This window comes from Methylobacterium radiodurans (assembly GCF_003173735.1).
Classification (GTDB): Bacteria; Pseudomonadota; Alphaproteobacteria; order Rhizobiales; family Beijerinckiaceae; genus Methylobacterium; species Methylobacterium radiodurans.
This window is the reverse complement of sequence record NZ_CP029551.1, coordinates 5,281,177-5,336,738: the sequence shown is the minus strand read 5'-3', so window position 1 is coordinate 5,336,738 and position 55,562 is coordinate 5,281,177. Positions and strand designations below refer to the sequence as shown.

General features: G+C 67.7%; 52 protein-coding genes, 1 tRNA gene, 1 other RNA gene and 5 pseudogenes (2 of these 59 only partly in view). 28 read left to right on the top strand and 31 right to left on the bottom strand.

Annotation, left to right across the window (positions count from 1 at the left end; genetic code table 11):
- The 5 genes from DK427_RS25035 to DK427_RS25015 all read left to right on the top strand — a co-directional run.
- A protein-coding gene (locus DK427_RS25035; RefSeq protein ID WP_109953748.1) for a cytoplasmic protein crosses the window boundary here: on the top strand, positions 1-122 show its 3' portion. Its footprint begins 118 nt before the window's first position; 122 of the gene's 240 nt are visible here — the last part of the coding sequence; the start codon falls outside the window, past its left edge; it ends in the stop codon at positions 120-122.
- Between the two features lie 15 nt (positions 123-137).
- Positions 138-890, top strand: a complete 753-nt coding sequence (gene sufC, locus DK427_RS25030; protein ID WP_109953747.1) for a Fe-S cluster assembly ATPase SufC — start codon at positions 138-140, stop codon at positions 888-890.
- A 3-nt stretch (positions 891-893) separates the two neighbouring features.
- Positions 894-2,216, top strand: a complete 1,323-nt coding sequence (locus DK427_RS25025; protein WP_109953746.1) for a SufB/SufD family protein — start codon at positions 894-896, stop codon at positions 2,214-2,216.
- 258 nt (positions 2,217-2,474) lie between these two features.
- The gene (locus DK427_RS25020; RefSeq protein WP_109953745.1) at positions 2,475-3,719 is read left to right on the top strand and encodes a cysteine desulfurase; all 1,245 of its coding nucleotides are present in this window, start codon (positions 2,475-2,477) and stop codon (positions 3,717-3,719) included.
- Positions 3,720-3,767: 48 nt separating this feature from the next.
- Positions 3,768-4,151: an SUF system Fe-S cluster assembly protein gene (locus DK427_RS25015; RefSeq protein WP_109953744.1), complete on the top strand. Its 384-nt coding sequence runs from the start codon at positions 3,768-3,770 to the stop codon at positions 4,149-4,151.
- A 9-nt stretch (positions 4,152-4,160) separates the two neighbouring features.
- On the opposite strand, the gene DK427_RS25010 is transcribed toward DK427_RS25015, so the two are convergent.
- Positions 4,161-4,667: a Uma2 family endonuclease gene (locus DK427_RS25010; RefSeq protein ID WP_245930712.1), complete on the bottom strand. Its 507-nt coding sequence runs from the start codon at positions 4,665-4,667 to the stop codon at positions 4,161-4,163.
- 231 nt (positions 4,668-4,898) lie between these two features.
- On the opposite strand from DK427_RS25010, the gene sufA reads away from it, so the two are divergent.
- Positions 4,899-5,273 carry a Fe-S cluster assembly scaffold SufA gene (sufA, locus tag DK427_RS25005; protein WP_109953743.1) on the top strand — a complete coding sequence of 125 codons (375 nt, stop codon included), beginning with the start codon at positions 4,899-4,901 and terminating at the stop codon, positions 5,271-5,273.
- A gap of 5 nt (positions 5,274-5,278) precedes the next feature.
- Here the strand turns inward: sufA and DK427_RS25000 are convergent, their stop codons facing one another.
- Positions 5,279-6,343, bottom strand: coding sequence for a GGDEF domain-containing protein (locus DK427_RS25000; RefSeq protein WP_109953742.1), 1,065 nt, complete (start codon positions 6,341-6,343; stop codon positions 5,279-5,281).
- 234 nt (positions 6,344-6,577) lie between these two features.
- On the bottom strand, positions 6,578-8,029 hold the full coding sequence (locus DK427_RS24995; RefSeq protein ID WP_109953741.1) for a DEAD/DEAH box helicase: 1,452 nt from the start codon (positions 8,027-8,029) through the stop codon (positions 6,578-6,580).
- A 629-nt stretch (positions 8,030-8,658) separates the two neighbouring features.
- Here DK427_RS24995 and DK427_RS24990 point away from each other — a divergent pair.
- Positions 8,659-9,543, top strand: coding sequence for an outer membrane protein (locus DK427_RS24990; protein WP_109953740.1), 885 nt, complete (start codon positions 8,659-8,661; stop codon positions 9,541-9,543).
- 221 nt (positions 9,544-9,764) lie between these two features.
- Here the strand turns inward: DK427_RS24990 and parE are convergent, their stop codons facing one another.
- Together parE and DK427_RS24980 are read right to left on the bottom strand one after the other, a co-directional pair.
- The gene (gene parE / locus DK427_RS24985) at positions 9,765-11,822 is read right to left on the bottom strand and encodes a DNA topoisomerase IV subunit B (RefSeq protein ID WP_109953739.1); all 2,058 of its coding nucleotides are present in this window, start codon (positions 11,820-11,822) and stop codon (positions 9,765-9,767) included.
- Positions 11,823-12,047: 225 nt separating this feature from the next.
- Complete coding sequence (locus tag DK427_RS24980; RefSeq protein ID WP_109953738.1) at positions 12,048-14,024, bottom strand: PhoX family protein; 1,977 nt, start codon at positions 14,022-14,024, stop codon at positions 12,048-12,050.
- A 167-nt stretch (positions 14,025-14,191) separates the two neighbouring features.
- On the opposite strand from DK427_RS24980, the gene DK427_RS24975 reads away from it, so the two are divergent.
- The 3 genes from DK427_RS24975 (at position 14,192) to DK427_RS24965 (ending at position 16,891) form a co-directional block, all read left to right on the top strand.
- Positions 14,192-14,380, top strand: a complete 189-nt coding sequence (locus DK427_RS24975; RefSeq protein ID WP_109953737.1) for a hypothetical protein — start codon at positions 14,192-14,194, stop codon at positions 14,378-14,380.
- 54 nt (positions 14,381-14,434) lie between these two features.
- The gene (locus DK427_RS24970; protein ID WP_109953736.1) at positions 14,435-15,223 is read left to right on the top strand and encodes an ATP12 family chaperone protein; all 789 of its coding nucleotides are present in this window, start codon (positions 14,435-14,437) and stop codon (positions 15,221-15,223) included.
- A gap of 135 nt (positions 15,224-15,358) precedes the next feature.
- Complete coding sequence (locus DK427_RS24965) at positions 15,359-16,891, top strand: acyl-CoA carboxylase subunit beta (protein WP_109953735.1); 1,533 nt, start codon at positions 15,359-15,361, stop codon at positions 16,889-16,891.
- Between the two features lie 21 nt (positions 16,892-16,912).
- Here DK427_RS24965 and DK427_RS27290 read toward each other — a convergent pair whose 3' ends face one another.
- The 5 genes from DK427_RS27290 to DK427_RS24940 all read right to left on the bottom strand — a co-directional run bounded on the left by DK427_RS27290 (position 16,913) and on the right by DK427_RS24940 (position 20,720).
- Positions 16,913-17,347, bottom strand: a complete 435-nt coding sequence (locus tag DK427_RS27290) for a hypothetical protein (RefSeq protein ID WP_109953734.1) — start codon at positions 17,345-17,347, stop codon at positions 16,913-16,915.
- Complete coding sequence (locus tag DK427_RS24955) at positions 17,314-17,760, bottom strand: ABC transporter ATPase (RefSeq protein ID WP_109953733.1); 447 nt, start codon at positions 17,758-17,760, stop codon at positions 17,314-17,316. Before DK427_RS24955 ends, DK427_RS27290 begins: the two co-directional genes overlap by 34 nt.
- Before the next feature lie 43 nt (positions 17,761-17,803).
- Entirely contained in the window at positions 17,804-18,748 is a 945-nt protein-coding gene (locus tag DK427_RS24950) for a metallophosphoesterase (protein WP_109953732.1), read from the bottom strand.
- 144 nt (positions 18,749-18,892) lie between these two features.
- The gene (locus DK427_RS24945; protein WP_109953731.1) at positions 18,893-19,108 is read right to left on the bottom strand and encodes a hypothetical protein; all 216 of its coding nucleotides are present in this window, start codon (positions 19,106-19,108) and stop codon (positions 18,893-18,895) included.
- A gap of 226 nt (positions 19,109-19,334) precedes the next feature.
- Positions 19,335-20,720: an aminotransferase gene (locus DK427_RS24940; protein ID WP_109953730.1), complete on the bottom strand. Its 1,386-nt coding sequence runs from the start codon at positions 20,718-20,720 to the stop codon at positions 19,335-19,337.
- A gap of 120 nt (positions 20,721-20,840) precedes the next feature.
- Between DK427_RS24940 and DK427_RS24935 the strand changes: the two genes are divergently transcribed.
- Positions 20,841-21,377 carry a hypothetical protein gene (locus DK427_RS24935; RefSeq protein ID WP_109953729.1) on the top strand — a complete coding sequence of 179 codons (537 nt, stop codon included), beginning with the start codon at positions 20,841-20,843 and terminating at the stop codon, positions 21,375-21,377.
- Between the two features lie 48 nt (positions 21,378-21,425).
- Here the strand turns inward: DK427_RS24935 and DK427_RS24930 are convergent, their stop codons facing one another.
- Positions 21,426-22,622 (bottom strand): efflux RND transporter periplasmic adaptor subunit, encoded by a 1,197-nt coding sequence (locus tag DK427_RS24930; protein WP_109953728.1) that lies wholly within the window; start codon positions 22,620-22,622, stop codon positions 21,426-21,428.
- Positions 22,623-22,792: 170 nt separating this feature from the next.
- Here DK427_RS24930 and DK427_RS24925 point away from each other — a divergent pair, with 170 nt between their 5' ends.
- Positions 22,793-25,945 carry an efflux RND transporter permease subunit gene (locus tag DK427_RS24925; RefSeq protein ID WP_109953727.1) on the top strand — a complete coding sequence of 1,051 codons (3,153 nt, stop codon included), beginning with the start codon at positions 22,793-22,795 and terminating at the stop codon, positions 25,943-25,945.
- 42 nt (positions 25,946-25,987) lie between these two features.
- Here the strand turns inward: DK427_RS24925 and DK427_RS26835 are convergent, their stop codons facing one another.
- From DK427_RS26835 to DK427_RS24905, 6 genes and pseudogenes are all read right to left on the bottom strand, one after another.
- Entirely contained in the window at positions 25,988-26,275 is a 288-nt protein-coding gene (locus DK427_RS26835; RefSeq protein WP_245931111.1) for a helix-turn-helix domain-containing protein, read from the bottom strand.
- Between the two features lie 372 nt (positions 26,276-26,647).
- Positions 26,648-27,145 carry a cupin domain-containing protein gene (locus DK427_RS27285; RefSeq protein ID WP_245930710.1) on the bottom strand — a complete coding sequence of 166 codons (498 nt, stop codon included), beginning with the start codon at positions 27,143-27,145 and terminating at the stop codon, positions 26,648-26,650.
- Positions 27,146-27,169: 24 nt separating this feature from the next.
- Positions 27,170-27,352 carry a hypothetical protein gene (locus DK427_RS27280; protein ID WP_245930709.1) on the bottom strand — a complete coding sequence of 61 codons (183 nt, stop codon included), beginning with the start codon at positions 27,350-27,352 and terminating at the stop codon, positions 27,170-27,172.
- 51 nt (positions 27,353-27,403) lie between these two features.
- Entirely contained in the window at positions 27,404-27,925 is a 522-nt protein-coding gene (locus tag DK427_RS26560) for a DUF1275 domain-containing protein (protein WP_162559891.1), read from the bottom strand.
- Positions 27,926-28,069 (bottom strand): hypothetical protein, encoded by a 144-nt coding sequence (locus DK427_RS27630; protein ID WP_425452508.1) that lies wholly within the window; start codon positions 28,067-28,069, stop codon positions 27,926-27,928.
- 1,282 nt (positions 28,070-29,351) lie between these two features.
- Positions 29,352-29,685 (bottom strand): annotated as a pseudogene (locus tag DK427_RS24905) (transposase); the annotation flags it as partial.
- Between the two features lie 493 nt (positions 29,686-30,178).
- Between DK427_RS24905 and DK427_RS24900 the strand changes: the two are divergent.
- A complete protein-coding gene (locus DK427_RS24900; RefSeq protein WP_109953725.1) occupies positions 30,179-30,847 on the top strand; it encodes a hypothetical protein in 669 nt (222 codons plus the stop codon).
- A gap of 83 nt (positions 30,848-30,930) precedes the next feature.
- On the opposite strand, the pseudogene DK427_RS24895 reads toward DK427_RS24900, so the two are convergent.
- A pseudogene (locus tag DK427_RS24895) lies at positions 30,931-31,030 on the bottom strand (IS5/IS1182 family transposase); the annotation flags it as partial.
- Between the two features lie 486 nt (positions 31,031-31,516).
- Here DK427_RS24895 and oxlT point away from each other — a divergent pair.
- Positions 31,517-32,833: an oxalate/formate MFS antiporter gene (oxlT, locus tag DK427_RS24890; protein ID WP_484195085.1), complete on the top strand. Its 1,317-nt coding sequence runs from the start codon at positions 31,517-31,519 to the stop codon at positions 32,831-32,833.
- A 765-nt stretch (positions 32,834-33,598) separates the two neighbouring features.
- Here the strand turns inward: oxlT and DK427_RS24885 are convergent.
- Positions 33,599-33,866 (bottom strand): annotated as a pseudogene (locus tag DK427_RS24885) (transposase); the annotation flags it as partial.
- A 411-nt stretch (positions 33,867-34,277) separates the two neighbouring features.
- Here DK427_RS24885 and DK427_RS24875 point away from each other — a divergent pair.
- From DK427_RS24875 to DK427_RS24865, 4 genes and pseudogenes are all read left to right on the top strand, one after another.
- A complete protein-coding gene (locus DK427_RS24875) occupies positions 34,278-34,664 on the top strand; it encodes a hypothetical protein (RefSeq protein ID WP_245930708.1) in 387 nt (128 codons plus the stop codon).
- Between the two features lie 387 nt (positions 34,665-35,051).
- Positions 35,052-36,743 carry a methyl-accepting chemotaxis protein gene (locus DK427_RS24870; protein ID WP_109954376.1) on the top strand — a complete coding sequence of 564 codons (1,692 nt, stop codon included), beginning with the start codon at positions 35,052-35,054 and terminating at the stop codon, positions 36,741-36,743.
- Between the two features lie 316 nt (positions 36,744-37,059).
- Positions 37,060-37,488, top strand: a pseudogene (locus DK427_RS27460) (cyclic nucleotide-binding domain-containing protein); the annotation flags it as partial.
- 114 nt (positions 37,489-37,602) lie between these two features.
- A protein-coding gene (locus DK427_RS24865) for an IS3 family transposase (protein ID WP_109954375.1) occupies positions 37,603-38,774 on the top strand; the annotation gives its coding sequence in 2 pieces (ribosomal slippage) (positions 37,603-37,870 and positions 37,870-38,774; 1,173 coding nt in all).
- Between the two features lie 49 nt (positions 38,775-38,823).
- Here DK427_RS24865 and DK427_RS24860 read toward each other — a convergent pair.
- The 3 genes and pseudogenes from DK427_RS24860 to DK427_RS24850 form a co-directional block, all read right to left on the bottom strand.
- A pseudogene (locus DK427_RS24860) lies at positions 38,824-39,426 on the bottom strand (Y-family DNA polymerase); the annotation flags it as partial.
- Entirely contained in the window at positions 39,423-39,878 is a 456-nt protein-coding gene (locus DK427_RS24855; protein ID WP_109953723.1) for a LexA family protein, read from the bottom strand. The pseudogene DK427_RS24860 and the gene DK427_RS24855, both read right to left, overlap by 4 nt.
- Complete coding sequence (locus DK427_RS24850) at positions 39,875-40,093, bottom strand: hypothetical protein (protein ID WP_109953722.1); 219 nt, start codon at positions 40,091-40,093, stop codon at positions 39,875-39,877. The genes DK427_RS24855 and DK427_RS24850 overlap by 4 nt, the downstream gene beginning before the upstream one ends.
- A gap of 123 nt (positions 40,094-40,216) precedes the next feature.
- On the opposite strand from DK427_RS24850, the gene DK427_RS24845 reads away from it, so the two are divergent.
- The 3 genes from DK427_RS24845 to DK427_RS24835 are packed head-to-tail and all read left to right on the top strand — an operon-like array spanning position 40,217 to position 40,996.
- Positions 40,217-40,468, top strand: coding sequence for a DUF6894 family protein (locus DK427_RS24845; protein ID WP_109953721.1), 252 nt, complete (start codon positions 40,217-40,219; stop codon positions 40,466-40,468).
- A gap of 14 nt (positions 40,469-40,482) precedes the next feature.
- On the top strand, positions 40,483-40,734 hold the full coding sequence (locus DK427_RS24840) for a hypothetical protein (RefSeq protein WP_109953720.1): 252 nt from the start codon (positions 40,483-40,485) through the stop codon (positions 40,732-40,734).
- A gap of 7 nt (positions 40,735-40,741) precedes the next feature.
- Positions 40,742-40,996 (top strand): hypothetical protein, encoded by a 255-nt coding sequence (locus DK427_RS24835; RefSeq protein WP_162559889.1) that lies wholly within the window; start codon positions 40,742-40,744, stop codon positions 40,994-40,996.
- 20 nt (positions 40,997-41,016) lie between these two features.
- Here DK427_RS24835 and DK427_RS24830 read toward each other — a convergent pair whose 3' ends face one another.
- From DK427_RS24830 to DK427_RS27450, 5 genes are all read right to left on the bottom strand, one after another.
- Entirely contained in the window at positions 41,017-44,580 is a 3,564-nt protein-coding gene (locus DK427_RS24830; RefSeq protein ID WP_109953718.1) for a beta strand repeat-containing protein, read from the bottom strand.
- A gap of 265 nt (positions 44,581-44,845) precedes the next feature.
- On the bottom strand, positions 44,846-45,910 hold the full coding sequence (locus DK427_RS24825) for a helix-turn-helix domain-containing protein (RefSeq protein ID WP_109953717.1): 1,065 nt from the start codon (positions 45,908-45,910) through the stop codon (positions 44,846-44,848).
- Positions 45,911-46,293: 383 nt separating this feature from the next.
- On the bottom strand, positions 46,294-46,728 hold the full coding sequence (locus tag DK427_RS24820) for a DUF2059 domain-containing protein (protein WP_245930707.1): 435 nt from the start codon (positions 46,726-46,728) through the stop codon (positions 46,294-46,296).
- A 252-nt stretch (positions 46,729-46,980) separates the two neighbouring features.
- Positions 46,981-47,184, bottom strand: a complete 204-nt coding sequence (locus DK427_RS27455; RefSeq protein ID WP_342772536.1) for a DUF1236 domain-containing protein — start codon at positions 47,182-47,184, stop codon at positions 46,981-46,983.
- Positions 47,175-47,663: a hypothetical protein gene (locus DK427_RS27450; protein ID WP_342772535.1), complete on the bottom strand. Its 489-nt coding sequence runs from the start codon at positions 47,661-47,663 to the stop codon at positions 47,175-47,177. Before DK427_RS27450 ends, DK427_RS27455 begins: the two co-directional genes overlap by 10 nt.
- Positions 47,664-48,353: 690 nt before the next feature.
- Between DK427_RS27450 and DK427_RS27275 the strand changes: the two genes are divergently transcribed.
- Together DK427_RS27275 and DK427_RS27270 are read left to right on the top strand one after the other, a co-directional pair.
- Complete coding sequence (locus tag DK427_RS27275) at positions 48,354-48,785, top strand: hypothetical protein (RefSeq protein WP_245930706.1); 432 nt, start codon at positions 48,354-48,356, stop codon at positions 48,783-48,785.
- Between the two features lie 66 nt (positions 48,786-48,851).
- A complete protein-coding gene (locus DK427_RS27270) occupies positions 48,852-49,475 on the top strand; it encodes a site-specific integrase (protein WP_109953713.1) in 624 nt (207 codons plus the stop codon).
- Positions 49,476-49,550: 75 nt separating this feature from the next.
- Here DK427_RS27270 and DK427_RS24800 read toward each other — a convergent pair.
- The 3 genes from DK427_RS24800 to DK427_RS24790 all read right to left on the bottom strand — a co-directional run bounded on the left by DK427_RS24800 (position 49,551) and on the right by DK427_RS24790 (position 50,618).
- Positions 49,551-49,626: transfer RNA gene (locus DK427_RS24800), tRNA-Phe, on the bottom strand.
- A 99-nt stretch (positions 49,627-49,725) separates the two neighbouring features.
- Positions 49,726-49,920, bottom strand: coding sequence for a DNA gyrase inhibitor YacG (locus DK427_RS24795; protein ID WP_109953712.1), 195 nt, complete (start codon positions 49,918-49,920; stop codon positions 49,726-49,728).
- Positions 49,917-50,618 (bottom strand): Maf-like protein, encoded by a 702-nt coding sequence (locus DK427_RS24790; protein WP_109953711.1) that lies wholly within the window; start codon positions 50,616-50,618, stop codon positions 49,917-49,919. The genes DK427_RS24795 and DK427_RS24790 overlap by 4 nt, the downstream gene beginning before the upstream one ends.
- A 149-nt stretch (positions 50,619-50,767) precedes the next feature.
- Here DK427_RS24790 and ssrS point away from each other — a divergent pair.
- The 5 genes from ssrS (at position 50,768) to DK427_RS24765 (ending at position 54,472) form a co-directional block, all read left to right on the top strand.
- A non-coding RNA gene (gene ssrS / locus DK427_RS24785) (6S RNA) lies at positions 50,768-50,925 on the top strand.
- The gene (locus tag DK427_RS24780; RefSeq protein WP_109953710.1) at positions 50,915-51,508 is read left to right on the top strand and encodes a 5-formyltetrahydrofolate cyclo-ligase; all 594 of its coding nucleotides are present in this window, start codon (positions 50,915-50,917) and stop codon (positions 51,506-51,508) included. The genes ssrS and DK427_RS24780 overlap by 11 nt, the downstream gene beginning before the upstream one ends.
- Positions 51,509-51,544: 36 nt before the next feature.
- Positions 51,545-52,363 carry a TIGR00282 family metallophosphoesterase gene (locus tag DK427_RS24775; protein ID WP_109953709.1) on the top strand — a complete coding sequence of 273 codons (819 nt, stop codon included), beginning with the start codon at positions 51,545-51,547 and terminating at the stop codon, positions 52,361-52,363.
- Between the two features lie 105 nt (positions 52,364-52,468).
- The gene (locus DK427_RS24770) at positions 52,469-53,455 is read left to right on the top strand and encodes a MotA/TolQ/ExbB proton channel family protein (RefSeq protein WP_109953708.1); all 987 of its coding nucleotides are present in this window, start codon (positions 52,469-52,471) and stop codon (positions 53,453-53,455) included.
- A 3-nt stretch (positions 53,456-53,458) separates the two neighbouring features.
- Entirely contained in the window at positions 53,459-54,472 is a 1,014-nt protein-coding gene (locus tag DK427_RS24765) for a peptidoglycan -binding protein (protein WP_109953707.1), read from the top strand.
- A gap of 22 nt (positions 54,473-54,494) precedes the next feature.
- Here the strand turns inward: DK427_RS24765 and DK427_RS24760 are convergent, their stop codons facing one another.
- Positions 54,495-55,562, bottom strand: partial view of a response regulator gene (locus DK427_RS24760; RefSeq protein WP_109953706.1) — the 3' portion only. The gene runs 1,866 nt beyond the window's last position; the window shows 1,068 of its 2,934 coding nt (coding positions 1,867-2,934); its start codon lies beyond the right edge, outside the window; it ends in the stop codon at positions 54,495-54,497.

The following is a 55,562-nucleotide window of genomic DNA, read 5'->3' as shown; positions in this document are numbered from 1 at the left end:
TCGCCCAAGAGGGCACCGCCCTCTGCCCCCGGTGCGGCATCGATGCGGTGATCGGCGACCTCTCCGGCTTTCCGGTGGCCCGCCGAGCCTTCCTGCAGGCGATGCATCGGCTATGGTTTTGAAGGACTTGGACTAGAATGCTTGAGATCAAGAACCTCGTCGTGCAGATCGAGGACAACCGCATCCTGAACGGCCTGAACCTCACCGTGAAGGACGGCGAGGTCGCGGCGATCATGGGCCCGAACGGCTCGGGCAAGTCGACGCTCTCCTACGTCATCGCCGGCAAGGAGGACTACGAGGTCCTCGATGGCGAGATCCTGCTCGACGGCCACAACCTGCTCGAGATGGAGCCCGACGAGCGCGCCGCCGCCGGCGTGTTCCTGGCCTTCCAGTACCCGCTGGAGATCCCGGGCGTCGGCACGATGACCTTCCTGAAGGCCTGCCTGAACGCCCAGCGCCGCGCCCGTGGCGAGGGCGAGATCTCGACCCCCGACTTCATCCGCGCGGTCAACGCGGCGGCCGACCGGCTCGAGATCAACAAGGAGATGCTCAAGCGGGCGCTGAACGTCGGCTTCTCCGGCGGCGAGAAGAAGCGCATGGAGATCCTCCAGATGGCGCTCCTGCAGCCGAAGTTCTGCGTGCTCGACGAGACCGATTCGGGCCTCGACATCGACGCGCTGCGCATCGTCTCCGAGGGCGTGAACGCCCTGCGCGCGCAGGGGCGCTCCTTCCTCGTCATCACGCACTACCAGCGGCTCCTCAACCACATCGTGCCCGACACCGTGCACGTCATGTCGAAGGGCCAGATCGTGAAGACCGGCGGCAAGGAACTGGCGCTGGAGCTCGAGGCCTCCGGCTACGCCGAGTACCGCACGAGCGAGGCCGCGTAAGCCATGGCCGAGATCGCAAACCTCCGCTCCCCCGCCGAGGCAGGGCTCTCGAAGCTGTTCGAGTCGGCCCGCCAGAGCTTCGCCGCCGAGGAGGCCATCAGCCGCGAGGAGGCGTTCCGCTTCTTCGAGGCGACCGGCCTGCCCAGCCGCCGGGTCGAGGCCTTCAAGTACACGGACCTGCGCGCGGCGATCACCGAGGCCGCCCCGCCGGCCGAGGCGCCCGCGCTCGACGCCGCGAAGGCCGCGGTCGCCGGTGCTCGGGGCTTCGCCGGCATCGAGGCCGCGCGGCTGACCTTCGTCAACGGCCACCTCGTGCGCGAGCTGTCCGACCTCGACCGGATCCCGGCGGGCGTCACGGTGGTGCCGATGGGCGAGGCTCTGGCGAAGGGCGACGCCGCCCTGAAGCTGCTCGCTCCGGTCACCCAGGCCCGCGAGAACCCGGTCTACCAGCTCAACACCGCCTTCCTGGCGGACGGCGCGCTGATCACGGTGGCGCCCGGCGCCAAGCCCGAGACACCTATCCATCTGCGCTTCGTCGGTACCGGCGAGACGCCGTTCTCGACCGCGACCCGCGTGCTGGTGCAGCTCGGCGCCGATGCCGAGTTCTCGCTCTTGGAGAGCCACGAGGGCCCGAACGGCGTGACCATTCAGCCGAACGACGCGCTCGACGTGGTCGTCGGCGAGCGGGCCGCTTTCCGGCACACCCGCCTCAACATCGAGGGTGATGCCACGATCGCGCTCTCGACGCTGTCGCTGAAGCTCGAGACCGAGGCGAGCGTCGAGACGGTGAATCTGGTGACGGGCGCGGTGCTGTCGCGCCATCAGATCTACGTCCACATCGCGGGCGACGACACCAACGTGGTCGTCAACGGTGCCGCCATGCTGCGCGCCGGCCAACTCGCCGACTCGACCCTGCTCGCCGACCACGCGGCGGTGGGCGGCGTCGGTCGCGAGCAGTTCAAGACGGTGATCGACGGCGACGCCACCGGCGTGTTCCAGGGCAAGATCATCGTCCGTCAGATCGCGCAGAAGACCGACGGCAAGATGAAGTCCGACTGCCTGCTCCTCACCGACGAGGGGCAGATGATGAACAAGCCCGAGCTCGAGATCTTCGCCGACGACGTCGCCTGCGGCCACGGCGCCACCTGCGGCGCACCGGACGAGGATCTGCTCTTCTACCTGATGGCCCGCGGCCTGCCGCGCGCCGAGGCCCAGAGCCTGCTCGTCCAGGCCTTCGTCGGCGAGTCGGTGGAGGCGGTCACGCACGAGGGCGCCCGCGCGGCGCTGATCGGCGAGATCGAGGCCTGGCTGAAGGCGCGGCGCTGACGTGCCGAAACCTTCCCCCATGGAACTCGGGGGTGCCCGAGTTCCACAGGCGGGCCCCGGGACTGGGCGGGCCCGATCTGGGGGAGGGGGCCGAACGAGGTGAGGCGGGCGGGACGAAGTCCCGCAGAGAGGGGACACCGCTTCAGGCTGAGGCTCGCTCGATGCCGGGCACCGACCTACACCGCTCCCCTCACCCGAACCCTGCCGACGCAGGGGCATCCTCCCGAAAGCGGGAGGGAGATTCGCGAGCGTGATTCGATGAACGCACCCGTCCTCACCCAAGGCTACGACGTCGCGGCGATCCGCAAGGATTTCCCGATCCTCGCCCAGCAGGTCTACGGCAAGCCGCTCGTCTACCTCGACAACGCGGCCTCGGCCCAGAAGCCGCGGCAGGTCATCGACGCGATGGTGGCCTGCATGGAGACCGGCTACGCCAACGTCCATCGCGGCCTGCACTACATGGCCAACGCCGCGACCGAGGGCTTCGAGGGCGCCCGCGAGACGACGCGCCAGTTCCTGAACGCGGCCTCCACCGACGAGATCATCTTCACCCGCAACGCCACCGAGGCCTACAACCTCGTAGCCTCCTCGATGGGATGGGCCGGGCTGATCGGGGATGGGGACGAGATCATCCTCTCGATCATGGAGCACCACTCCAACATCGTGCCCTGGCACTTCCTGCGCGAGCGCCGCGGGGCGGTGATCAAGTGGGTGCCGGTGGACGACCAGGGCAACTTCCTGGTCGAGGAATACGAGAAGCTGTTCACGCCCCGCACCAAGATGGTGGCGATCACCCACATGTCGAACGTGCTGGGCACGATCACGCCCGCCGCCGAGATCGTGCGGATCGCCCACGCGCACGGCGTGCCGGTCCTGCTCGACGGTGCGCAGAGCGCAGTGCACCAGCCGGTCGACGTGCGCGCCCTCGACTGCGACTTCTTCGTTTTCACCGGCCACAAGGTCTACGGCCCGACCGGGATCGGCGTGCTCTACGGCAAGAAGGAATGGCTCGACCGCCTGCCGCCCTATCAGGGTGGCGGCGAGATGATCCGCACCGTCTCGCAGGACACGATCACCTACAACGACCCGCCGCACCGCTTCGAGGCCGGCACGCCGGCCATCGTCGAGGCGGTGGGCCTGGGTGCCGCGCTGGAATACATGATGGCCCTCGGGCGCGAGAACATCGCGGCGCACGAGGCCAAGCTCACCGCATACGCGCAGGAGCGGCTCGGCGCCATGAACTCCGTCCGGCTGATCGGCACGGCCAGGGCCAAGGGCGGCGTCATCGCCTTCGAGGTAAAGGGGGCGCACGCCCACGACATTGCCACCGTGATCGACCGGCAAGGCGTGGCGGTGCGGGCGGGCACCCACTGTGCCATGCCGCTCCTCGACCGCTTCGGCGTGACCTCGACCTGCCGCGCCTCGTTCGGCCTCTACAACACGACGGCCGAGATCGACGCGCTTGCGGAGGCGCTCGCGAAGGCCGAGATGCTGTTCACCTGATTTTTCTCGAGTCGGCCCGCGCCCGCGGCGCGGCCGGAGGAGGTTTCGATGAGTAGCGATGCGACGATCACCGGCGGCGCCAACGCCCCCAAGGTCGAGGGCGCCTCGGCGATCCCGCCGGCCGAGCTCGACCGGCTGACAGACGAGATTGTGACCGCCCTGAAGAGCGTCTACGATCCCGAGATCCCGGCCGACATCTACGAGCTCGGCCTGATCTACCGCGTCGATATCGGCGACGACCGGGCAGTGGCCATCGACATGACGCTGACCGCCCCGGGCTGCCCCGTGGCCGGCGAGATGCCGGGCTGGGTCGAGAACGCCGTCTCCGCGGTACCGGGCGTGCAGTCCTGCACCGTCACGATGGTGTTCGATCCGCCGTGGGACCAGAGCCGCATGTCCGACGAGGCCCGCGTCGCCCTGGACATGTGGTAGAGCCGAGGCTCAATCCGGCCGGCGCGTGGGCTCGAATTCGACGTCCTCATAGATGTCGGCGAGGGCGAGCCGCGCGCCGTTCTCTGGCAGATCGATGACGTCGCTGATCGTTTCGTAGATCTCGGCCGCCCAGGCGTCGTCGCGACGGCGGTACAGGACGGCGCTCGGGAAGCGCGGCTCCACGAGGAGGATGCAGCGAGGCGTCGGATGGCGCCGATATTCGTCGAGCTTGCGGAAGCGGTCGATGCTGCTCGTCGAGAGCGAGAGCACCTCAACGACGAGGCGCAGCGACCGCCTCTCGTGGGTGTCGCGGACAAGGTCGGTGCACTCAACCGTGACGTCCGGACGCCGCAGGGTCGCGATGCCGGTGCGGAGCGCGATGTCGTCCGTAGTCGGCCGGCAACCGCTGCCACGGAGCTGCGCGTGCAATGTGGCGATGATGTTGACGGTGACCCGGTCGTGCGGCGCGCCGGCGCCGGTCATCATCTTCACGTGCGGCACGGGCACGCCGTCCATGAGTTCGGACAGCCCGTCCTGCCCCGAGCTGCCACCGAAAGAACTCCTCCGGCGTCATGCGCCGCATCGCGGGGTCGGCCGTCGCATCCTCCTCGGGGTGGATCCTGACACGCAAGGCCCGACCCGTGGCCGCGATGCGGTGGACCGGAGCGCGCGCGATGCTTATCTCTGGGGCGTACCCGAACACGCACCCGCCCGGGCCTTGAACCCGGAGGCAGGAGAGCGAGAACGATGTCAGGTTTCAAGGTGATGTCGCTGACCGACGCGGCGGCGACGCGGATCAAGTCCATCATGGCGGATGCCGACCGGCCCATTGCGGGCCTGCGGGTCGGCGTGAAGAACGGCGGCTGCGCCGGCATGTCCTACACGATGGAGTATGCCGAGGCGCGCAATCCCGGCGAGGACGTGGTCGAGGACAAGGGTGTGAGCGTCTTCATCGACCCCAAGGCGGTGTTGTTCCTGCTCGGCACCGAGATGGATTTCCAGACGACGAAGCTCGCCTCGCAGTTCGTGTTCAACAACCCGAACCAGACCTCGGCTTGCGGCTGCGGCGAGTCTGTCGCGATCACGCCCGCGAGCCCGGAGCGCCTTGGCGCGCCGGCCTGAGGCGCTCAGGCCACGTTCTGGAGGACGTCCGCGCCGACTGAATCGTCGATGGTGCGGTTGCGGCCCGCGCGCTTGGCCGCGAACATGCAAAGGTCGGCTCGCTCCAGCAGCGAGACAGGCGTGTCGCCGGCCTTGTGGACGGCAACGCCGACCGAGACGGAGACGCGGCCCAACGACTCGCCGGTCGAGCGCTTCACGAGGTCACGGCCCATCACGCTCTGGCGGACCGCCTCGGCGATCACCCGCGCCTCCGCACGCTCCAGGCCCGGCAACACGATGCCGAACTCCTCGCCACCGAAGCGGGAGAGCGTGGCCTTCGCCCCCGCCGACTCGCGCATCACGATCGCGACGAGACGCAGGACTTGATCGCCCGTGAGATGGCCGTAGAGGTCGTTGAAGCGCTTGAAGAAGTCGATGTCGAGGACGACGAGGCTCATCGCCCCGCCGGTCTGGGCAGCGGCCTCGACGGATGTCCGCAGCATCTCCTCGAAATGCTTGCGGTTCGACAGGCCCGTGAGCGGATCGGTCAGGCTCTCCAGCCGGGTCGCCTCCAGCTTCTCGCGCAGCATCTCGATCTCGGCGCGGCTCTCGCGCATCCGCGCCTCGAGGACGCGATTGCTGGTCGCGATCTCCCGGGTCTTGGCGACCATGGTGCCGACGATCTCGCGCACCCGCTCCCGGGTGATCGCGCCCTGCGTCAGATCCTGGCTGAGACTCGACAGCGAGGCGTTGTAGGCGGCGGCCGAGCCGACCGAGAGGTCGAGCATCTCCATCACGCCGGCGATCTCGCTGAGCATGGTCGCACTGGTCTCGCCGGCCATTTGAGCAACGCGCCCGCCCGCGAGGTGCTGCTCGAACAGGGCGTCCGTGTCGGTTTCCGTGAGGGCCTGCTTCTGAGCGATCAGCCGTTTGACCGCGTCGTTCATCAGGGGGTGCTCACCCGCGACGTAGCTGTACCAGACCGCGTAGGCGCGGGGGGTGGCCGAAGGCCCGTAATCGCGCATCAGGTCTTGCACCCTCTGCGCGAGGGTGAAGCTGTAGTCGCGATCCGCGTGGCGCCCCTGGCTCATCCTAGTCCTGTCGCTGCCCGGGCTCGCGCCGCACCGGCAGCTGTCAGCCAAGGCACATACTAAGGGGCCATCGATGGATGGAGTGTTAAAGCGAACCCGGTCTCGAACGACGCCTGTCTAGAACCCGACAGTACGAGGCCTGCACATCCAGCTACATCCCCGTGGTGGTTACAAGGCTCCTGCCGGAAAGGCAGTCGAAGCCCGGCCCCTCAGCAGTCCTTCGGCTCAGAGGCGTCAGGATTGCCGTTTGATCTGGGCCGGCCGCAGCAGAAACGCCGGGACATGGGAGCCGAGTCCCACCGGCGTATCGCTCTCGACGTCCTGACGGCGGGGCGGGCGGCGCTCGTCGCGGGTGCGCGCCGGCGCGGCGGCGCGAGGCGCCGGTTCGGCGACGCTCGGAGCGGGCGCCGCGCGCTCGCGCTGTGGTGCTGCGGCTCGGCGGCCTCCACGTCCTTCCGCGTGTGGCTCCGCGCTCTTGCCGCTCCTGCGCCGCTCCGAACCGGAGCGAGAGCCGCGATGGCGCGTGCGGGTCTCCTCGCCCTCATCCTCGTTGACGGAAGAGAGATCGCCGTCGAGCCAGGGGATCGGCTTGCCGATCAATGCCTCGATCGCCTGAAGCGAGCGGTCGTCGCCGCGGCCCACCAGCGTGAAGGCGGCGCCGGCCCGGCCGGCTCGGCCGGTGCGTCCGATCCGGTGAACGTAATCCTCGGGATGATGCGGCACGTCGAAGTTGAAGACGTGGCTCACGGCCGGGATGTCGAGGCCGCGGGCCGCGACGTCGGAGGCGACGAGGAGTGGGGTCTCGCCGGCCCGGAACGCATCGAGCGCGGCCATGCGGGCGCGCTGGTCCATGTCGCCGTGAAGGGCTGCGGCGCCGAAGCCGTGCTTGACCAGGGATTTCTGCAGCAGCGCCACGTCGCGCTTGCGGTTGCAGAAGATGATGCCGTTCTGGAGTTCCTCCGCACCGCGGATCAGGCGGCGCAGACGATCCCGCTTGGCATGGCCTTCCGAGCCAGTGGCGACGAGGCGCTGCACGATGGTCTCGGCGGTCGAGGCCGGGCGCGCCACCTCGACGCGTTGCGGGTTGTGCAGGAACATGTCGGCCAAGCGCTCGATCTCCGGCGGCATGGTCGCGGAGAAGAACAGCGTCTGGCGCGTGAAGGGCACCATCTTCACGATGCGCTCGATGTCCGGGATGAAGCCCATGTCGAGCATGCGGTCGGCCTCGTCGATGACGAGGAGTTCGACGCCGGTGAGAAGAAGCTTGCCGCGCTCGAAATGGTCGAGCAGCCGGCCCGGGGTGGCGATCAGCACGTCGGTGCCGCGCGTCAGCTTGGCGTCCTGGTCGGCGAAGGAGACGCCGCCGATGATCAAAGCCACGTTGAGCTTGTGATTGGTGCCGTAGCGCTCGAAATTCTCCTCGACCTGCGCGGCGAGCTCGCGGGTCGGTTCGAGGATCAGCGTGCGGGGCATCCGGGCACGGGCGCGGCCAGTCTCCAGCAGGGTCAGCATCGGCAGCGTGAAGGCCGCGGTCTTGCCGGTGCCGGTCTGGGCGATGCCGAGCACGTCGCGACGCGCCAGCACGTGCGGGATGGCTTGGGCCTGGATCGGGGTCGGCTCGGTGTAGCCGGCGGCCGAGACGGCCTGCAGGACCTTGTCGCTCAATCCGAGGTCGGAGAAGGGCATCAGATAAGTGAACCGTTGCGCGCGGGATCGGACCAGCCGGCGCGGAGGGGTCGGTCGCGGCAACGGCTGCAGGGTCGAAGCGGGCCGGACGGTGGCGCGCGGTAGCTGACTCGTTGGGAACCTGGTCTGGAACCCACCTTGCACGCGAGTGTGCCGGACACTTAGGCCGTTGCTGCGGCTTGTCAATCTCGCGCCCGCGGGATCGTCCTGTTTTCCGTAGCGAATTCGATGCGAGGCCGGTCTCGTCCGACGGGCCTGTCGGTTCTGCCGGTCGCGGCCCAGAATGCTTCGGAGCTCGTGGCGGCGGTTTCGGGCCGGAAGTAAAAATCCGCCCTCCGGTTATTATGCCAAATGTGAAGGCGGCCGTAAGTGCCCCCGCAAGGCTTTGCCGCCTTTCCGCCGCAATCGAGCCGGCTTGTGATCGTCGAGTAATCAGCTTCCCCTCTGCTAAATGATCGACGTGCGCCGGAGCACATCGGTTCCCGCGCCTCGCGGCTGCCAGCGTAAACTTCACCTTTCGTTGAGAGCTTGGGTTTTATCTGGCCGAGCTTGTTGCAGGAAAGCGACAGACCCCTCGGCCACAAGGACCTACAAGCGGCCCGGCTTTGCCACACAGGACCCAGGACCCAATGAAAAAGCTTCTCCTCGCTTCGACCGTGCTCGCCGGCCTGACCGCTGCCGCGTCTGCCGCCGACCTTCCGCGTCGTGCTGCGCCGCCGCCGGTGTTCACGCCGGTTCCGGTCTTCACCTGGACGGGCTTCTACGCCGGTTTCAACGCGGGCTACGGCTTCGGCACGGGCAACGATCGTCAGGCCCCCACCGTGGTGCTCGTCAACGGCGCCAGCGGCCTGGTCGCCCCCGGCACCTCGGCCGCCCTCGGCTTCAGCAACAACCGCTCCAACACCGACGGCTTCGTCGGCGGCGGCCAGATCGGCTACAACTGGCAGCTGACCCCCGGCTCGGGCGTGGTGTTCGGCATCGAGGCCGACGCGCAGTACGTCGATTTCGGCCGTGAGCGGAACCGCTTCGCCCTGGCCGGCGCCGGCCTGCTGCCGGGTGTCGGCGTGTTCAACCCGAACGGCCTGTCGACCCTCGACTACTTCGGCACCGTGCGCGGCCGCCTCGGCTACGCCTTCGACCGCACCCTCGTGTACGCCACGGGCGGCTTCGCCTACGGCTCGGGCGGCGGCCGCGACTTCGGCCTGCCGAACTCCTCGCGCGACGAGTTCCAGACCGGCTACGCGGTCGGCGGCGGCATCGAGTACGCCCTGCCCACCGACTCGTTCCTGAACTTCTTCCGCTCCTCGGCCGTGACGCTGAAGGTGGAAGGTCTCTACGTGAACCTCGACCAGGGCAACCGCAACATCGGCGCCTTCGCCACCACGCCGGCCGGCGGCCTCGTCACCGTCGCCTCGCCCGGCGTCGCCCTGGTCTCGGGCGTCACCAACAACCGCCGCGACACCGAGTTCGCCGTCGTCCGCGCCGGCCTGAACTACAAGTTCGGCTCGTACTAAGACCGATCCGGGTCGCGTCAGCGACCCGGACCGCTCACCGCGAAAGCCCGGCCTTCCGGCCGGGCTTTCTGCATTTTCGGGTGCAGTCGCTCACGGTCCTTCGCGGCAACTGCGGTCCCCCGCCGGTCCACATGCGGTTCGGACAGGGGTTGGGGCGGCCCAAAAAGCAAAGCCCGGCCTCTCGGCCGGGCTTCGTCGCTGCGGGACGTGACGACTGGGCGTCAGATGTCGAGATCGGCGCCTTCCGCGAAGGCGGCCCGCTCGGTGATGAAGGCGAAGCGGGCCTCGGGCTTGTTTCCCATCAGCCGGTCCACCGTGTCGCCGGTGGATTCCCGCGCCTCGTCGAGCACCGCGACCCTGAGCAGCGTGCGCTTCTTCGGGTCCATGGTGGTCTCCTTCAGCTGCCCGGGCATCATCTCGCCGAGCCCCTTGAAGCGCCCGATCTCGACCTTGCCATTCTTGAACTGGGTCTTGATCAACTGCTCCTTGTGCGCGTCGTCGCGCGCGTAGGCGATCTTGGTGCCCTGCTGCAGCCGGTAGAGCGGCGGGATCGCGAGGTAGAGGTGCCCGCGGTCGATGAGCCGGGGCATCTGCCGGTAGAAGAAGGTGATCAGGAGCGAGGCGATGTGGGCGCCGTCCACGTCGGCGTCCGTCATGATGATCACCTTGTCGTAGCGCAGGTCCGCCTCGCGGAAGTTGGCGCCCGTGCCGCAGCCCAGAGCCAGCGTCAGGTCCGAGATCAGCTGGTTGGCGCCGAGCTTGTCCCGACTGGCGGATGCCACGTTCAGGATCTTGCCGCGCAAGGGCAGGATCGCCTGGGTGGCCCTGTCGCGCGCCTGCTTGGCCGAGCCGCCGGCCGAGTCGCCCTCGACGATGAAGATCTCCGAGCCCGCGGTGCCCGCGGCCGAGCAGTCGGCGAGCTTGCCGGGCAGGCGCAGCTTGCGGGTGGCGGACTTGCGCGCAACCTCCTTCTCCTGGCGTCGGCGCAGGCGCTCCTCGGCGCGGTCGATCACCCAATCGAGGAGCTTGTTGGCCTGGGCCGGCGAGCCGGCGAGCCAGTGGTCGAAGGCGTCGCGGATCGCCGTCTCGACGATGCGCGAGGCCTCCACGGTGGCAAGCTTGTCCTTGGTCTGGCCCTGGAACTCCGGCTCGCGGATGAAGACCGAGAGCATGGAGGCGCAGGTCGCCATGACGTCGTCGGTGGTCACGGCCGTCATGCGCTTGGCCTGGTTCACGCGCTCGGCGTGCTCGCGCAGGCCCCGGAGCAGGGCGACGCGCAGGCCCGACTCGTGCGTGCCGCCCTCTGGCGTCGGGATCGTGTTGCAGTAGGAGTGCGAGACGCCGTCGTCCGCGACCGTCCAGGCCACCGCCCATTCGAGCGAGCCGTGGGAGCCCGGCTTCGTCACCTTGCCCGAGAAGATCGCGTCGGTGACGAGCTCCTTGCCGTCGATGTCGCGGGCCAGGTAATCCCGCAGGCCGCCGGGGAAGCGGTGCACGGCTTCCGGAGGCACGTCCGCCAGCCCCTCCAGCAGGGCGGGGGCACAGCGCCAGCGGATCTCGACGCCGCCGAACAGGTAGGCCTTGGAGCGCGCCATCTTGAACAGGCGGCGCGGATCGAACTTCAGCGAGCCGAAGATCTGCGCGTCCGGGTGAAAGCGCACCCGCGTGCCGCGCCGGTTCTGCACCCGGCCGACCGGCTCCAGGGCACTCACGGGGAGGCCACGCGAGAAGCTCTGGCGGTACAGGGTCTGGTTGCGGGCGACCTCGACCTCGAGGAGGTCTGAGAGCGCGTTCACCACCGAGATGCCGACGCCGTGCAGGCCGCCGGAGGTTTCGTAGACCTTCGAGTCGAACTTGCCGCCCGCGTGCAGCGTGGTCATGATGACCTCGAGCGCGGACTTGCCCGGGAATTTCGGGTGCGGGTCGACCGGGATGCCGCGGCCGTTGTCGGTGACGACGAGCGCCCCGCTCTCCTCCAGCTCCACCTCGATGAAGCTGGCGTGGCCCGCCACCGCCTCGTCCATCGAGTTGTCGATGACCTCGGCGAAGAGGTGGTGCAGCGCCCGCTCGTCGGTGCCGCCGATATACATGCCGGGCCGGCGACGGACCGGCTCCAGCCCCTCCAGCACCTCGATGGCCGAGGCGTCGTAGCCGCCCTCGGTCGCCTGCACGGCGGCGAGCGGCGGCACGGCGGCCGAGCCCTCGAGCTTGCGCCGCTCGGCCGGGCCCAGCAGCGGGGGCTTGCCCCCGGCGAAGAGATCGCGCGCGGTATCGCTCACGCGACGGCTCCGCGATGCAGGTTTGGCGGCACCGGCCGCGGTGGGAGAACGTGCAGCATTCGCCTTCATCCTCTGACTGTACCGGAACAAACCGGAAACAGAAAGGGGCCATCGCACCGCGGGAGGCGGAATCGGATCCCGATCCGCGCGGTGCACGTCACCCCATGACATGGGATGGGGTTGGTTAAGAAGGCCTGATCGCGGCGGGGCGGGGGCGCGAGGGCGTCAGGTGCCGACGCGACCGCCACCGCGCCGGGTGATCGCCACGACGGCTGGACGCGGCGGCAGGTTCGGGTCGAAGTCCGGCCAGCGGGTCGCGGGCCGCTCGAAGGTGGCGGGCTCGGCCTTCGGGTCCTCCTCGTCGGCCTCGCCGGGGTGCTGGACGGCCACGAAGAAGGTGGTGTCGTCCGGCGTGAAGTAGGGCCCGCACATCTCGGCGCCGGTCGGCACCTGGAAGAAGTGCTTGCCCGTGCCGCGCCCCGGCCCCTCCGTCTCCATCGCCCAGATGCCGTCGGTGCGGCCCGTGCGGCCAGCCGAATTGCCGTCGGTGGCGACCCAGAGCCGGCCCTGGCCGTCGACCGAGCAATTGTCCGGCATGCCGAACCAGCCGTCCCTTGTCGTCGCCGACGAGAAGGTGGCGCCGACCGCCGCGATCGCCGGATCGCCGCAGCGGACCAGCACCTCCCAGGCAAAACCCGGCGCGGCGTAGTCCCGTCCGTCCGGGCTAAGCTCCACGATGTGGCCGAAGCGGTTGTCGGGCCGCGGGTTGGCGGCATCGACCTGATCGGCCTTGCGCTTCGAATTGTTGGTCAGCATCACGTAGACCTTGCCGGTCTTCGGATTGGCCTCGACATCCTCCGGCCGGTCCATCTTGGTGGCACCGAGGAGGTCGGCGGCGCGCCGCGTCTCGACCAGCACGTCTGCCTGATCGCGAAAGCCGTTCTCGGGGGTCAGCGGGCCCTGGCCGTGGACGAGCGGCAGCCACGCGCCGCGCCCGTCCGCGTCGAAGCGGGCGACGAAGAGCGTGCCGCGGTCGAGGATGTCCCGGTTGGCGCTCCTATCCTGCAGATCGACCTTCGCCTCCGTGACGAAGCGGTAGACGTAGTCGAAGCGCTCGTCGTCGCCCTGGAACACGACGTAGCGCCCGTCGGCCGCCAGGATACCGGCCGCGCCCTCGTGCTTGAACCGGCCCATGGCGGTGCGCTTCTTCGGCACCGAGGCCGGGTCGAAGGGGTCGATCTCAACCACCCAGCCGAAGCGGTTCGGCTCGTTCGGCTCGGCCCCGAGATCGAAGCGCTCGTGGTACTTGCCCCAGGCGTAGAGGTTGCCGGGCATGCCGAGGCGCTTGTGATTGCGCGCCTCCGGCGAATCCGCGGCGAGCTTTCCGCCGAAATAGTAGTTGATGTTCTCCTCGCAGGTGAGCCACGTGCCCCAGGGCGTGGTGCCACCCGCGCAGTTGTTGATCATGCCGAGCACCTGCCGGCCCTCGGGGTCGGCCTTGGTGCGCAGGCGGTCCGAGCCGGAGGCGGGGCCGGTGAGCGTCATCGGGGTCGTCGCGGTGATGCGGCGGGCGTACCGGGAATCCGGCACCACCTGCCAGCGGCCGTCCACCCGCTTCACCTCGATTACCGAGCCGCCGTGGGCCGCCATCTCGATGTCGACGAGGTCCTGAGACATGCCGGCGAAGGCCGCCTTGCCGTCCTGCCGGCCGAGGCCGGGAAACATCAGCTCCTCGTTGGTGTACTCGTGGTTGACCACGAGCAGGCCGTGGGCCGCCGGGTCGGCGGCGCCCGGCAGCGGGAAATAGCCGATGAAGTCGTTGTTGTAGCCGAACTGTCGGGCTTGCGCCTCCGGCGTCTGGTTGCGCGGGTCGAAGGCGGGCGCGCCGGGCAGCACGGGATCGCCCCAGCGGATCAGGATCTCGGCATCGTGACCCGCCGCGACGTGGTGACGCTCGTCGGAGCCGGCCGGCAACTCGGCGAAGGGGAACGGCGAGGCGGCTTCGCGGGGGGCGCCCTGCGCCGCCGCCAGCGCGCGCGGCGCGACCACGGCGCTGATCGCCCCGACCGCGAGGGCCCCACGCAGCAGGTCGCGCCGGTGGAAGCGGGTGGCCACCACTTCGCCGAGCGTCGGGTTCGGGCTCGCGTTCGAGCCCGCATCCTCGGCGGCCTCGGCGGCCTGCGAGCGGTTGAGGTTCGTCATCGGATACTGTCTCCGGATCGTCGCACAGGCCCGCTATAGCGCCGACATGGCACTGCGATGACGCGGCCGACCGGAACCCGGAGCGGGCTGTGCGCGTTTTCTCTGGCAAAGCTTCGCCGTATCCGCGCCGGGCGGACGTCAGGAGCACAGATCGGGAGCCGGACGCCATGACGAAGACCGACGCCGACACGCGTCGCGCCAGCCTCCAGCGCGCCGAGCGGGCCGCCGGCGAAGCCTTCGGCTGGCCCGAGACCCCTGTCGAGGCGGTACGCCGCTCGCTTCTTCTCAACCCGACGACGATCGCCGCCGCGACCGCCGTCACCACGGTCGCCGCGACGCTGACCTACTTCGTCTGAGGCCGCGCGACCGGAGATCTCGCGCACGGCGCGCCGATCGCCTATCTCCCCCGCATGAGCGACGACGTGACCTCCGACTGGCTCAGCGACGAGCCCGGCCGCCCCGACCCGATGCGGGCGGCCCGTGCCCAGACCAAGCCCACCCTGCCGAAGCGCTTCTACAAGGAGGCGGCCTTCTCGGAGGGAGAGCATGGCTATCGCCTCACCCTCGATGGGCGCCCGGCCAACACGCCGGGCCGCAACCCGCTCGCCGGGCCGAACCGCGACCTCGCCGCGATCCTGGCGGCGGAATGGGGGGCGCAGGCCGAATTCATCGATCCTGCCACCATGCCGGTGACGCGGCTGGTCAACACCACCCTCGATGGGGTCGCGCCACGCCTGGAGGCCGTGGCAGAGGATCTGGCGGCTTATGCGGGCACGGATCTCGTTGCCTACAGGGCGGACGCGCCGGAGCGCCTCGTGGCCGATCAGGCCCGTGCCTGGGACCCGGTGCTCGACTGGGCCCGCGACACCTTCGGTGCCCGCCTGATCCTGAGCGAGGGCGTGATGCACGTGACGCAGCCGGAGGCGAGCGTCGCGGCTCTGCGCAAAGCGGTGCTCGTGATCGACAATCCCTACCGGCTGGCCGCGCTCCACACGCTGACGACGCTCACCGGCTCTCTCCTGATCGCGCTCGCGGTGCTGCACGGGCGGCTGACGCCCGAGGAAGCCTGGGCGGCGGCCCATGTGGACGAGACCTACCAGGCCGCCGTCTGGGGGGCTGACGCGGAGGCCGAGGAGCGCCTCGCCAAGCGCCGCACCGAGTTCGATGCCGCGGCGGTCGTGGCCGCGCTCGCCGATTGATCTTCCGTCTAAAAGGCCGGTTTCCGCCCGGAAATTCTCTGTGCTAAGGGCAGCTACGGCCGACCGCCAAGCTCGCCACGAGAGGGGCAGGCGGATCGAAGCCGGTCACGCCAGCACCAGCCCCGAGGCGCACCCATGAAGGACATTCTCGAGACGCTCGAGCAGCGGCGCGCCCAGGCCCGCCTCGGTGGCGGCGAGAAGCGCGTGGAGGCGCAGCACAAGCGCGGCAAGCTGACGGCGCGCGAGCGCATCGAACTCCTGCTCGACCACGGGTCGTTCGAGGAGTTCGACATGTTCGTGCAGCACCGCTCCACCGATTTCGGCATGGAGAACCAGAAGATCCCCGGCGACGGCGTCATCACCGGCTGGGGCACGGTGAACGGCCGCACGGTCTTCCTGTTCTCGAAGGACTTCACGGTGTTCGGCGGCTCGCTCTCCGAGACGCACGCCGCCAAGATCGTGAAGGTGCAGGACATGGCGCTGAAGATGCGCGCCCCGATCATCGGCATCTTCGACGCCGGCGGCGCGCGCATTCAGGAGGGCGTGGCGGCGCTCGGCGGCTACGGCGAGGTCTTCCGCCGCAACGTCGCGGCGTCCGGCGTGATCCCGCAGATCTCCGTCATCATGGGGCCGTGCGCAGGCGGCGACGTCTACTCGCCGGCCATGACCGACTTCATCTTCATGGTGCGCGACACGAGCTACATGTTCGTGACCGGCCCCGACGTGGTGAAGACCGTGACGAACGAGGTCGTCACCGCGGAGGAACTCGGCGGCGCCAAGGTACACACCGCGAAGTCCTCGATCGCCGACGGCGCCTTCGAGAACGACGTCGAGGCGATCCTGCAGATCCGCCGGCTGCTCGACTTCCTGCCCGCCAACAACATCGACGGCGTGCCGGAGATCGAGAGCTTCGACGACCCGTTGCGTCTCGACAAATCCCTCGACACGCTGATCCCCGACAACCCGAACAAGCCCTACGACATGGGCGAGCTGATCCGGCGCGTGGTGGACGAGGGCGACTTCTTCGAGATCCAGGCGGCGTATGCCCGCAACATCATCACGGGGTTCGGCCGCATCGAGGGCCGCACGGTCGGCTTCGTGGCGAACCAGCCGCTGGTGCTGGCGGGCGTGCTCGACTCGGACGCCTCGCGCAAGGCGGCGCGCTTCGTGCGCTACTGCGACGCCTTCTCGATCCCGATCGTCACCTTCGTGGACGTGCCGGGCTTCCTGCCGGGCACGGCGCAGGAATACGGCGGCCTGATCAAGCACGGCGCCAAGCTGCTCTTTGCCTACTCCCAGGCGACGGTGCCGCTGGTGACGGTGATCACGCGAAAAGCCTTCGGCGGCGCCTACGACGTCATGGCCTCGAAGCATGTCGGCGCCGACGTGAACTACGCCTGGCCTACCGCCCAGATCGCCGTGATGGGCGCCAAGGGCGCGGTCGAGATCATCTTCCGGGCCGAGATCGGCGACGACGCCAAGATCGCCGAGCGGACGAAGGAGTACGAGGACCGCTTCCTCTCGCCCTTCGTGGCGGCCGAGCGCGGCTACATCGACGAGGTGATCATGCCGCACTCGACCCGCAAGCGCGTCGCCCGGGCGCTCAGCATGCTGCGCACCAAGGAGATGGAGCAGCCCTGGAAGAAGCACGACAACATCCCGCTCTGAGGGATGCTGCGCCGGAGCCGCTCACTCCGGCGCGAAGATCGTGATGTTGGAGTTCAGCTGGTAGGCCGCCGTCGGCTTGGTGTTGACGAAGCGCAGGCGGATCGGGCTCTCGCCGAGGATCGCGCCGAAGCTCGGGCTGACCGGGACTGGCAGGCAGGTTTCGAGCGCCCTGGCGGCGGCCTCCTCGTAGAGCCGCCGCGTCTCCTTGTCCCCGGTGAGCTGGCGGGCGGTGACCAGCGGCTTGCCGCGCATCGCGCCCGTCTTGTCGAGGCCGAACCGGAAGGCGATGAGCGAGCCCTCGCTGCCGGGCGGCGCCTGCCAGCAGCCGGCGAGCCGCGCCCGGAAGGTCGCCCAGTCGTTGACCGTCCCGTCTTGAGCCGCGGCCGGCGTCGCGAGGGCGAGGAGGACCAGCAGTCCGCCGATCAGCTGCGATCGCTGGTCTCGATGACGGCGCATAGGGTGAGATCTCCGGTGTCCTTGCGCGTCACCGAGCAGGTGATCGTGGCGCCCCCGGCCTCGACGTTGCTATGGCGCAGGCGGCTCGCGGCCTCGCGGGCCCGGTGCGCGGCCGCCGCGACGGTCCCGGCCGCGACGCCCGTGACCGCGTGGCCCGCCTGCCCGAACAACGTATAGTAGGCCTCAGGTGGGTTCGCGCCGCGGTACTGCGCTCCGACTGAAGAGGGGTGGGGCGCCGCGCAGGAGAGCGTCAGGCTCGTCTCGGCATCGGCCGTGAAGCGGGCGTAGTCGCGGCTGCGGTCGTCCAGCTTTGCCCCGGTCTCCGCGGCGACGCGCCCGATCAGGTCGCCGCACTCGTCGGCGGAGGCCGGACCGGCAACCAGCAGGACAAGACCGAAGGTGATCGCGCGCATGTACCGGGAGATAGCGCGCCAGCCCGGGAGGGCGAGCGCCGGGTCAGCCGTTCGCCGACGCCTGCGTAGCCGGAGCCGCCTCCCGGCCGAGATCGAGCCAGACGATCTCCGGCGGCACGCCGATCCGCACCGGGACGCGGCTCACGCCGAAGCCGCCCGAGACGATGATGTGCCGCCCCTTCGACACGACGTGGCCGTAGGAGAGATCGAGACCCTCGACGCGCCGGATCGCGGGCGAGACCCCGAGCAGGCGGATCTGCCCGCCATGGGTGTGCCCCGAGAGGGTGAGCGCGAAGCGCTCCGGCACCTCGGAGAAGATGTCGGGCTCGTGCGCCATCAGGATCGCGGGCGCGTCGTCGGTGATGCGGGCGAGCGTCGCCGGGAGATCGTCGCGCCACGCCACGACGTTCCCAGCCCGGTTGACGAAGGCCTGCTGGTCGCCGAGCCCGGCGAGCCAGAACGGCCGGCCCTCGTGCACGAGGCGCACGGCGTCGTTCTCCAGCACCGGGATGCCGCGGGCCTCGAGCGCCCGCTGCGCCTCCGGCGGCCCGGCGCGGCGCATCTGCGCCTCGTGGTCGTCCCACCAATCGTGGTTGCCGAGAATCGCGTGGATGCCGAGCGGCGCGCGCAGGCGCTCCACCGTGCGGGCGAAGGCGTCGAGCGGGACCTTGCGCCACGCGATGCGTCCGGAGGCCGGGTAGTCGCCGAGCAGCAGCACGAGGTCGGGCTTCAGCGCGTTGGTTGCGTCCACGATCTCGGCCACACGATCCAGCGGCATGAACGGCTCGCAGACGTGGAAATCCGCCAGAACCGCCACCTTGAGGCGCAGGCCCGGCGTCCAGCCGGGCAGCGCCGGGGCGTAGCGCGTGACGACGAGGCCGTTCATCGCCTCGACGCCCACGCCGTAGGCCGCCGTCCCGGTGAGCCCGAGGGCCGAGGCGTAGCCGAGCCCGGTCAGAACCTGGCGCCGGGTGGGGAGGATCAGCATCGGCGGCTCATCGCGGCTCAGGGAACGGCCTCGATGGACCCGGACGCGCGCAGGATGCGCGCGCAGTGTGGCCGAATTGGTCCGCCTTGGGCGGCGTACCGAGCGGCCCGCCCGGCCTGGGCCAGGCGGGCGGCTTCGGCTCGCTCAGGCGAGCGGCTCATCCTCGTGTACGAGGCTGAGGATGCCCTGGCGCCCGGTCGCGGGCACGGCGGGGCGGGACTCCTGCTTCTTGGGCCGGCCGGCGGCGGCGGCGAGCGCCGGCAGCGCGAGGGGGCGGAAACCGTAGAGCGACTCGCCCTGGTCCATCTGGCGACGCTCGCTCTCGGAGGCGCTGACCTGGGTCTCGCTGGGGGCGTACATGGGAGGGGTTCCTGTGCGATGGGGCCGGTGCCCGGCCGCCTCGCCCGTCGCCGCCGGATCCGGCGGTCTCGGGGCTTCCTCGGGGCGTCCGCCGGGTCTGGCGGACGGTCCCGATACAAGGCCAGTCGAGCTGAACGCTTGCTTAAGGCTCTTTCGGTCCGGCGCGATACTGACTTTCGGCACTACCTCCGGCGACGGGGCGTGGCGCCGAGGACTCAGTCAGCCCTCACGCCGCGGCGGCGAGGCCCTCCGCGCGGATCCAGTCGCGGGTGCGGTCGAGGGCCCGCGTCAGCCGGTCGAACAGGTCGTCGATCTCGTCCGGCGTGATGATCAGCGGCGGGCAGACCGCGACGCGATCACCGGCCAGGAAGCGCACGATCAGCCCCTCGCCCTGCGCGAAGGCGACGCAGCGCGCGGCCACGCCCGCCTTCGGGTGGTACTGTGCACGGCTGCGCTTGTCCGCGACGATCTCCAGCCCGCCGATCAGGCCGATGCCCCGGGCCTCGCCCACGATGTCATGCTCCGCCAGACGCGCGAGGCGTGCCTGGAAGTGCGGCGCCTTCTCGGCCGCGCCCTCCACGACCCGGTCGCGCCGGTAGATCTCGATCGCCTTGAGGGCCACCGCGCAGGCGACCGGGTGTCCCGAATAGGTCGTGCCGTGCCCGAAGGTGCCGAGCTTGGCGCTCTGGTCGACCATCGCCGCGTAGAGCGGCTCGTCCACGCTGATCCCGCCGAGGGGCACGTAGCCCGAGGTCACGGCCTTGGCGAAGGAGAGCGTGTGCGGGGACATGCCGAGTGCCTCGGAGCCGAACCACGTGCCGAGCCGGCCAAAGCCGCAGATCACCTCGTCGGCGATGAGGCGCACGTCGTAGCGGGCAAGAACGGCCTGGATCGCCGGGAAGTAGCCCCGCGGCGGAACGATGGCGCCGCCCGCGCCCATCACCGGCTCGGCGATGAAGGCCGCCACCGTGTCGGGATCCTCGCGCAGGATCAGGGCTTCCAGCTCGTCCGCGAGACGCGCCGAGAACGCCTCCTCGCTCTCACCGGGCTCGGCGAAGCGGTAATGGTGGGGGCAGGCCGTGTGGAGGAAGCCCGGCAGCGGCAGGTCCCAGTCGGCGTGGTTGGCCGGAAGCCCGGTCAGCGAGGCGGTGGCCACCGTGACGCCGTGATAGCCCCTCTGCCGGCCGATGATCTTCTTCTTGCGCGGCCGTCCGAGCGCGTTGTTGTAGTACCACGCCAGCTTGACCTGGGTGTCGTTCGCCTCCGAGCCCGAGGAGGTGAAGAACACTTTCGAGGTCGGGACCGGCATCAGCTCCTTCAGCACCTCGGCGAGCTCGATCGCCGGGTCGTGGCTGCGGCCGGAGAACAGGTGCGAGAAGGGCAGGCGGCTCATCTGCGCCGCCGCAGCCTCGACGAGTTCGGGGTTCGAGAAGCCGAGCGCCGTGCACCAGAGCCCGGACATGCCCTCGATATAGGGGCGCCCCTCCGTGTCGTAGACGTGGACGCCCGCGCCGCGCTCCAGCACGAGGGGGCCGTTCGCGCGGTGCGCGTCGAGATTGGTGTAGGGGTGGATCAGGGTCTCGACGTCGCGGGTCGCGAGGTTCGACAGCATGGCGGTCCGTCCCGGGCATTTTCTGAGGGGCCGTGTCGTCGCCACACTACCGGCCCGATGCGGGGTCAGTAACCCCGCACAGACCCGGGCGGATCGCGGCCCGGCGCATGGATTGCGAGAATGCTCGACCCGGCCCAGATCGTCGCCGCCCCGGCGCCCGGCCGCGCCTGCGGCGCCTGCACCCTGTGCTGCAAGGTCTACGACGTGCCGGCGGTCGAGAGCGTCGCCGGGCAATGGTGCCGGCACACGCTGGCGGGCCGGGGCTGCGGCATCCACGCGACCCGGCCGGACCATTGCCGCAACTTCCACTGCCTCTGGATGACGGAGAGCTGGCTAGGCCCCGAATGGAAGCCGGACCGCGCCAAGATGGTGCTGGGCCTCGATCCGGTGACCCGCAACATGAACGTGCAGGTCGATCCCGGACAGGCCAACGCGTGGCGGCGGGAGCCCTATTACGGCCAGCTCAAGCGCTGGGCCGCCGCCTCGATCCCGAAGGGCCGCACCGTGCTGGTCCACGTCAACCGGAGCACCACCGTGGTGCTGCCCGACCGCGACGTGGCGCTCGGCGAGCTGGGCCCGCAGGACCGCATCGTCGCGCGCGCCCGGATGACGCCGCAGGGGCCGACGCTGGACATCGAGACCGTGCGGGCCGCCTGATCGAACGGGGCCGCTTGGACGCCGAGGATCGGCGCGGGCCGGCCGATATCACTGGACCGGCCGACCCTTGATCCCGGTCGACGCCTCGTTTCCGGCGACCGCTCGCCGCTCCTCCACCCGAAGACCGTCGCGCATCCGTTGGATGTGATCCGTGACCACCCGCTCTCCGGCCTCCAGCCCCTTCAGGATCTCGGTCCGCTCGCCATAGGCCTGCCCGGTCTCCACCGGCCGCTGCTCCACGCGCCCGTTCTTGCCGACGACGTAGACGATCCGCTGCGCGAGCTTGGCCGAGAGCGCGACCGTGGGAACGAGGATCCGGGACTGTGTGCCGACCTGGATGCGGCCGCGCATGAACTGGCCCGGGACGAAGCGCTCGTCCGCGTTCGCCACGCTCGCCCGCACGAGGCGCCGGGCCGTGCGCGGGTCGAAGCGGTTGTCGAGCTGGTAGATCCTGGCGTCCGCGACCTTCGTGCCGCGCCCGTCGAGCACGCCGACGGTGACCGTTCCCTCCTTGAGGCCCTGGCGCACGGCCTCCACGTCCTCCGACGACAGGGCCATCTGCAGGTCGATCGGATCGAGCTGCACCACCGAGACGAGTTCGGTCTGGTTCTCGTTGACGAGGTCGCCCACGTTCACGTTGCTCAGGCTCGCCCGTCCCTCGAACGGCGCCTCGACCACCGCGTAGGCGATGTTCAGTTCCTGGCGGGCGATGGCCGCCTCGGCCTGCTGCAGGCCCGCGGCGGCGGTCTCGAGCTGCGACTGCTGCTGCTGGGCGCGCTGCTCGCTCGCGTAGCCCTTGCTGGCGAGCTCGTTGGTGCGTGCGACCTCGGCCTGCGCGAATTCGAGCTGGGCCTTGGCCTGCTCCTGCTGCGCCTTCGCCGTCTGCAGCGCCACCTCGAAGGGCCGCTTGTCGATCCGGAACAGCACGTCGCCCTTCTTGACGTGCGAGCCCGGCTCGAAGGGCCGCTCCGTGACCACGCCGGTCACGCGCGCCTGGAGCAGCGCGTCCTTCGGCGAGACGAAGGTCCCCGTATACGTGAAGGCGATCGGCACGCTGTCCGAGACCGCCTCGGCCATGCTCACGCCGAGCGGCTTGTCGTCCTTCCGCTCGGCGGCCGGCCGATCGCCCGTGCCGAGAAGGCCTGCTACGGGGGCCGGCACGGGCCGGCCGGCCGCGTACCACCCGCCACCCGCGGCGGCGAGCACGGCCAAGCCGATCAACAGGTTCCTCACACTCCTGCGCACGTTCCAGAGGTCTCCCGACGCGCCCGGCCAGCACCGCTGACGTTCGGGAACACGCGGCGGGACGAGACGTTGCACGGCCGGAAATATTTTCCCAAACCCCGCTTTTCGGGATCGCCCCAGGGCCCGCCCGCCCGGCGGCGCGGTCGCGCGCACCAGAGGTCCCGGTCCGCATGTTCGCCCGCTTCGTCGACCGACCCGTTCTGGCCGGCGTGATCTCGGTGCTGATCATCTTGGTCGGCGCCGTCGCCGGACTGACGCTGCCGATCGCGCAGTATCCCCAGATCGCTCCGCCGGTGATCAACGTGCAGGCGACCTATCCGGGCGCCAGCGCGCAGCAGGCCTACGAGGCCATCGCGATCCCGCTGGAGCAGGAGATCAACGGCGCGGAGAACCTGATCTACATCCAGACGACGAGCAGCACCGACGGCAGCGTCAGCCTCGACGCTACCTTCGCGGTCGGCTCCGACCTGAACGCCGCCGCTGCCGAGGTGCTGACCCGCTCCAACCGCGCGGAGCCGCGCCTGCCGGCGGCCGTGCGCAGCCAGGGCCTCGAGATCCGGAAATCAGCCCGGCAGCAGCTCGGCAACATTGTGCTCTACGCCGAAGAGGGCGCGGGCTTCGACGAGCTGTTCCTGTCGAACTGGGCCGAGACGCAGGTCATCAAGCCGTTGAAGCGCGTGCCGGGCATGGGGCGCGTGCTCAACTTCTCGAACAAGCGCTACGCGATCCGGGTCTGGCTCGACCCGGTCAAGATGGAGGCGCTCGCCATCGGCCCCGACGCGGTGATCGGCGCGATCACCAACCAGAACGAGCAGATCACCACCGGGACGCTCGGCAAGCCGCCGATGAACACGTCGACGGCCTTCGAGCTGCAGCTCGTGACGACGGGCCGGCTGACCGAGCCCAAGCAGTTCGCCGACATCGTGCTGCGGGCCAATCCCGACGGCTCGGTCGTGCGCGTGAGCGACGTCGGCCGGGTCGAACTCGGTTCCGAGCAGTACGGCGTCTCCTCGACCTTCAACGGCCGGCCCGCAGCGGTGCTCGGCCTCTACCAGAGCCCGGACGCCAACGCCGTCGAAGTGATGGCGGGCGCGCGCAAGGAGATGGAGGCGCTGGCCAAGCGCTTTCCCTCCGGCCTCAAGTACGAGATCGCCCTCGACCGCACCGAGTTCGTGATGAAGGCGATCGAGGAGGTGGTGCACACCCTGATCGAGGCGATCATCATCGTGGTCGTCGTCACCTACCTCTTCCTGCAGAACTGGCGCGCGACGCTCATCCCCACCCTCGCGGTGCCGGTGGCGCTGATCGGCACCTTCGGGCCGATGGCGGCGCTCGGCTTCTCCTTCAACACGCTGAGCCTGCTCGGCATGGTGCTGGCCGTCGGCCTGGTCGTGGACGACGCGATCATCGTGGTCGAGAACACCGAGCGCCTGATGGAGGAGGGTAAGGAGCCGAAGGAGGCCGCTCGCGAGGCGATCGGGGAGGTGGTCGGCCCCGTCGTCGCCACGACCCTCGTGCTCTCGGCGCTCTTCGTGCCGGTGGCCTTCATCCCGGGCATCACCGGCCAGCTCTACAACCAGTTCGCCCTGACCATCGCGATCTCAGTCCTGATCTCGGCGATCGTCTCGCTGACGCTCACGCCAGCCCTCTGCGGCCTGATCCTGAAGCCCAAGACGGGTGGCGAGGACCGCGCGCGCTGGCGGGCGCCGCTGCGCTGGTTCAACCGGGCGATGAAGGCCAGCGCCGACTTCATCGCCACTTCGATCGGGCGGCTCAGCCACCATCTCGTGCTGGTCGGCCTCGCCTTCCTGGTCTTCGCGGGCGCCACGGTGGCGCTGACGCTCAGCCGGCCGACCGAGTTCGTGCCGGCCGAGGATCAAGGCTACTTCTACTTCGACATGACCCTGCCGAAGGGCGCCTCCGTGGCCCGTACCGAGAAGGCCGTCGAGCGCGTCGCGCGCGACCTCAGGGAGAACGAGGCGGTCGATCACACGATCGGCATCAGCGGGCGCAGCATCCTGGCTGACTCTGTCGCCCCCTTCTACGGGTTCATCATCCCCGTCCTGAAGCCCTGGGGCGAGCGCAAGGCCTCCGTCGACACCCTGATCGGCGAGATCGAGAGGCGCTACGCCGACGATCCCACCATCGTGCCCCGGCCCGTCAACCCGCCCCCGCTCCCGGGTCTCGGATCCCGCGGCGGCCTGTCCTTCGAGATCCAGGACCGCAGCGGCGAGGGCGGCCTCAAGCTCGCGCAGACGGCCGAAGCGTTCCTGGCCAAGCTGCGCGAGCGGCCGGAGATCGGCAGCGCCACCCCGACCTCGGATTACGGGGTGCCGCAGATCTACCTGGAGATCGACCGGGCGAAGGCCGAGCAGCTCGGCGTGCCGCTGAAGAACCTGTTCGACGCACTTGGGACCTATATCGGCTCGTCCTTCGTCAACCTCTTCAACCGCTTCGGCTTCGTCTACCAGGTCTACGTGCAGAGCGAGGACAGTGGCCGGCGCACCATGGAGGATGTCGAGGCGCTGACCGTTCTCAACGATCGGGGCGAACCTGTGCGGGTGGGCTCGCTGGTGAGGCCCCGCTTCGTGACGGGACCGACGGCGGTGCTCTCGTTCAACACCTACCCCACCATCGAGGTCGCGGCCTCGCCTGCCGGCAACGTTAGTTCCGGCACCCTGATCGGGCTGATCGAGCGGATGGCCGAGACGGAGATGCCGAGCGAGTACGCGGTGGAGTGGATCGACGTCGCCTACCAGCAGAAGATCGCGGGCGGCTTCGCGCCGATGATCTTCGCGCTGGGGGTTGTCATGATCTTCCTGGTGCTCGCGGGTCAGTTCGAGTCGGTGCGCCTGCCCTTCGCGATCCTGCTCGCGACGCCCGTAGCGATCTTCGGGGCGATCGGGGCGCTGGCCTTGCGCGACCTGCCCCTCGACGTGTTCGGGCAGGTCGGGCTCCTGCTCCTCGTCGGCCTCGGCGCCAAGAACGCGATCCTGCTGGTCACCTTCGCGGAGGAGAAGCGGAAGGCGGGCGAGGATCTCGTCGCGGCTGCCATGGACGGGGCACGCCTGCGCATGCGCCCGATCCTGATGACCTCCTTCGCCTTCATCCTGGGCGTGGTGCCGCTCGCCATCGCCTCGGGCGCGGGCGCCAACGCCCGCATCTCGATGGGCACCGTGGTGATCGGCGGCATGCTCGCCGCCACGCTGATCACCCTGTTCATCACCCCGCTGTTCTACATCGCCATCGAGCGATGGGCGGCGCGCGGCCGGAGGAGGCAGGAGAACCCGAAGGCCTCGGCGTCCCTGGCAGCAGGCGAATGATGGGCCTGTCTGGCGCGGCAGACCTCTCCCGCGCCCGACCGGTCAGCGGAGGCCGAGTTGCGACAGGTCGGTCAAGCGGTTGTTCCGGAACGTTGCGTTGAGGTTCGCACCGTACGAGCCGCGGCCCTGCCACGAATAGGTCGCGCGCCGGTTCCGGCCGATCTCGATGTGCGAGATCCTGCGGCCTTTGCAGCCGAGTTGCGCAGCCACTTCTTCGTAGCTCATGCCCATCTCGAGCGTCTTGAACTCCGCCAACGTCGGCCGGCAAATGCGCGATTGAACTTGATTGGCGTAAAGCGATCCGGGAACAAAAGCCGATAGAGCAATCATACCGGCCAAGATTCTGCTTCCAGCAGTGCAGAGAGAGATCATTACAAAGGCCCTGGCTTGAGTTCCGGGTCGTAGGCATCCACTCCTCTGGATGCGCATGCTGGAACCATATAGGGCTATGGTTTCGGCGGCGTACCTGAGTGCTCCTGAAAGAATGGTCATGGATCAGTTGGGCATGCATCGGCCGAGATGGCTTGTCCGGTCCTGCTTGTGGCTCGCGCTCGGATTGCCCCGGAGATGCTGCTCGCCGAAATCTGCTTCGGGGTGCCCATGAATCTCTCTCATGCCGCCTGGCTCAAGGTCGACGAAGAGGGCAGCGAGATTGGTGACCTTGAAGTTCGACGAGTCGGCGACGGTGCCCGCGCCGCCCGGTTAGTGAATCGGCTGGGTCTGAGAGGCGCGGAAGACATACTTGTCCGTAAATGAGGCGCTGCCCAGACCACGTCGCACCTCATCGATGGGTGGCGGAACCGGGAGTGTGAAGATGTACTTCTCGTGATCTGGTATGCCTTCGAGCGATTCCTTCGGCACCCCAAAATTGCGTGACAGCACATCGATAGGATCATGACCGAACAGTTCCGTGACGAGAAAAGTCTCGTTCTCGGAGAAGTTGCCGTCGTTGAAGGTGAGCAAGAATTCGGTGCCCTCTTCCAGTCCCTGAATGGCGTGATGAGTGACAGACGGCGCGATCCATAAGTCTGCCGCCTCCAAGTCCTCAATCAGGGTGTTGCGCCCAAGATACACCAAGTAGAAGCGTACCTTGTCCTGTAGAATATAGGCCCATTCGGTTTCCTTGGGCCAGTGCAATTCCCGTACGTCTCCAGGGGGAAGCGGCATATTCACGATCGCGAGGTCTTTCAGTGTGCCCATCCCGCGCTGAGTCAGCTCACTGGCTCAGCCGCCGTCCTCAAGGCGGAGATGAGCCATGGCAAAGGTAAGCTTGAGGTTCGGGATGCCGCCTTGATCGGATTCCGGCGGGATGAAGAGGTCGGGATTCTGCGTCTCGATCGCGGGATTGCAAGGCCCTACGGTGGTGGCCCCTTTGTTGCCGCGGATCGGTTGCTTCGAATCAGCCATGTTTTCCTCCAAACGATAGAAATGTCGCAACCTGAATCATTCCAAGTTCGATCAGGCAATAAGACTTCCGGATGTCGGACCAGGATCCAGTTTTCTGGGTTCACCTAAAGCAATCAGGCCGATGACAAGCGCGAATGCTGTGGGCATGAAAATTGCGGCGCCGGCGAACTGCTGGTCGCTCACGTATCCGATGTCTCCGCATCCCGCGAAGCTGAGGAGAGTGAGGAAGAAAATGGCTGCCCAACTCATGTTCAACTTGCCTTTTGGGCCAGTCGTTGAAAATAGAGACTGCGCAACGAAATTGAATGCTATCTGAACTACGGACGTAACCGCCACAGCGCCGAACAGCATGCCGCGAACTTTGTGGAATGCGTCTCTCTGGACGCCCGCAATGAAGCTAATTCCGTATGCGATGTATTGTAGCTCTAGAATGCCGGACCGCGCGATAAGTCCGAGGCCGATCAGCATGACGCAGATTGCGAGTAGAATGGCCGGGTTGAATACTTTGCCAATTCGTAGCATGCTGGTCATCAACAAGCCGCAGACGGCGGAGCCGATACCGAAGGCGAGCACTCATAGGGCAGAGAAGGAAAAGGCCTGCCAATCACGCTGCACGAGGCGGTATCCGCTCTGCACGACGTCACCGGATTGTCCCGTTGCGAATGTCTGGGCGCTGAACAGGGTCCAGGCATCCATCGAGCCAGCCACCAAAGCCAACAAAAAGCCAGCAAATGGTCACTCCATGAGCGGATATTTGGCAATCTCCGGATGATCAATTGTAGCTGATCTATCGTATAAGTGATCTCCTGAGCTGATTGATATCCAGAAATTTACTGTCAATTGGGGCGATACTGCAATAGAATTAATATCAAAGCCTCATGCAACCGGGAAGATCGGTCAGGAATATTTGAATGAAAGACTGTTTAATTCGACAGAGGTGGTAAAAGCAATGCGTCGTGTGCGCCTATCCCTACATGTTCCGGCGCTTGGTGGGCATCAAAGTGTGTGCAGACCCAGGTGCGCAGCCCAATTTTGTAAGGATAATCGCACCGACGCCAACATCCGATCTATACATGCCAGATGGCTGCGATGATCTATTGATCGGCCCCGCGCTCAGTCTGTTTGCGCGGCTAGAAGGGGACTTCTATGCAGAAGGCGAGGCTTCACACTTGAGCAGGACTGGCAGCGGGCAAAAGCGGGGAGGGAAAAACAGAGAGAGCGGTGATCGATCTTCGATGTTGAACGGGAGCCCTTGGTCCGACGATGCGTCAGGGCTTATGCGAACACGTCGATCGGCAGCCTTTCCGGTTCGCTCCGAGTGAGGTGCATGGTCACTTTACTGAGACAAGAGGGCTTACTGACGCTGCCGAATTTTTTGCATATCGGAAATTATCGCCTTCGGATGTGTAGCAGCAATTCCGCGTCGGCCGCAGGCGAGAAATCAAATACAGATGATTGCTTTAAAAAGCATACATATTGATCCTAAGTGGTTAATCTTTGTGATAAAAACACCCGAGCGCGTTCGTTCGCGCGTACCCTGCACGCCTCAGCGAAAATTTTCCCATCTACCGGGGGATCGGGTAGCGAATTGCACCGCTTGAGCTGTGCCGGCTGTTTCCTTGATCTGTTCCTAGGGGAATGGTCTACCGCCGAGTTCGGGTGGCCGGAACATGACCCGCTAGGACCCGGTCGTCACGAGGGCCGTATCTGCTTCCCGAAGCCCTTGTCGAAGATGCGTGTTGGCACCGAGTGACACAGCAGGCTGATCCTCCGGCCAAGTCGTAGGCGGTGCCGCGGACCTTCGGAGCCGCCGCTTTCGCCGCCATCACGACCGTCTTGGCCATCGTGACAGTCGCGCTGGCAACCGCCGTGGCGTCGCGTATTCAGCGCTCGTAACGGGCGCATGCGGCGTCGTAAACAGCAAGCGGCGCCTCGGGCGAGACGAGGCTTCGGCCGAGGGCGGTAGCCCGTAGGTTGCCTGCCGCAGTGCGGTGACGCGGCCGTGCTTCTCCTGGATGCCAGCAACCGCCTGCGGGCGTCGCTCTGGGGCGAACCAAGGTTCCCGAGGCGATGCCCACCAGCACCTGCTTCTCCGGGGATAGTCGGCTACAAGCCGCCGCAGCCGCGCGCTCTCGCGCTCCAGATCCTTCACCTTCCGCGCGTGATCGACGTCAGGCCGCCGGACCCCTTGCGCCAGCGCTGATAGCTCTGCTCGGAGATCTCCGCCTCCTTCGCTTAGCGAGCGCCAAATCCTTGCCCTGGGCTGTCTGCACCTCGATCTGGCGCAGCGTCAGCACGACCTGCTCCGCCTTCGTCTTCTGTCCTCGCCGCATCTCCGACCCCATCGGTCCTGGCTGATCCTCACAATCAGCCCGGTCCAAACCCAGCCGGTCAGGTCAACTGCCTCGCGCACCGATGATCGACCCGCGCACGCACGAGCGACCAAGTTGGCCGGCCAGACCAGCACGGCACCCGGCATTCGATCGGATGAGATGATCTATAAGGCGATCTCTAAGCTCAATGGCACGCCTATGTGGGGCGTGGAGACCTGGGCGATAACGCTGAGGCTATGGATGGCTTAGGAAGAAGATGGTGCCCAGGGGCGGAATCGAACCACCGACACTGCGATTTTCAGTCGGGGTGATGTCATTGATTTTGCTCGGGTCTGTTACCGGGTTGAGTGCCTTTTGGTGCGCCCAATGATCGTCTCGCGTCGATCATTCCTCGGCCTACTCTACTGGCGGCCGTGCCCGCCGCCCGCATCGCTATTCCGGCCTTCATGCCGCCTCGTGAGCCTACGTGCGGGTCAGGCAGCGCGTGTTATACGTGGGGCTCGCTCTGCACCCGTCCCCGACCTTCGTCGGCACGCTCACCGTCGTGGCGATCGGCGCGTGGGACGCGGCCCGATATCCCGTGACGCTCGACGACAGCAAGTTCGGCCCGCCCGGCCGGACGGTCCAGTTCTGCGACGTCGATCTGGCCGACCACAACGCGGAGGTGCCGCGGGACTTCTGGCACCACGAGGCGAACTGGCGGCGCTACCCGAACGTGCACGCCTTCGTGCGCGAGCAGCGCTACGGCGAGGATCCCACCGTGATGCGCCGCCGGCTCGCTCGGGCGTGCGGCTGGTACGCCGACAACGCCTCAATGACCCCGGGGGAGGGGCTGATGCCGCGGATCGAGGCAGGCGTTGACGTCTACGCGCGTGAGCCCCAGCGATTCGAGCCAGGCTGCTTCAGCACCACGGGCACGGTCGCCGCCATTGACGGCACAACCTGCACGGTCGCGGCCTACCTAGCGCATCCGTGGGTGCCGGGCATCGGAAGCCCGAGCCGGCCGAAAGCCGTCACCGTTCCGCTCGCCGAAGTCGGCATCAGATCGGCACGTCGTTCTCGGCCCTATCCGGCGGGCCGGGGACGGAGCGCTATGCAGCGTTCGCTCGAATCGCCCGATCGTGGGGCTACCCGTGAGCGGCGAGGTCCTGGCCTCCCCTAGGCGGAAGCGCCAATTCCCGCCGATGCTAGGCTGCCTCATGATCAAAAAGGGCCGCTTCTCTCCCAGCCCGTTCTGAAAAGTCTTTAGGGCCAGGGACAAAACTGTTTTGCCTGAGTGTGGCAGATGAGGGCGCAAGCATGCGTAGTGAAGGCAAGTTCGCCGCTCGTAGCGGATGGCAAGGCGCAGACGTCGGATAGGTGCACCGCTCGAACCACTTTTCGGGGAATATTATCATTGAACGCGGGATTGGCAGCGATCCTGTGGACGCCAGTAGCGCGATCGAAGCGGCATCATAGTGCTGAGAGTAAGGCGCCCTCTCGGCGGCCATCCTGCCCCACCCCGCTTCTCTCACATTTAATCCCTCCCAGATGCAAAAAAATGCACGACGCCCTTGACGAAGGCCTCAGTCCGGGTGATCCTGGTATACAATATATAAGTAAGGGCCGAGGCTAGCTTCGGCAGCAGCTCGGCTAGAGCATCGCGTGCCATGCTGTTCTCGATTGCCGGTGCCCGGACAGTCTTTCTGGCCGTCGGACGGTCAACTTTACTTTGATTTATCCCGTACCGGGCGAAAGCTTAGTGCGAACGCATGCTGTTTGTCCGCAACGCCTCAATAGCGCGCTCGCGAATTCGAGAAAGCATATAAATAACAGAGGTGAGGAGATGTCTATGTCAACGCAAGAATTGTTGCAGCCGAAGAAGGTATCGGACAGCTATCGCTGGATGCAGCTTGTCGTCGGCGTCATCTGTATGGTTATGATCGCCAATCTACAGTATGGTTGGACCTTCTTCGTTCCAGAGATCCAAAAAACGTTTGGGTTTGACCGTGCTGCCATCCAGTGGGCCTTCACCCTCTTTGTGCTGTTCGAGACTTGGCTCGTTCCAGTCGAGGGTTGGTTCGTCGATAAGTACGGTCCAAAGATCGTCGTCCTCTTCGGCGGCGTGCTTTGCGGCTTGGGCTGGGTGATCAACGCCTACGCCTCAACCCTGAACTTTTTCTATCTCGGCCAAGTCATCGCCGGCCTCGGCGCAGGCGCCGTCTATGGCACTTGCGTTGGCAATGCGCTGAAGTGGTTTCCTGACAAGCGTGGTCTCGCCGCCGGTATCACCGCTGCGGGCTTTGGGGCCGGATCTGCCCTCACTGTCGCGCCCATCCAGTGGATGATCGCCGACAAGGGCTTCCAGGCTGCCTTCCTCAACTTCGGCATCGGCCAGGGTGTGATCGTGGCCGCACTGGCCTTTTTCCTTGCCGCCCCGCGCAAGGGGCAGGTCCCTGAGGTTATCGCCAACTCGGCCAACATCCAGTCGCGGCGTAACTACACCCCCCCCGAGGTGGTGCGGCAGCCGATTTTCTGGCTGATGTACTTTATGTTCGTCATCGTTGGCGCCGGTGGGTTGATGATCACGGCCAACCTGAAGCCGATCGCAGCTGACATTGGCGTCGACAAGGTGCCAGTGACTCTGCTTGGCGTGACGATGGTGGCCATCACCTTTGCGGCCACAATCGACCGAGTGCTGAACGGGCTGACTCGACCCTTCTTCGGCTGGGTCTCGGACAAGATCGGGCGTGAGAACACGATGTTCATCGCGTTCGCCATGGAAGGTTTCGGCATCTACATGCTGTACCTCTGGGGCCATGATCCGCTGTGGTTCGTTCTCCTGTCGGGCTTCGTGTTCTTCGCATGGGGCGAGATCTACTCGCTCTTCCCCTCGACCTGCACGGACACGTTCGGCTCCAAGTTCGCTGCTACCAACGCTGGGCTGCTCTACACGGCCAAGGGAACCGCGGCGCTTTTGGTGCCGATTGCCAATTATCTTCAACAGAGCACGGGGAGCTGGGACGGCGTGTTCTTGGCTGCTGCTGGAGCCAACATCCTGGCCTCGGTTCTGGCGATTGGGGTGTTGAAGCCGTGGCGCAAGCGGGTCGTTGCGAATGCTCAGGCTGATACGAGTGTCACGGCCGATGCAAAGATCGCGGTGGCCTAGCGGCTTGAGCCAACGATAGAGCAACCACGGTGGGAAGGGTTTGGAGGCATGCCTCTAAACCCTTCCTTCACTCATCACCTTAGCCATCCTTCGATCGCTGGATCGCAGACTTTATTTAATAAATCGAATTATCATTGACGTTAAGTAAAAAATGCAACACCATTGCCTATATCTCCAAATAAATATAAATTTTTGCGTTGGATTAGACCGCATTCTTAAAGGGCAAGAACCGGGAGCTTTTTAAACGACAACGCAAGCCTGTCCGCCAGCATTTGAATCGGCGTGTTCTCTCTTGCGGATGTTGGAATATAAACGCTTGGATGTGGCGTTCTCGCATGATCTCGTACAGCCAAGGCCATGCGAGGACCGTTCGGGAGGTCGCGGGGGACAGAAGTCTAATAGGTCGGGATTAACCTGGCCGCTGCTAACGTTCGTCTTCAGAGATTAAAGCGGGAAACTCCTCCGAGGAAGGACGGGTTTCTCGAGCTTGAGCGGGTAGGCGACTTCTATGCCGATCAGCCTTTCCATCGGGATATTGCTAGTAGCCGGCTTTTCGCTTGGCTGTATCGGCATCTACATCGCACGTCGGCACGCAGACGTTGTGACGATCGGATTGGTGCTGTTGCTAGGGTTTACGGCTTCGCTATACGTTGGCCGTCTCAGCCATAGCCGAGGGCAGCACATCGCTGAACAAGCCGGACCGGCGCGCGTTTGGACACCAATCCTTGCGCACCCAAGCATGTAAGCGCTAGGGACAAAACCACCTTAGAGCCAGGGACAAAACCGTTTTGGCCTGAGCTTGGCAAACGAGGGCGCTGGCGAGGATGGTGAAGGTGAGATGGAGATCCGCACGGCGCTCGTAGCGGATGGCGAGGCGGAGGAAGCGGACAACCCAAGCTAGGGTGCGCTCCACGATCCAGCGGTAGCGGCCCAGCCGTTCATGGCTCTCGATGCCACGCCGTGCGATCCGCGGGGTGATGCTCCGCGCCCTGCGTTCCCGTCGGCAGCGGCGATGATCGTAGCCCTGTATTGCTCTGGCAGAGAAAATCGCAGGTAGATTTCTGTCTCACGGTCTTCCATTTTCAAAGCATCATGCCGAACCAATTTCCGGCGAGAATAGACAGTTTATCTGCGCAGATTTCGGGATTTTTAGGTATGACAACCTTGCTGTCCTCAAGATGGCCCATAGCCCCGACGTGTTAGTAGAGGCGAGTATAATAATGAATCGGGACGAGGAAGCGACCTTGTCCGGATCTGAGCGTCGAAATATTCTGGCGAAATCCATTGCAGAAGCAGCTTACGAGTACTGCTTGCATGGATAAACCAAGTCGCATTAAGTCGGTCATGATGAAGCCGGCCTTGCTGTAGCGCCACGGTCGCTCGCCCGGCTCGCGCCAGTCCGCGAGGTAACGCCTGCGCAAGATCGAGGCGGCAGAGGGGCGGAATGTCTGCGCACCTTGCCTCCGTCCCGACCTCCGACCTCTACACCGGGCGCTCCGGTGTCGAGAGCCTGAGCCCGGCGAAGAGCCCGTGCCCCGGCCTCTACGGCGAGCCGTGGCAGAAGACGCACGCCGCGAACCTCGACTTCCTCAATCGCTTCGGCGCCCAGGCGGTGGACCTAGGTTGGACGGATCTCGAGCGGTTCGCGATCCATCCGGTGATCGGCACGGGCCGCGCGGACTATTGCGGCGCGCTGGTGCTCACCGGTCGGCAGGTCGAGGCGACCGACGCGCAGACGGTCCGGTACGGGAACCTGACCTACTACCGGACCCAAGTCGGCAACCCGCATCCGCGGCTGCGCGGCATCCCGATCTGGGCGTTCAGGGGCTGATCCGGTGGCACTTCGATCTGGAGCCAGCAGGCTGGAACCGCCGCTCCTGACCCTGAGCGGGCGTTCGAAACGTGGGCGCCGAAGGACCGGATGGAACTGGGAAGCAGCTGCTCAGCGAGCGTGGAACGACAATTTGCATCAGCCCGCAATGCGGCACAGACCTTCGCTTGATGTTCTCCAAACTCGCTCAGGGCTTAACTAGCCAAGCTTAGGCAACATGGTTTTGCGCCGACCCTGAGAGACATCTGACACGCTGCACACGCAGGGGTGGAATATCCTTGCCAGCCTCATGTTTAAGTTGCCGGTAAGGTTGAGGTCGGAAAAGAGGTACGTCAGCTGCGATGGGGCCGCAGCGACGTCCAAGCAAGTTCCCCTGCCGTGTGCCAGATGCGCTACCTGAACAACCTCCGCCTCACAGTTAAATTAGCGATCCCGGCCGCCATACTCATCGCGGTCGCGGTGGGAATGGTCCTTCTGGCTCGAGGTAGTCTCGGTACGCTGGACCAGAACACGCATGACATCGTTGAGGTCAGCGCAGCGCGCACCATCAAAATTCAGCAGCTTGCCTTTGCTGTGGACGAAACCACCATCCGCGATAAAAACATCATCATCGAGACCGACCCAGGCGTCCTCACAAAACAGTTCAATCAGTTCAAAGAGGACAGGCAGAAAGCACTCGCAACAGCCGACGAGCTGATTGCTCTCGCCGTTTCGCCGGAGCGCCGGGTGGTCAACGAAGATATCAAGCGCCTACTCGTCGATTATCTAGCATCGGTCGAGAACGGCATCAGCTATGGCATGAGAGGCGACAAGAATACAGCAGCCAAGATCTCGGGCAGCCAGAGCCGCGATGTTCGGCTCAAGCTGATCGCCGAGGTTAACACGCGTATTGCAGCCAACATGCGTGATCTGAAGGCTGCCAAGGAGCGCGCATCTGAGATCGCCGCATCAGCGGCCGCCACTCTCACAGCTGTTGCAGCGGCAGGTCTCATCGCGGCCACGGCCTTGCTCGCAGCCATCGCGACCTTCGGTGTCACGCGGCCCCTCACCGCGATGACGACGGCCATGGGCCGCTTGGCCGACGGTGATCTGGGGGTGGCGGTCATCGGCACCGACCGCCGCGACGAGGTCGGCTTGCTGGCCCGCTCGCTTCAGGTGTTCAAGGACAACGCCATCCGGGCGCGCGAAATGGCTGCGGCTCAGGAGGCCGAGAACCAAGCCAAGATGCGGCGTGCCAACTTGCTCGATGACCTCACCAAAAGCTTCGAGCGCGGCGTCTCGGTGCTGACGCAAGGCCTGGCCGGTGCGGCAACCGAGATGGAGGCGACCGCCCGCTCCATGACCGCGACCGCCAACGAGACGAGCCAGCAGAGCGTGACCGTAGCGGGTGCGGCTCAGCAGACCTCGGCCAACGTGCAGACCGTGGCGGCCGCCAGCGAGGAGATGTCGGCGTCGGTGACTGAGATCGTCCAGCAGGTCAGCCAGTCGGCGCAGATCGCCGGCCGCGCCGTGGAGACCGCGCGTCAGACCGACGCGACGGTGCAGAGACTTGCCGGCACGGCCGAGCGCATCACCACAGCGGTGTCCCTGATCTCGCAGATCGCAGGCCAGACCAACCTGCTCGCGCTGAACGCCACTATCGAGGCGGCGCGTGCCGGAGAGGCGGGCCGTGGCTTCGCGGTCGTGGCCACAGAGGTCAAGGAGTTGGCGGGCCAGACCTCCCGGGCGACGGGCGAGATCGGTGAGCGCATCGCGGAGATCCAGGCGGCGACGCATGAGGCGGTCGCCGACATTCAGCAGATCAGTCGGGTGATCGGCGAGATGTCCACCTACGCGGCGAGCATCGCGGCGGCCATGGAGGAGCAGGGAGCGGCCACGCAGGAGATCACGCGCAACGTACAGCAGGCGGCGCAAGGCACGGAGTTGGTGACCCGCAACATCGGATCGGTGCAGGCGGGCGCCGGCCAGACGAGCGCGGCGGCCGCGCAGGTTCTGAGCGCGGCGCAGGAGCTTGCCCGGCACTCGGAAGGGCTGACCCGCGAGGTCTCCATCTTCCTGGATGGCGTGAAGGCCGCCTAATCACATAGCCCGCACACTTTAGCCCGCCCGGCGAATGGCCGAGGCGGGCTCTTTCATGAGCCAAATCGCAACGGCGATTGCGCTGAGGCTCACATGATTGAGAGCAACGAGCAGGTCGTGAAGCTCGTGGTGCTGCCCTGACCGGCTGGCCTCGACCGACCATCTTGAGCACGCCTCCGAGCATGGAGCGCCTCAACAGCACTCACTGGCCTGAAGCGGACGTGTTTGGCACCGTCCTGGTTGCAACCGAAGATTGCGCCCCATGGAACCGGGCCCAACCTAAATCATTGTGGGGGATGAACATGGGTCAGGGCGCATGCCACTCGCCGCGCCGGCTTTCGCGCGGGCGATCGGAGGAGTGTGCGCCCGCAAGCAGGGGGAAGCTCTCGTTTCCTCTCCAGGCAACCACTTGCTGGAGCCCCTTGTCCGCAAGCTGGAGAGCATCACGCCTCTTTCGTTGGATGAGCACCAAGCCATCCTGAGCCTGCCTGCCAAGGTGCGGACGCTCGGCCCACATCATGACATCGTGCGCGACGGTGATCGGCCGTCCCAGTGCAGTCTGATCCTGGAAGGTTGGGTCTGCCGCTACAAGCTTCTCAGTCAGGGCCGGCGCCAGATCACCGCCTTCCACGTGTCAGGCGACCTCCCCGACATGCAGAGCGTGCACTTGTCGGTCGTGGATCATGGCCTTGCCACCGTTGGTCAGGCAGTGGTCGCCTTCATTCCCCATGCACCCATGCGCGCGGTGCTGGCCAAGTTCCCCGGCTTGGCAGCAACGCTCTGGCGCGACACCCTGGTAGAGCCTGGAGTTGACCCGGTCTGGTGGAGCCTTTCAGACTTTTCGCACGAGGTGCGCTCCATGCCTCATACACGCCCGCCCTACGCCCCCGAGTTCCGCCGCCAGATGGTCGAATTGGTACGCGCCGGACGCGACCCGGCTGATCTCGCCCGCGAGTTCGAGCCCTCTGCCCAGGCCATCCGCAACTGGGTCGCTCAAGCCGACCGCGGTGAGAGCCGTGGCGCCTCCAAAAGTGACGTCCTGACGCTCGCCGAGCGGGAGGAACTGGCCCGTCTACGCCGCGAGGTGCGGCAGCTTCGGTTGGAGCGCGACATCCTCTCAAAAGCCGCGGCCTGGTTCGCACGGGAGAGCGGCGCGGTGCCGTCGGGCTCTTCCAGTTCATGAGCGCGAACCAGGCCGTCTTCCCCATTGCGACCATGGCACGCGTGCTCGGCGTGTCGGAGGCCGGCTATCACGCTTGGCGGCAGCGCGCGCCCTCCGTCCGTGCCGTTGCGGATGCCGCGTTGTTGAAGCAGATCCGCATCGCTCACGCTGGGTCGGGCGAAATTTACGGTGCGCCGCGCGTGCACGCTACGCTGGCAGCACAGGGCGCACGACACGGACGCAAGCGCATTGCGCGGCTGATGCGCGAGGCGGGCCTTGTCGGCGTCAGCCGCCGGCGCGGAGGCGTCGTGACCACTCGACGCGACCGGGAGGCTCGCCCCGCGCCCGATCTCGTGGACCGCAACTTCTCTGCCGAGGCCCCCAACCAGCTTTGGGTAGGTGACATTACCTTCGTGCCGACTAGCGCGAGCTTCCTCTATCTCGCCGTGGTGGTCGACGCCTGGAGCCGGCGCGTCGTGGGCTGGTCGATGGCCAGCCACCTGCGGACCGAACTCGTGCTCGACGCACTGGAGATGGCTATCACGCAGCGCCGGCCGCGCGATGTGATCCACCACTCCGACCAGGGATCGCAATACACGTCGCTGGCCTTCGGCGGTCGCGGCCGCGAAGCGGGCGTGCGGCCCTCTATGGGCTCGGTGGGCGACGCCTACGACAACGCAATGTGCGAGAGCTTCTTCGCGACCCTGGAGTGCGAGTTGCTCGACCGCCGGCGCTTCGCCTCTCAGGCACAGGCCCGCATGGCCGTGTTCACCTTCATCGAGGGCTTCTACAATCCCGTGCGCCTGCACTCCGCGCTCGGTTATCGCTCACCCATCCGCTACGAACAGGAGATGCTCGCTAACCCCTGATCCGCAAGCGTTCCACCGCTCCACCAAAACGGGTCAACTCCAACTCCACGACGCCGAGCGCCTGCAGCTTCACCAGCGAGGCTCGGCCGATGCCCCAGACCTCCTCGACGCCGATCCGGCAGAGCCAGTGATCGTAGGCCACCGGGTCGGTCAGATCGCAGACGCCCTGCAGGTCCGGCACCGTCTTCGCGATGTGGTTGGCGAGCTTGGCGAGCGTCTTGGTCGGGCCGATGCCCACGCAGGTCGGAATGCCGGTCCAGGCGCGGACCGTCGCGCGCAGGTCCCGGGCGAGTTCGACGCGCCGGTCCGCCCGCACGCCCGAGAGGTCGAGGAAGCTCTCGTCGATGGAGTAGATCTCGACCCGAGGCGAGAAGTCCCGGTAGACCGCATTCGTGCGTGCGCTCATGTCGCCGTAGAGGGTGTAGTTCGAGGAGAACACCCGCACGCCTTGGGCCCGGCACATCTCCCGGGTCTTGAAGAAGGGGTCGCCCATGCGGATGCCGAGCGCCTTGGCCTCGGCGGTGCGTGCGATGGCGCAGCCGTCGTTGTTGGAGAGCACGATGACGGGCACGCCCGCGAGCTTCGGGTCGAACACGCGCTCGCACGAGCAGTAGAACGAGTGGCCGTCGATCAGCGCCAGCGCTCGGCTCATCGGCCGAGCCGCCCGCGCACGAGGTGCCAGCGGATCGTGAAGCGCACCACGCCCCAGATCGCAGCCTCCTCGAGATCCTCGACCGCGAAGGCGGGCAGGTCCGGGTTGTCAAAGGCGAGGCGCGCGCGGTTGCCCTCGATGACGAGCCGCTTGATCGACATCTGCCCGGCGACCACCGCGACCACCACGCTGTCGTGCCCCGCCTTCAGGCTGCGATCGACACAGGCGAGGTCGCGGTCGAAGATGCCGGCGCCGCGCATTGATTCCCCGCTGATCTGCCACAGGAAGGTTGCGGGCGGGTTCGGCACGAGCCAGCGGGGCAGGTCGAGCGCGTCCTCCAGGAAGTCGTCGGCCGGCGACGGAAAACCCGCACAAAGCGTCTGGCCGACGAGCGGCACGCGCACCGTCGCGACCCCATGCTCCGGCAGGGCGTGAATGCGGTGGAGGTTCACGCACGCTCCTCCGCTGCGAGAGCGCCGCGCACGTAGCCGTGCGAGATCAGTCGCTCGCGGCGCAAGGAACGGCGCTCGGCCTCGGCAAGGTCGGTGAGCGCGTCAGAGACCGCCTGGACGAGCGCCGCCCAGGTGTCGCCCTCGGCCGCACTCGCGTAAGCCGCGGCGATCCGCTCGCCCTCAGACGCCCGGTCATCCACAGCCTGCGCGTGCATTGGCACGACTCCCCCTTCTAGAACATAGAGAGAACAAACACGGGCGCCCGGTCCGGTTCAATCCGGCCTAGACGGCGATTTGCGCCGCCTGTGGGGCGCTGTGGATGAAGGGCAGGTTTGCACATGCGGGCGGGCACTTACCGATTCCACTGCACCGACGGCACGCACGCGGTGCTCGATCATCGTGGCCGGTATCTCCGGACGCGCGACAACCTGCTTGCGGAGGCGGCACGGGCTGCACACGCGATCATGGATCAGGTCGCCGGCCGCCTCGACTGGTCAGCTTGGATCGTCGACGTGCACGACGCCTCTGGCCGCCACGTACTGACGCTGCCCTTCACCGACGCAACCGCGCCGACGCTGCAGGCGGCCTGAGAGAGGATCAGAGCATGGCCCTGAAGACGAGCTTCATGGTGCAGACCTTCAGCATCCACCGGAAGCGACTCAAGCCCGACCGGCCGGAACTCGCCTCGACCGAAAGCGGGGCGCTGAAAAAGGCCGAGTCGATGGCGGGCCGCATGCCCGGTACGGCCGCACTCAAAATCGTGGCCGACGATGAGACGGGCGAGCTGGAGAGCGCGACCATCCTCGGCCAGTTCGGCGAGGTGCCGGACGACTTCGCAGAGGCGCTCCAGGGCTGAGCGCGCGGTGGGAGAGCCGGACGAGGGGCGACACGTGCTGGCCGCCGGGTATCTCCACGGTCGCACGCTGGAGGAGGCCCTGGCCGCGTGGCGCTCGGACTACGACGCGCCGACCTACCGCGTGCGCCAGCCGATGCTGGCGCGGCTGGGCAACGTGATCCGGAGGCTTGCAGCCGAGGCGGAGGCGCGGGACGAAGCCGCCACCGACCAGCCCAGACGGCGGACAAAGAAAAGCCCGCCACGGCGGACCGGGGCGGGCTGAGGTCGATCTCTTGGGTGGGACTACGCCGTAAGCTGGAAGCCCTGCTCGATGACGCCGACGAGGTGAACTTGCGCCTCCGCGCTCTCGACGATCTGCAGGGCCACCGTCGCCCGGCTCACGCCCTGCGCCAGCTCCGCCCCGAAGTAGCTCGCCCCCGCCGCATCCGCGTGCCGCCCGAGCGCACCAACGTACAGGCTGTCCACGTAGGCCGCGCTCGTCTGCCCGGCATGCGTCGCGGCGAACTCAGGCGAACCCAGCATGACGTTGGCGACCGTGGCGAGCCCCTGGATCGCGCCGGCAGCTGCACCGCTGGCCGCCGCCTGCTTCACCAACCCCTCGAAGCTGCCGAGACCGCCCGCGTCCGGCGAGCGGTTCAGGAGCCCGTAGTACAGTCGTGCGACCCCCGCATCGATGGCGTCCGTGACGAACACGCCCCTCTGGAAGGCCGGCGTGTTGAGGCTCTGCGCCTCGCTGCTCGTGGCGATCTGCACCGCCACCGTGGCTTGGCTGACGCCCGCGTTGAGCTCGTTCACGAAGAAGTTCAGCCCACCCGCGTCCGCGGTCCGGTGCAGGGCGTTGGCGTAGAGGCCCTGCACGTAGGTGGTCGGGTCGGAGACCGTGCCGCCGCGCTCGGCCGAGCCGAGGAGGGCGCTTGCCACAGTCGTGAGGTCCGAGCCGGCCTGGATCGCGGCCGAGAAGCCCTCCAGCCCGAGCGCGTCGGGCACACGGTTGAGGAGGGCGGTGTACAGCCCGTAGATGCCGCCGGTCTGCGACGCCGGGTTCGTCACCACCGTACCGAACAGCGCCAGCGTGGCGGCCGATGGCGGGGCCACGGCGATGTCGAGCGAGGTCGTGGCAGTCTGCCCGTTGGCGGTGTCGGTGTAGGTGAAGTGATCGACCACCGAGCCCGTGAACACCGCCTTTGCGAAGTCGGGGGCGTAGGAGTACGAGCCGTCCGCGTTCAGCGTGAGGTTGCCGTAGGCCCCGGCCAGCGCTTTGCCGACGTTGGCCGCCTGCCCGTTGACCGCGGTGACGGTGAGCGTGGCACCTGCGCCGCTGTCGTTGGCGAGCACGCCGGGGGCGGCCTTCGTCAGCGCCGTGCCGAGCGTCACGCTGCCCGTGTCGGCCACCGCGGTCGGGGCGGTCGGCGGAGTGTACGGCGGCTGATCGTCGTTGCGGATGGTGCCGATTGCCGTGGATTGCACAATCGTGGCGTTCGCCGTCGCATTCGACAGCGTGACGGTGAAACCATCATCGGCCTCCACCAGCCCGTCCCCGGTCACGTTGATCATCAGTGTCGTCGAGGCCTGCCCGGCAGCGATCGTCACGGTACCGCTCGGCAACGTCCCGCCGAAATCGGCCGCATCCGCCGCGCTCGCGCCCGAGCCGGTCACGGCGTAGGCGAGCGTGATCGCGTCCGCCGTTCCGCCGGTGCGCGACACGGTGAAGGTGAAGGGCGTAGTGCCGGTGTTGCCCTCCAGTTTGCTCGCGTCGGTGGCGGTGATCGAGACACCGTACTGATCGTCGTTGGTGATCGTGGTGGTCGCGCTCGCCGGTGTCCCGATCGTGGCCCCGCCTTGACCGCTCACGCCGGTGATCGTGGCGATCACCCGTTCGTTGGGTTCGACTGTGGTGTCGGGTACGGTCGTGACCGTAAAGGTTTTGCTGGCGTCGCCGGCCACGAAGTTGATCTGGCCGTTGGCGGGCAGGGTGGTGCTGTAGTCGTCGCCTCGGGTGGCCTCGCCGCTGAGCCTGACGGTGGCGACCCCAGCCTGGGTCATGTCGCCGGTTCGGGTGACGGTGTAGGTGACCGCGTTGCCCGCGCCGCTGCTGCCCTCGGCGACCGCGGCGGCCGAGGCGGTGATCGCGTAGGAGACGTCGTCGTTCTGGATCGTGACGGTTTGCGCCGCGCCGGCGGGGGTCGCGTTCGTGGCGGTCGCGATGGTGACGGTGGCGGTCCCGTTGGGCTCGACGGCGGTGTCGCCCAGGACGTTGACGTTGACCGAGCCACTCAACGAACCGGCAGGGATAGTGATGGTGGTGCTGGAGACGGTGTAGTCCGTGCCCTGCGTGGCCGTACCGCCGAACGCGAGGGTGACGGTGGTGGCAAGGCCGCTGACTGCGCTGAGTGTGGCGGTGATCGGCACCACCGTCGTGCCGCTGTTGCCCTCGGCGATGCTGGTCCCGCCGCTGAGCGTCACAGTGGGGGGCGCATCGTCGTTGGTGATCGTGCCAGTTGCTTGGCCGGTGCCGGAGATGGTGGCGCCCTGCGGGTTAGAAAGAGCGACCGTGAAGGTCTCGCTGGCCTCGTAGAGAGTGTCTCCCCGGATCGGCACGTTGATGGTGGCAGTGGTGGCGCCGGCGGCGAAGGTGACGGTGCCGGTAGCCTGGAAGCCCGGACCAAAGTCGGCGCCGTCGGTGGTGCTGTTGGTGATGGTGTAGGTGGCAGTGGGCGAGCCGGTGGTGTCGCTGCGGGTGACGACGAAGGCGGCGTCGGCGGTGCCGCTGTTGCCCTCCACCACCGTGGCACCCGTGATCGAGAGCGTTGGGGGAGTCGATTGCATGTAGGTCGTGACCGTGCCTGAGACACGGTTCGTGACAGCGAGATCGAGGCGACCGTCGCCGTTCAGATCGACGGCAATGGCCGTGTAGGGGCCGCCACCGGTGGGGAGCGTCTGCCAAGCGGAGAAGGTGCCGTCGCCCTGGCCGTAGGCGATGCCAACTTGATTGGCGCTGCTGTTGGCGATGATGAGATCTAGCTTCCCGTCGCCGTCCACATCGGCGACCGTGATCTCATTGGAGTTACCCTGGGCGGCCGTGGTGAGGGCAGGCTGAAATGTGCCGTCGCCGCGGCCCAGCAGCACCGAGTAGCTGTTTGCGTTGAGGGCCGCGGTCACGAGGTCGAGGTTGCCGTCGCCGTTGAAGTCGCCTGTCGCCACCGAGTAGGGACTTGCGCCGACGGGGTAAGGCACCTGACTCTGGTAGGTGCCGTCGGCGTTGGCCAGTAGAACCGAGACGCTGGTAGCGCCGCTGTTGGCGGTGACGATGTCGAGCTTACCGTCATGGTTGAAGTCGCCGATTGCCGGGGCTCGGGGGAGGTTGCCGACGGAGTAGAGAGCCCCGGTCCCGAAGGTGCCGTCACCGTTGCCGTACTGAACGACGAGCTGGTTGGGGCCAAAATTGGTGTAGGCAAGATCGAGCTTGCCGTCAGCATTCAGGTCGACAGCGCGAAGCCAGTACGACTGAAGTGCGTTGCCGCCGGCGATCCCCGCGGCGGCCTGGAACGTGCCGTCGCCGTTGCCTGCCAGCAAGCTTGGGGCGCCATTGATGCCCACGACGATGTCGATCTTGCCGTCGCCGGTCACGTCGGCCAGCGCGCCAGAGATGGGGCTACTGCTGACCGGATAGTTGACGGCGGGCCGAAAGCTGCCATCGCCGTTGCCGATGAGGACCGACAGGCTATTCGAGGCGGTGTTCGGCACGACGAGATCGAGCTTGCCGTCGCCGTTGAGGTCAGCTGCAGATAGCTCCCAAGGTTCGCTCTCAACCAAGGTGGTGGTGGCAGTGCCGAAGGTGGCGGGCATGTCGAGCGCTCGAACGGCTAGAGGTAGGACCGTGACCTGCCCGTTCGCCAACTGGCGATCCGACACCGATCACAATGCGACATCGCCGCCTGTGAGCCGCTTCGCTCCGCTCCTGAGCGTAGTGGCTGGCAGTCGTTCCCGCGTCAGATCCCGTCCGAAGATTTTAATACGGAAGAGCGCGGCCTCCACTAGACTGAGCGTCCCATTCCTTGACCGAGCGTCCCAAAATGCGGGCTCTCAGGAACTTTTGGCGCTCGACAACCCGTTAACCGTGCCTCTGCACCCAGTCGCTGAAAAGCCGCCCTGTCGAGGGGGGGCGAGCCACGGCGGTGAGATGGTCACGTTCCCGGTTCGCTCTGAATTCGGTCGGGCTCATCCCGAACTGGCGACGGAAGCCGCGGCTGAGGTGCGTGCCGTTCGTGAACCCGTAGCGGTGACCGATGGTGGCGATCGGGTCCGGGGAGCCGGTGAGCAGGGCGCGCCGGACGGCCTCGAGGCGGCGCCGGCCGATGTAGGCTGCGACGCCGTCGAGCGGCTGGAACGCCCGAAACAAGGTCGCCCGCGAGACATGGAGCGCGCGGCAGAGGGCGGCCGGGGTCAGGTTCGGGGAGCCGAGATGCGCCTCGATGTAACGCTTCGCCCGCACGACCAGGGCCGCGTCGAGCGAGGGACGAGCCTGCTCCAGGTTGTCCGAGGAGGGGTTCACGCAGGCGGCCAGCATGCGCACTGTGGCCAACGAGAGGTCCGGGGCGGCCGCGCGCGTCACGCGCCCGGCATGGCTTGCCAGCGCGACGATGTGGTCGCGCAGCAGGCCGCCCATGCCGTGGTGCAGAACCTGCCCGTGCAGCGCATCGGTGTTCGCGACCGCCTGGGAGACGAAGTCGCGCGGCAGGCTCACGATGAGCGATCCTCGCTCGGGTGCGGCAAGCCTGCGGTGCGGACGCGACACGTCGTTGATGCTGACCGCACCCGCCGGGATGAAGAGTTCGCGATCCCCCTCAGTGGCACCCTGGGCGTGGGTGCTGAGGTGGAGCACGAAGTGGTCGAGACCGTCCCGCCTGACCCGCTCCGGTGCGCGGTGGACGGCCTGCGACGAGGCGTCCATCACATGGACCAGCATCTCACCGAGTTGCGTCGAGCGCAGGCGCGCCGCGAAGTCGGCCTCCTGCGTCGAGAGCTCGTGGGTGAGCCCGATCAGCGAGCGCCAAGCGTCGAACCGCTCGCGTTCAGGGAACGGATCTGTCGAGAACACGGCCTGGGGGCACAGCGCTGCGAGGTTGCTCGCTTGCTCCGCGACGGTCCGCGCGTCCGGGTCCTTGTCCGCCGCCATGCTATCGCGAGGCTTTCAGTCGATCAGCTCTCAGCATCGGCGAGCCTCCTGTGGGGTGTGCGCCGCAAATCTTGAGAGGGGCGAGAATCCAATCGCACGGCGTCGTTAATGGCTCGTCGAAACCGGCATCACGTCCGCGTGTGCAGGAACGAAAAAGCTTGCCGCGGCGGGGCCGGGCGGGCTTCGCAGCAGGGGTGAGCCGGAGGCGCAGTTGCTTGCCCTGAGGCGCAGCATATCCTGATGGCTATGCGGGTGAATTAGGCGACGGTCAGGTACCCCTTGATCGGCGGCGGGGCAGCGTCGTCCCACCCGCTCCAAACCCAGACAAGTGAAGCCCACCGCCGTGGGATCGGGCGGGCTGAGTAGGTTCTGAGCTCAGAAGGTCACTTGGCTTTGCCCCCAGGCCCCCAGCCGTGCGCCTTGATGGCCTGCGTGAGCTTCGTTTGCATCTCGGGCATCATCTGGCCCATCCACTGCGTCATTCCGGTGAGCTGCGCTTGGGCAAGCTGGGGCTGAGCGGCGGCGAGCCGCTTGCCGGCCGGAGTGCCGTAGAAGGCGCCGATCGCCTGCAGATCCTCCTTCGAGAGCACGCCTGCGAAGCTGCGCGCCTGGATGTCGAGGAGATCGTCGTAGCGCGCTGTCAGCATCGGAAGGACGACCTCCTGAACGAGCACCTGAGCGCGATCCTGCTCCTTGATCCCCATCTGCTGCATCATGGCGACCATCGGTCCCGACATGGAGTTGAGGGTCGTTGTCCGGTCTCCCTGCATCTGCGTGACGACCTCGCGGGCAGCCTTCAGGGTTGCGGGATCGGGCATCGCGGACGGTGCCGCCGGTGGTGTGCCCTGAGCGAGCGTTCCGGAAGAGGCGGAGAGAACGAGAAGAACGCCGACAGCGGCGCCGCGGAGGTGACGAGAGGTACAGGTTCGCAGGATCCGCATCGGCTACCCTTTGGCTTGACTTTGAACGGAAGTAGCGCAGTCGCACGAAAAAGCCCGCTGCGGCGAACCGGGCGGGCTAATGGAGGTGTGTCAGGGCCCTGTCGGTGGGGAACGCGCCTTCACGCGATGCTATGCAGGGATGACATCCACGATCTCGTAGGTGTCGGGGTCGATGATGACGATGTCGTCTCGTACGAGAATGAAGCTGTAGCCTTCATAGGCCGGCACCAAGGTCACAATGGCGGGAGGAAGCCGGTGCAGCGTGACCGAGCGCGGGATGGCCGTGCCGACGTTCAGACTGAAGTTGACGTTGGTGACGCGGCTCACACCCACGCGGGTGATCGACTGGCGAAACTCGGTCCGCTCGCTGCTACCCAGGCGGTTAACCGCGCCGCGAGCCGCGCCGCGTTCACCGCGCTCTGCCCGACCGTTTCGCGCATCAGCGCCACCGCGTTCGTCGTTGCCCCGCGCCGAACCGCGGCCGTCTTCACGGGCGCCAGCGCGGCCGGGTCCGTCTTCACGCTCGCCACGCTGCGCCCCGCCGGGACGGTCACCGGGCGCACTGCGTTCGGCGCCATCTCGATCGGCAGCTCCACCCCGCTCGCCCGCTGCGCCCGCCGCTGGACGACCCTCGCTGCCGCCGCGCGGTTCGCTTGCTGCACCGCCACCCAGCATACCACCGGCCTCACCGCCGGACGCTCCGCCGCCCATACGGGCGCCGCCTGCGCCGCCTGGACCCGCTCCGCCGCCTGCACCAGCACCGACGCCCGCTCCGCCACCCGCTGCTCCCGCACCCGGACCAGCGCCGCCACCGGCGCCGCCGCCGGCTCCGCCTGCCCCGCCCCCCTGAGCGAGAGCCATCGTGGCGCCTGCTGTCAGCAGGGCAGCAGTCATCGTGCTCCGAATGAGCTTGTTCATGGGGCGCTTCCTTGTCTGGACCAGCTTCAGGGCCGCGTCGTTGGTCTCCTCACGCGGCGCGGCCACGCAACGGCAAGGACGAGCAAACCGTTCCCGTCAGCACGGTGCGACGCTTGCGATCGATGTCCCGACAGCTTGACGATATTAGGAATGAAAAAGCCCGCCGCGGCGGGGCCGGGCGGGCTAAGGTGTCTCATGGGATGCTGTGCCAACCTACCGAAGAGCGGAAGGTTCACACCGGCGGCCTGCGGCGGCGCTCCACCTCACGCTGCACGGCCGCCAGAACGAGCATTACCCCAACACCGACCACCTAGAGCCCGAGCACGGCGCCGAGCGCGATCGTCTTGCGCTGCGGCAACGTGCGATCAAGGCCGCCGAAATCGCGGCGGAGATGAGGCAGAGCCAGGACTCTATGCCATTCCACATATCATATTAGATAGTGCTATTGATGGTCGTCAAAAGTCTTGATCTCTCGAAAGCTGGATAATTTGCATATATCGTACTTCCACGCCGCCGCGAGAATTTGGCAAAATTGCCAAGATATCGAATGTTACGGATAAGTATGGGTCGCTGACGAGAAGCTGGTGAAGGCCGGCTACGCGCCCAAGACGGTGCGCCTGTTCGGCGATTGGCCCTCGGACGAGATCGCCGCCCGCTGCGCGGTGCTCCACTCCGAAATGCTCGAATGGGCCGCCGGGCGGATGCCGGCGCGCAACGCAGCCGAGATCGGCACGCTGGAATGGCTCTGCCGTGCGTTCGAGACGGACCCCGATTCGCCGATCCACGAGCGGCGCCAGGACACGCGCATCTTCTACAGCCGCTACATCCGCATCCTCGTTGACCTCGCGGGTGACGCGCACCTGCGCGACATCGTCGGCCGGGATGTGCGGCGCTGGCACAAGACCTGGACCGAGACGCTGGGGCAGCGCGGCGCCTACGCCTGCATTCAGACGCTGCGGCGCGTGGTGAGCTACGGGTGCGAGCTGCGCGACCGGTCCTGCCTCGAGCTGGCCTAGGTCCTGGCCAAGACCGAGTTCCGGGCGCCCAAGGCCCGCAAGCTGCGTCCGATCTACGAGCAGATCGTGGCGCTGCGCAAAGCCGCGCACGAGGCCGGCCGGCCGAGCATCGCGCTCGCCGTCACACTGCAGTTCGAGCTGAGCCTGCGCCAGAAGGACGTGATTGGCGAGTGGATCAAGCCGACTGCGGAAGCCCGCGCGGCGATCAGCGGAGCGATCACGGCGGGCGCCTGGGTCTGGGAGTGGGGCCTGATGTGGAGCCACATCGACGCGGCGCTGCGGCTCGCCAAGCCGACCTCGAAGTCGAACGGGTCGGAGATCGCCGAGCACGACCTGCGGCTGCACCCCGACGTCCTGGCCGAGCTGCCCCCGTGCGGCGTCGGGCCGATCGTCCTCGACGAGCGCTCCGGCCTGCCGTGGAAGAAGGCGCACTTCTCTCGCACCTTCCGCAAGATCGCGCGCGCCGCTGGCTGGCCGGACGCCGTGTGGAATATGGACAGCCGAGCAGGCGCAGTGTCGGAGGCGTTCGAAGCGGGCGCGGCCCCGGCTGACGTCATGCGTACGGCCACCCACACGCAGATGGCGACGACGATGCTCTACAACCGGGGAGCGGTGGTGCAGTCGGGGCTCGTCGCCGAGCTGCGGGCCCAGCGCCGACGCGCAGAACAGGTTAAAAACGGTGCGCGGTAACAGACGCGGAAACCGCGGTAACGCGCCTCACGGGGCGGGGCGCGTACAACCTGTTAATTTGAAAGGGGATTAGAATGGTGCCCAGGGGCGGAATCGAACCACCGACACTGCGATTTTCAGTCGCATGCTCTACCAACTGAGCTACCTGGGCGACATCCGCACCGCGTGGCGGCGTCGGATGGCGGTCGTATAGAGGGCGTTTCTGGTCCTGTCTAGCCTCCGTGATGGTCCCGTTACGATTTCTCTCACGTCACGTTTTCTCGGTCTGGTCGTCGTGCGGGGGTGGGCCGGTGTCGTCCTGGTCCTCGCCGGGGATCACGTAGCGGTCGCTGAGCCAGCGACCGAGATCGACGTCGGCGCAGCGCTGCGAGCAGAAGGGCCGGAAGGCCGGAGCGGCGGGCTTCCCGCAGATCGGGCAGGGGGCTGGCGCCTCGCGCGTGCTCATGCCATCGCCCCCCAGCGCGCCCGGACCGGAAAGCCCTCGCCCTCCAGCAGGCTCGCCGTCTCGTAGAGCGGCAGCCCGACGACCGCGCTGTAGGAGCCGACGAGTTTCACCACGAAGGCGCTGGCCAATCCCTGGATGGCGTAGCCGCCGGCCTTCCCCCGCCACTCGCCAGAACCGAGATACCCTTCGATCTCCCGGCCCGAGAGGCGCTTGAAGCGTACCCGGCTCTCGACCAACCGCTCGCGCCGCCCGCCGCGCGGGGTGAGCAGGCACACTGCCGTGTAGACCCGGTGCTGCCGCCCCGAGAGCAGGCGCAGGCAGTCGGCCGCCTCGTCGGGCAGCTCGGCCTTCGGCAATACGCGCCGGCCTACCGCCACAACCGTATCGGCGGAGATCAGCCAAGTGGGTGCGTCGCTGCCGGCCCGGCGCATCGCGGCCTCCGCCTCGGCGAGCTTCTCGCGGGCCAGGCGCTTGGCGAGGTCGCGGGGCGCCTCTGCCTTCCGCGGCGTCTCGTCGACGTCGGCGGGCAGGAGGGCATCCGGCTCGATGCCGATCTGCTGCAGCAGGGCGAGACGGCGCGGCGAGGCCGATGCAAGGATCAGGCGCGCGCCGGGCAACGCCGCGACCTCCGTCGCGCTCTCGGCGGATCGGGGGGCTTGGTCCGCGGGGGCGTGCTCCGCGCTCGTCTGCTGGCTCATGGTCTTCCGGTACGCGCCGCGCGATGCCCTACCGAGGGGCGGGGCGTTCTCGTCGCGCGGGTGGTAAATGAAGGTCCGCCGGAAAGAAACAACGGGCGCCGGTGCAACGGCCCCTGGCGCGCCGCCGTCCAGGTCGCTACATGGTGTGGGCGGGGCTGCAGAGTTCGTCAGGAGAACTTTTCCCCGGGGCCTTATCGACTCCCTCGGGAGCTGTTCCTGGCCTCGTCCGTGGACTTGGCCAACACGGCGCCCACCTACGCTGTAGGTTTCCCGGGATCGATCCTCCAACGGCTCACGTGGCTCCGCACCCCGCTCCCCAAAATCCGAAAGCCGAGCTGCGCCGCGCCGCGCTCGCCCGTCGCGACGCCCTCTCGGCGGATCATCGCGAGACGGCGTCCCGTCGCGTCGCCGAGGCTGTCCTGGCGATGCCGGCTCTGGCCCAGGCCCGCCTCGTCGGTGCCTTCTGGCCGATCCGCAGCGAGATCGACCCGCGCCCGATCGCCGAGGGCCTGTTCGCCCGCGGGCAGCGCGTGGTGCTGCCGCAGGTCACGCCCGAGGGCCTCGTCTTCCGCGAGTGGTGCGTCGGCGAGGCGCTGGTGAAGGGCGGCTTCGGCCTCTCGGAGCCCCGCGCCGACCTGCCGCCGCTCGACCCCGACGCCCTCGTGGTGCCGCTCGCCGCCTTCGACCGGCAGGGCCAGCGCATCGGCTACGGCCGCGGCTACTACGATGGTGCTATCACCCGGCTCTCCGCCCTGCATCCGGTTCTCACCGTCGGCATCGCCTTCGCCTGCCAGGAGGTGGACCACGTGCCGGCCGAGCCGCACGATCGGCCCCTCGACCACGTCGTCACCGAGGACGGGCCGGTTCCGCTGGCGCGCGAACGGGCCTAACGTCGTAGCACCCCGCGTTCAGAACCACGGATCACCATGCGCCTGCTCTTCCTCGGCGACGTCGTCGGGCGTCCCGGCCGCTCCGTCGTCGCCGAGCACCTGCCCCGGTTGCGCGAGCGCTGGCGGCTCGATTGCGTGGTGATCAACGGCGAGAACGCCGCGCACGGCTTCGGCATCACCGAGACGGTCTGCGACGAACTGCTCCAGGCGGGAGCCGACGCGGTAACGCTCGGCAACCACAGCTTCGACCAGCGCGAGGCCCTGGTCTTCATCAACCGCCAGGAGCGGCTGGTGCGCCCGGCCAACTACCCGCCTGGCACGCCCGGGCGCGGCGCCTGCATCGTGGAGACCCGCACGGGCGCGCGCGTCCTCGTGGTCAACGTGATGGGCCGCGTCTTCATGGACGCGATGGACGACCCCTTCGCGGCGGTCGAGCGCGAGCTCTCGGCCTGCCCCCTCGGTGAGGCGGCCGACGCCGTGATCGTGGACGTCCACGCCGAGGCGACGAGCGAGAAGCAGGCCTTCGGGCACTTCCTCGACGGGCGGGCCAGCCTCGTCGTCGGCACCCACACCCACGCGCCGACCGCCGACCACCGGGTGCTGCCCGGCGGCACCGCCTACATGTCTGATGCGGGCATGTGCGGCGACTACGATTCCGTGCTCGGCATGCAGAAGGACGAGCCGATCCGCCGCTTCCTGCAGAAGACGCCGGGCTCCCGCTGGGAGGTCGCGGGTGGGGAGGGCACGCTCTGCGGCATCGCGGTCGAGACCGACGCGAAGGGGCTCGCCCGCGGCGCCTGGGCCGTGCGGATCGGGCCGCACCTGGAGGAGACCTGGCCGAAAGCGTGGGATTAGGCGCCTTCACCGCAGCCGGCGCGGCTTGATCGCCCGGGACGCTGCCGCCACAGTGCCGGCCCGACCGGCGCCCGCGCGCCCAACACGAGCCGCGAGACGCGACCGATGGCCGCCCTCCCCACCGCCACGAGGCCCCCGGCCGAGCCAAGACCGGCCGGACCGGTGATCACGAAGCCCGGCATCTACCTCGTGCGGATGCTGGTCTTCCTCGTCCTCATCGGCTTCCTGGCCTTCGTGCTGTTCCGGCAGATCACGCCGGCCTTCCTGGCCAATCCCGGCCTCAACGGGCTGATCCTCGGCGTGCTGCTGATCGCGGTGCTCCTGGCCTTCGGGCAGGTGCTGCGCCTGTTCCGCGAGGCCACCTACGTCAACGCGGTCGCGGGCGGCGGGCAGGCGCGGGCGCCGCACCTGCTGAAGCCCCTGGAGCCGGCCGTCGCCGCGCGGGCCGAGGGCGCGACGCTGCCCGGCACCCGGGCCTTCCTCGACACGGTGGCGGCCCGGCTCGACGAGGGCCGCGACATCCTGCGCTACATCGCGGGCCTGCTCATCCTGCTGGGCCTGCTCGGCACGTTCTGGGGCCTCATCGACACGCTCTCGGCGGTGGGCTCCGTGATCCGCTCGATGCGCGGCGGGGGCGACGCCGCCGTGATGTTCGACGAGCTGAAGAACGGGCTTGCGGTGCCGCTGTCGGGCATCGGCCTCGCCTTCTCGGCCTCGCTCTTCGGCCTCGCGGGCTCGCTCGTCATCGGCTTCCTCGATCTCCAGGCGGGGCAGGCGCATGCACGCTTCCACAACGAGCTGGAGGATTGGCTGACCTCCGGGACCGAGACGGCCGCCCCGCTGGCCGCCGCGCCGGGCACGGGCGCGCGGGAGCTTCAGGAGGCGGTCGATCGGCTGACCGGGGTGATCCAGGAGGGCGCCAACGGCCGCGCGGCGGCGCAGGCCATGGCCAACCTCGCCGAGGGCATCCAGGGCCTCGTGCAGCACATGCGCTCCGAGCAGCAGATGATCCGCGACTGGGTCGAGGCGCAGGCGAGCCGCGAGCGCGAGCTGAAGCAGGTGCTCGACCGGCTCGGGCGCGAGCGGGTCTAGGCGGTGGCCTCCCGCTCCGCCCGCCGCGAGCGCGGCCTCAACGTCTGGCCGGGCTACGTCGATGCGCTGGCCACCCTTCTGCTCTCGGTGGTCTTCCTGCTGACCGTCTTCGTGGTCGGGCAGTTCTTCGTCTCGCAGGAGCTGTCGGGCCGCGACACCATGCTGGCGCGCCTCAACCGCCAGATCGCCGACCTCACCGACCTCCTGGCGCTGGAGCGCTCGAACCGCCGCGGCGACGCGGCGACGCTGGACTCGCTGCGCTCCTCGCTCGCGGCCGCCGAGAGCGCGCGCGACCAGGCCCGCGCGGACGCGCAGGCGAGCGGCGCGCAGGGGGGACAGGCGGGCGAGCTCGACCGGCAGCTCCAGGCCGAGCGCGGCGCGACGCGGCGGGCACTCAGCCAGATCGACCTCCTCAACGAGCAGCTCGCCGCCATGCGCCGCCAGCTCGCGGCGCTGGAGGACGCGCTCGCGGCCTCGGAGCAGCGCGACCGCGAATCCCAGGCCCGCATCGCCGATCTCGGCAGCCGCCTGAACGTGGCGCTCGCCCAGAAGGTGCAGGAACTCGCCCGCTACCGGTCCGACTTCTTCGGGCGCCTGCGCCAGATCCTCGGCTCGCGGCCGGACATTCGCGTCGTCGGCGACCGCTTCGTGCTGCAATCCGAGGTGCTGTTCCCGGCGGGCTCGGCGGCGCTGAAGCCCGAGGCCGGGCCGGAACTCGACCGCATCGCCGCGGCGGTCTCCGACCTCGCCCGCCAGATCCCGTCCGATCTCGCCTGGGTGCTGCGCGTCGACGGTCACACCGACGCGCGCCCGATCGCGAGCGCGCAATTCCCCTCGAACTGGGCGCTCTCGGCGGCGCGCGCGATCGCGGTGGTGCAGTACCTCGCGGGCAAGGGCATCCCGCCCCAGCACCTGCTGGCCGGCGCCTTCGGCGAGTTCCAGCCCCTCGACGCGGGCACGAGCGACGAGGCCTATGCCCGCAACCGGCGCATCGAGATGAAGCTCACCGAGCGCTGAGCCGGAGCGCTCGGCGCAGGGGTCAGGCCGCGTCGGCCGGCTCAGCCACGAGATCGCGCACCGCGCGGGCGAGGTCCGCGAGGCTGAGGCTGCCCTTGCTGATCACCCGGTCGGCCTGGCCGGCGAGCCGGCGCCGGTCCTCTCCCGTGATGTCCTTCGCGGTCAGCACCACGACCGGCACCTCCGCCCAGTCAGGCCGGGCCCGGAAGGCGCGCAGGAAGGCGAAGCCGTCCATCTCCGGCATCATCAGGTCGAGCAGGACGAGGCCCGGCCGCTCGCGCGCGGCCTCCTCCAGCGCCTGTCCGCCATGTTCGGCCTCGCGCACCGGAAGGCCCTCGCGCTCCAGCGCGCCCACGACCCGCACGCGGGCATCCGCGTCGTCGTCCACCACGAGGATCGGCCCCTCGGCGCTCGCCGGGCGGAAGCGGTCGGTCACCGCCTTCAGGCTCGCCCACTCGATCGGCTTCTGCAGGTAGTCGGTCGCCCCGAGAGAGAAGGCGAGGTTCTGCTCGTCGAGCACCGTCACCATCACGATCGGCGTCGCCCCGAGTTCCGGGTCGGCCCGCAGCGCCCGCAGCACGGCCCAGCCGTCGAGGCGCGGCATGGTCACGTCGAGCAGGATCGCGCGGGGACGTAACGCCTGGGCTCGGTCGAGGCCCTGCCGCCCGTCCTCGGCGGTCGCCACCCGGAATCCCTCGCGCTCGAGGAAGCGTGCGAGGAGGTCCCGCGTCGCCGCGTCGTCGTCGATCACCAGGATCGTGCGGCCGTCGCCGGCATCGGGGGGCGGATCCGCGGCCGCGGGCTCGTCCGGAGCGTGGAAGCTGTGGGGCAGGGTGAGCGTGAAGGTCGTCCCCCGCCCCGGCTCGCTTGCCACCGCGATCGCGCCGCCCAGCATCTCCGCGAAGGCCTTTGTGATCGACAGGCCGAGACCGGTCCCGCCGAAGCGTCGCGTGGTCGAGGCATCGGCCTGGGTGAAGCGCTGGAACAGGCGCCCGACCTGCTCCGCGTCCATGCCGATGCCAGTATCGGTGATCGCGAAGCGCAGGCTCTCGACCTCGCGGGTCGCCCGCAGCGTGATCCGGCCGTTCTC

What these genes read in the sequence shown, in the direction of transcription:
- DK427_RS24950 (WP_109953732.1), bottom strand. Translation starts at nt 18,748, where the DNA reads ATGCTGATCCTCCCCACCCGGCGCCAGGTTCTGACCGGGCTCGGCTAC.
- DK427_RS27285 (WP_245930710.1), bottom strand. Translation starts at nt 27,145, where the DNA reads ATGGGCACACTGAAAGACCTCGCGATCGTGAATATGCCGCTTCCCCCT.
- DK427_RS24980 (WP_109953738.1), bottom strand. Translation starts at nt 14,024, where the DNA reads ATGACGAACCTCAACCGCTCGCAGGCCGCCGAGGCCGCCGAGGATGCG.
- DK427_RS24940 (WP_109953730.1), bottom strand. Translation starts at nt 20,720, where the DNA reads ATGCTGTCGAACCTCGCGACCCGCGACGTCGAGACCCTGATCCACCCC.
- DK427_RS25020 (WP_109953745.1), top strand. Translation starts at nt 2,475, where the DNA reads ATGAACGCACCCGTCCTCACCCAAGGCTACGACGTCGCGGCGATCCGC.
- sufC (WP_109953747.1), top strand. Translation starts at nt 138, where the DNA reads ATGCTTGAGATCAAGAACCTCGTCGTGCAGATCGAGGACAACCGCATC.
- DK427_RS24850 (WP_109953722.1), bottom strand. Translation starts at nt 40,093, where the DNA reads ATGCACGCGCAGGCTGTGGATGACCGGGCGTCTGAGGGCGAGCGGATC.
- DK427_RS24825 (WP_109953717.1), bottom strand. Translation starts at nt 45,910, where the DNA reads ATGGCGGCGGACAAGGACCCGGACGCGCGGACCGTCGCGGAGCAAGCG.
- DK427_RS24970 (WP_109953736.1), top strand. Translation starts at nt 14,435, where the DNA reads ATGAGCGACGACGTGACCTCCGACTGGCTCAGCGACGAGCCCGGCCGC.
- DK427_RS24935 (WP_109953729.1), top strand. Translation starts at nt 20,841, where the DNA reads ATGCTCGACCCGGCCCAGATCGTCGCCGCCCCGGCGCCCGGCCGCGCC.
- DK427_RS25015 (WP_109953744.1), top strand. Translation starts at nt 3,768, where the DNA reads ATGAGTAGCGATGCGACGATCACCGGCGGCGCCAACGCCCCCAAGGTC.
- DK427_RS27290 (WP_109953734.1), bottom strand. Translation starts at nt 17,347, where the DNA reads ATGCGCCGTCATCGAGACCAGCGATCGCAGCTGATCGGCGGACTGCTG.
- DK427_RS24965 (WP_109953735.1), top strand. Translation starts at nt 15,359, where the DNA reads ATGAAGGACATTCTCGAGACGCTCGAGCAGCGGCGCGCCCAGGCCCGC.
- DK427_RS26835 (WP_245931111.1), bottom strand. Translation starts at nt 26,275, where the DNA reads ATGATTGCTCTATCGGCTTTTGTTCCCGGATCGCTTTACGCCAATCAA.
- DK427_RS24795 (WP_109953712.1), bottom strand. Translation starts at nt 49,920, where the DNA reads ATGAGCACGCGCGAGGCGCCAGCCCCCTGCCCGATCTGCGGGAAGCCC.
- DK427_RS24820 (WP_245930707.1), bottom strand. Translation starts at nt 46,728, where the DNA reads ATGCCCGATCCCGCAACCCTGAAGGCTGCCCGCGAGGTCGTCACGCAG.
- DK427_RS24790 (WP_109953711.1), bottom strand. Translation starts at nt 50,618, where the DNA reads ATGAGCCAGCAGACGAGCGCGGAGCACGCCCCCGCGGACCAAGCCCCC.
- DK427_RS24925 (WP_109953727.1), top strand. Translation starts at nt 22,793, where the DNA reads ATGTTCGCCCGCTTCGTCGACCGACCCGTTCTGGCCGGCGTGATCTCG.
- DK427_RS24775 (WP_109953709.1), top strand. Translation starts at nt 51,545, where the DNA reads ATGCGCCTGCTCTTCCTCGGCGACGTCGTCGGGCGTCCCGGCCGCTCC.
- DK427_RS24770 (WP_109953708.1), top strand. Translation starts at nt 52,469, where the DNA reads ATGGCCGCCCTCCCCACCGCCACGAGGCCCCCGGCCGAGCCAAGACCG.
- DK427_RS25010 (WP_245930712.1), bottom strand. Translation starts at nt 4,667, where the DNA reads ATGGACGGCGTGCCCGTGCCGCACGTGAAGATGATGACCGGCGCCGGC.
- DK427_RS24840 (WP_109953720.1), top strand. Translation starts at nt 40,483, where the DNA reads ATGGCCCTGAAGACGAGCTTCATGGTGCAGACCTTCAGCATCCACCGG.
- DK427_RS25025 (WP_109953746.1), top strand. Translation starts at nt 894, where the DNA reads ATGGCCGAGATCGCAAACCTCCGCTCCCCCGCCGAGGCAGGGCTCTCG.
- DK427_RS24955 (WP_109953733.1), bottom strand. Translation starts at nt 17,760, where the DNA reads ATGCGCGCGATCACCTTCGGTCTTGTCCTGCTGGTTGCCGGTCCGGCC.
- DK427_RS24945 (WP_109953731.1), bottom strand. Translation starts at nt 19,108, where the DNA reads ATGTACGCCCCCAGCGAGACCCAGGTCAGCGCCTCCGAGAGCGAGCGT.
- sufA (WP_109953743.1), top strand. Translation starts at nt 4,899, where the DNA reads ATGTCAGGTTTCAAGGTGATGTCGCTGACCGACGCGGCGGCGACGCGG.
- oxlT (WP_484195085.1), top strand. Translation starts at nt 31,517, where the DNA reads ATGTCAACGCAAGAATTGTTGCAGCCGAAGAAGGTATCGGACAGCTAT.
- DK427_RS25000 (WP_109953742.1), bottom strand. Translation starts at nt 6,343, where the DNA reads ATGAGCCAGGGGCGCCACGCGGATCGCGACTACAGCTTCACCCTCGCG.
- DK427_RS24990 (WP_109953740.1), top strand. Translation starts at nt 8,659, where the DNA reads ATGAAAAAGCTTCTCCTCGCTTCGACCGTGCTCGCCGGCCTGACCGCT.
- DK427_RS24845 (WP_109953721.1), top strand. Translation starts at nt 40,217, where the DNA reads ATGCGGGCGGGCACTTACCGATTCCACTGCACCGACGGCACGCACGCG.
- DK427_RS24995 (WP_109953741.1), bottom strand. Translation starts at nt 8,029, where the DNA reads ATGCCCTTCTCCGACCTCGGATTGAGCGACAAGGTCCTGCAGGCCGTC.
- DK427_RS24830 (WP_109953718.1), bottom strand. Translation starts at nt 44,580, where the DNA reads ATGCCCGCCACCTTCGGCACTGCCACCACCACCTTGGTTGAGAGCGAA.
- DK427_RS27280 (WP_245930709.1), bottom strand. Translation starts at nt 27,352, where the DNA reads ATGGCTGATTCGAAGCAACCGATCCGCGGCAACAAAGGGGCCACCACC.
- DK427_RS24875 (WP_245930708.1), top strand. Translation starts at nt 34,278, where the DNA reads ATGTCTGCGCACCTTGCCTCCGTCCCGACCTCCGACCTCTACACCGGG.
- DK427_RS24870 (WP_109954376.1), top strand. Translation starts at nt 35,052, where the DNA reads ATGCGCTACCTGAACAACCTCCGCCTCACAGTTAAATTAGCGATCCCG.
- DK427_RS24975 (WP_109953737.1), top strand. Translation starts at nt 14,192, where the DNA reads ATGACGAAGACCGACGCCGACACGCGTCGCGCCAGCCTCCAGCGCGCC.